This window comes from Rhodoblastus acidophilus, assembly GCF_009720655.1.
Classification (GTDB): Bacteria; Pseudomonadota; Alphaproteobacteria; order Rhizobiales; family Beijerinckiaceae; genus Rhodoblastus; species Rhodoblastus acidophilus_A.
In genome coordinates, this window is record NZ_WNKS01000001.1 from 226101 (window position 1) to 281005 (window position 54905).

Consider the following 54905-nt stretch of genomic DNA (forward strand, 5'->3'; position numbering starts at 1 on the left):
CGCGCCGCTCAGTGTCTTGGGGATCGCCCTGGTTTTTTCCGCCGCCGCGCTGGCGCAGACGCGGCCCGACTTGGTCTCGCGCGAAAAACTGCGCGTCTGCGCCGACCCGGCGAACCTGCCCTATGCCGACAAGGCGAAACAGGGGTTTGAAAACAAGATCGCCGAGATCGTCGCCGACGAACTCAAACTGCCGCTGCGCTATTTCTGGATGCCGCAAGGTCCCGGTTTCGTGCGCAACACGCTCGGCGAGGGCATGTGCGACCTGATCGTCGGCTATGCTGCGAATTCCGACGTCGTCGATCATTCCAACCCCTATTACGCCTCGACCTATGTGCTGGTCTCGCGGCCGGGCTCCGGGCTTGAGGATGTGCGGACGCTTGAGGACCCACGCCTGAAAAACATCAAGCTCGGGGTGATCGCGGCGACGCCGCCCACCGACCATTTGTTGCGCCAGGGCCTGTTGGAGACGGCGCGCTCCTACACCCTGCTGGTGGACCGCCGCTTCGCCTCGCCCGCCGAGGAGGCGGTTCATGATGTCGAAACCGGCGCCATCGACGCGCTGGTGGTCTGGGGGCCGATCGGCGGCTATTTCGCCAAAAAGGCGCAGCCCGCGCTGGTCGTCTCGCCGCTTCACACGGAGCAGCGGCCGCCGCTCGCCTATCGCATCGCCTTCGGCCTGCGCCGCAACGAACTCGAATGGAAGCATCGTCTCAACGACGTGATCCGCGCGCGAAAAGCGGATTTCGAGGCGGTGCTGCGCGACTTTGGCGTCCCGCTCGTGCCGATCGAGGCGGCGCCGATCGGGGCCAGCGTCCATGTGGAGGGGGGGGAATGACGGTTCCGCCGCTGGCTCGGGCTTTCCTGACGACGCTGACGCCAAGGCCCCAGCCCCTCACCCCGCACGCGGGGCGAGGGAGCAGGTCGAGGCCTGCGCCGAAGCGCCTGAGTGTGCTCCTGCTGCTGGCGATGGCGTGGGGCGCGGTCGCCGCGCCGGCCGAGCCGCCGTCCTATCGGCTCGACGATTATCTGGCGCCCGTTCCCGCCACGCTGAAAGGCCAGCCCGCGCTTGACGTCGCGCAGGCCAAAGCCCTGTGGGAGAGCGGCGCGCTGTTCCTCGATGTCCTGCCCCATGCGCCGCGCCCGCAGGGGCTCGCGCCCGACACCGTGTTTATCGACAAGCCGCATGTCAGCATCAAGGGCGCGTTCTGGCTGCCGGAGGTCGGGCGCGGCGAACTGTCGGCGCATACCGACACTTATTTCCGCCAATCCCTGTCCGCGCTCACGGCGGGCGATTTTTCCCGGAAAATCGTCGTGTTCTGCAAGCGCGACTGCTGGATGTCGTGGAACGCCGCCCGCCGCGCGCAGGTTTTCGGCTACAGGAACATCCTGTGGTTCTCCGACGGCATCGAAGGCTGGCGCGACGCCGGCCTGCCCACGGAAACCATAAAGCCCTATGGAAGTTAGCTGGCCAGGAGGCCGCCATGCCGAACCGTCGCCTGTTGCTGCAATGCGCCCTGCTTCTGCCGGTCGCCGCCCACGCGCAGACCGCCCCGGGCGAAGACACCTGGGTTGGCCTCAAGCCGATGTTTTTCGAAAAACCCATCGATGAGGCGGCTGGCTATGTGACGCTCGACGCGCCGGTGCGCGCCGAGGACGCCGCGCTGGTGCCCGTGCAGCTCAAGTTTCCGGCTCGGGAAAAAGGGGATCGGGTTGTCGCCGCGACCGTGATCGTCGATGAAAATCCCTCGCCGCTGGTCACCACGCTCAGGCGCGGCGCCGATGCGGGGGCTTTCGATTTTGCCCTGCGCCTGCGCGTCAATTCCTATTCCTATGTGCGGGTGATCGCCGAAACCGAAAGCGGCGCCCTGCACATGGTCAAGGCCTATGTGAAGGCGGCGGGCGGCTGTTCGGCGCCGGCTTCGAAAAACCCGGAGGAGGCCAAGGCCAATATCGGAAAAATGCGCTTCCGCACCTTTGCGGGGCAGGGCATGGCGGAAGCGCAGGCGATGATCCGCCATCCCAATTATTCCGGCATGCAGATGGACCAGCTCACCCGCATGTACACGCCCGCCTGGTACGTGACGCAGGTGCGGGTGCGTCAGGGGGAAAACCTGTTGTTCTCCATGGAAAACGGCATTTCGCTGTCCGAGGACCCGACGTTCCGCTTCAGCTATCTCGCCAACGGCCAGCCGGTGCGCATCGAGGCGAAGGATTCGACCGGCGCCGAATTCGGCCAGACGTTTGCCGCCGACGGCGCCGCTTACTGAGACATTCTTTCCGACGTTTTCACGGCTGCGCGGTTCCGCTGCGCTCGAGATCGTCGATGTGATGCAAGCTGATGCTTCGAGAAGGGGCCCTCACCTGCGGGGGTGAGGAGGTTGGCCGCCGTCTCGCGGTATAGGCGGCTCAGGCGATAGGTCAAAATCATCACGACAGCGTCTGAACGCGGAATCGTCGCGGGATGCCGTGCGACCCGATGCTTTCCAGACGACATCGGGGCTAACGCCCCAGCCCCTCACCCCAGCCCTCTCCCCGCTCAGGCGGGGCGAGGGGGCGGATCGAGGCTGTCGCCTGACATACAGCCCCTGTGATTTGGGTGTTTCACCTGGTTTCCTAAAGCCGCGCGCTGTGCCAGGCGATGTGGTCGGCCATGAAGGTCGAAATGAAATAATAGGAATGGTCGTAGCCCTCGCGCATGTTGAGCGTGAGCGGAATGCCGGCCTTTTTGCACGCTTCCTCCAGCAGCCACGGTTTCAGGCCTTTTTGCAGGAAGGAATCGGCCGCGCCCTGGTCCACCAGGAATTCCTTGAACCTTTTGCCGTCGGCGATCAGCAGCGTGGCGTCGTAGTCGCGCCAGGCGGACTCGTCCGGTCCCAAAAATTTGGTGAGCGCGGGAATCGACCAGTCGCTGGTCGAGGGCTGCACGATCGGCGCGAAGGCGGAGCAGCTCTTGAAACGGTCGGGATGCTTGAGCGCCAGCGTCAGCGCGCCATGGCCGCCCATGGAATGGCCGAAAATGCCCTGTCGCGACATGTCTGCGGGAAAATGTTCCGCGATCAGCCGGGGCAATTCCTCGGCGATATAGGAATACATGCGGTAGTTGCGATCATAGGGCGCTTGCGTGGCGTCGAGATAAAACGCGGCGCCGGAGCCGAACTGCCAATTGTCCTTTTCGTCGGGCACATCCTCGCCCCGGGGCGAGGTGTCGGGACAGACGACCATGACTCCATGTTGGGCCGCCGCCGCGCGGAATTCGCCTTTTTCCGTGACATTGGCGTGGGTGCAGGTGAGGCCGGAGAGATACCACAGCACGGGGACTTTTTGGCCCGCCGCCGCCTGGGGGGGGACAAAGACGCTGAACGTCATCGGGGTTTTCGTCTCGCGGGAGTCTTGGCGATAGACGCCCTGCACGCCGCCATGAGACGTGTTGGTGGAAATGGTTTCCATGAATGCTCCAGGTTTGCACGCGAATGGCGCGATCCTTCGGCCGTCATGGCCGGGCTTGTCCCGGCCATCCACGCCGGCATGGAGCGCGCCACCCGAGAAAGAACGCCCGAAGCGCCGGGACCGTTCTGGATCCGCGGGCGACGTCATGGCGTGGATGCTCGGGACAAGCCCGGGCATGACGGGGAGACTTTTGAAAACAAAGCGTCGGCGCAAGCGCCGACGCCGGTCATTCCGAGGGGGCGCCGGGCGCAGGGGACGAACCCCTCATCCGGCCCCTTCGGGGCCACCTTCTCCCGCAAGGGGAGAAGGAGATCACGCCGCCAGCTTGCCCGCGGCCTTGGCGACGTGGGTGGCGATGGCGTCCATCAGCGGCGGCGACAGGCAGTCGTAGGGCTCCAGGCCGATCGACTTGATCTGGGCGCGAACGTCGCCCATCTTCGCCGGCGGGAAGCCGGACTCGATGATCGACGACACGAAGGCGGCGAATTGCGGCTCCTGCCAGCCCTGCTCGCGCGACAGTTCGGTGTGGACGAAGTCGAGACCGTAGAACGGATGATTCTTGTTCTCGATGCGGCCGTACATGTGCACGCCGCAGTCGCGGCAGGCGTGGCGCTGGATCGTCGCGGAGGGATCGACGATTTGCAGCTTGTCGGCGCCGGAAACCACCCGGAGGTTGTCACGGGAGACCACCGCGACGACTGAAAAGACTGCGCCATCCGGCTTCCAGCATTTTGTGCAGCCGCAGGCGTGGTTGTGCGCGACATTGCCGGTGATCTGCACCTGCACAGGATTGCTGGCGCATTTGCAGCTCAGCGTCCCGCCAGCGAAACTGGCGCTTCCCTTCCTCAGTCCATTGTCGATCGATGGATGAAGCTTGAGCATGGGCCCCTCCCTGCGGGTCATGGTGGATGTCGTGTTCCCGGCCGCCGGGCCTGCATCGTCCCCGGAGCCACCGAAGAGTTTCATGAGCTGTTTCAGCATCGCCGAAGCCTCCACTTTCGCGTGCGGTTGCCCCGCAAGCATTCGTAAATTCAAAAGGCGCCAATTCCACGAACGCCACCGCGAAAAATATTTCATACTGCGGCTAGACTATCGCACCATGATTATGGCACGGCCCTTCCTGCGCCGCATGGGCGGGCGTCTTAGTAATCTCTTATGATTTTCACATTGACGGCTTAGAAATAATGCGTTCAATTCTTCGTCATGACGCAAGCAATGCCCGGCTTATCCGCCCTCCGGCGCTTCGGTCGCGCTTTGGCCCTCGCCAGTCTTGCGCTGGGTTACGTTGCGGCCGCCGCCGCCGAGCCGCCGCTGAAAGTCGAAATCGCTTTCGTCGCCCATGCCCGCGCGCCTTCGCCGCCCTATGTGATCGATCCCCCGCCGCCCGGCGAAGGTTTTGACGGGGCGAGGCTGGCGTTGCAGGAAAACGCCACCACCGGGGCGTTCCTCAATCAGATTTTTGACCTGCAAAACGTCGAGTTGGGCGAAGACGAGAACCCGGTTGAGGCGATCAAGCCGCTGCTGGCGCAGGGCAAAAAATTGTTCGTCAGCGCCCTGCCGGCCAACGAGACGCTGGCGCTGGCCGATGCGCTGAAGGCCGAGGGCGCGCTGCTGTTCAACGCCGGGGCGACAGACGATTTTTTGCGCGGCGCCGGGTGCCGCTCCAATCTTTTTCATACCGCGCCGAGCCGCGCCATGCTCACCGATGCGCTGTTCCAGTATCTCGCCGTGCGCCGCTGGAACAAAATCTTGCTCGTTCCCGGCCCCAATGCCGAAGACGCCGCCTATGCCGACGCGGTTCGCGCCTCGGCGAAAAAATTCGGCGCCAAAATTGTCGCCGAAAAGCCCTGGACCTTTGGGCCGCTCGCGCGCGCCCGCTCCGATGCGATCACGCAAGCCGAAGCGCTCACCTTTTCGCGGGGCGTGGACGCCGACATGGTCGTTGTCGCCGATGAGGCCGAGGATTTCGGCGACTATATTTTGTACCGAACCTCCGAGCCGCGTCTGGTCGCGGGCACGCAGGGATTGATCCCTGTTTCGTGGCATCCGACCCATACCGCCTATGGCGCGGAACAGCTGCAAAACCGTTTTGTGCGCATGACCAAGCGGCGGATGCGGCCCATCGATTATCAGGCCTGGATCGCCGTGCGCGCCATCGGCGAGGCGGTGACGGAGCTGCGCGCCGCCGATCCGCAAAAAATCGCCAACACCCTGCAAGGCCCGAACTCCACCCTCGCCATCTTCAAGGGCGCGGCGGCGAGTTTTCGTCCGTGGGACCGGCAATTGCGTCAGGCCATTCTGTTGGCGCAGCCGAAATCGCTGGTCGGCCTCGCCCCCCAGCCGGGTTTTTTGCATCAGCGGAGCACGTTGGACACGCTGGGCGTCGATGAGACCGAAAGCGCCTGCAAACCGGGGAAATCATGAACGCGTTGCGCCTTGCCCTTCTCGCCTGTCTGCTCGCCAGCCCCGCTGGCGCGACGCGCCTTTATGTCACCAATGAGAAATCCAACGACATCACCGTGATCGACAGCGATACGCTCGCCGTGACCCAGACCGTGAAGGCGGGGCGTCGGCCGCGCGGCGTTGGGGTGAGCCCCGACGGCAAACTGCTCTATGTCTGCGCCAGCGACGAGGACGGGGTGCAAGTCTTCGACACAACCTCCATGAAGCTTTTGCGCACGCTGTCGTCCGGGCCGGACCCCGAGCAGTTCGTCATGAACGCCGCCGGCGACCTGCTCTACATCGCCAACGAGGACAATGCGCAGGTCACCGTGCTCGACGTGAAGAAGAACCAGGTGGTCGCCAATGTGCCTGTTGGCGTCGAGCCCGAGGGCATGACGCTGAGCCCCGACGGGTCCGTGCTGGTCAACACCTCTGAGACCACCAATATGGCGCATTTCATCGATGCGAAAACTTTTGCGCGCATCGACAATGTGCTGGTGGACAAGCGCCCGCGCTACGCTCTGTTCACGCCGGACGGTTCAAAGTTATGGGTGAGTTCCGAGGTCGGCGGAACCGTTTCGGTGATCGACGCCAAGACCCGCCAGATTCTGAAAAAATTGCGCTTCGATGTGCCCGGCCTCACCCGCGAGGAGGTGCAGCCGGTCGGCATGCGCGTGACCGCCGACGGCAAGACCGTGTTTGTTGCGCTCGGCCCCGCCAACCGCGTCGCCGTGGTCGACGCCGAAACTTTTGAAATTCGAAAATATATTCTGGTGGGCCAGAGGGTCTGGCATATGGCGCTGACCCCGGACGAAAAATATCTGTTCACCGCCAATGGCAATTCGAACGACGTCACCGTCATCGATGTCGCCGCGTTGAAAGCGATAAAATCCATTCCGGTGGGACAGGCGCCTCTGGGCGTCGCCGCCTCGCCCAACTGAAAGCCGAGATGCGAAAAATTCTTCCGCTCCTGCTCGTTCTCGCCACGCCCGCGCTTGCCGGCGGTCCTCCCGTGGATGACGACTGGCCTTGCCAGCAGCGCAAGACAGGGGCGATCAGCCGCGCCGCGATCTGGGCGGGGCCGGAGGTTTTTTCGGGGCGCTGGGACGACGATTCCCAGGTGGCGGCGCTGGCGCGAAAGCTGGCCTCGCGGCGCACGCCGCTGGAGGAGGCGGGACCGCTGATCGACGCTTTCGCCAAGGAGGCCGGCGCCGACAAGGACAAGCGGCTCACCCTGCTGTTCGACGGGACGCTCGACCTCATCAATGGCGAGCGCGCCAAGGTGATGGCGGCGATCACGCGCTACGCCCGGGGGCAGAAGGCGCTGGCGGCCAAAGTGCGCGAGGACGCCGACAAGGCCGCCGACGCCCAGGAAAGCCAGGGCTATGGGCAGGACATCACCGCGCCCGACGCGCTGGAGAAGGCGCATCCCGAACTCAAATGGGACAAGCGCATTTTTGATGACCGCGCCCAGGCGCTGACCTATGTGTGCGAAAGCCCGGTGCTGCTGGAGAAGCGCGCCTTCGCCCTGGCGCGGGCCATTCAGGAAAAGTTGTAAGGGCTCCGCCCCGCGCGGCAAACCGCTGTTTCTAAGTGTTTTTTACTCGTAAAGCCAAGCTTCTAAGAATAAAATAATAAGATTTTTTGGCTGGAGCGGAACAGAAAGGATTTTATTTCGTTGTGAGAGGCGGCGGGAGAACTTACTCTCACGCGTGCCGCAATCCGGGCGACAGACCTGGATGCGGGAGGAAGCGCACTGCAGGGCATGACACATGAATGTTCTGATCATTGAAAACGATTTGACCGCCGGCGGCGTGCTTGCCGAGGGCTTGAAAGCCGAAGGTTTCGACGTGACCTTCGTTCAGGAGGCCGAAGATCCCGTGGAGACCGTCAAGGCGCTGAATCCGTGCGCAGTGGTGTTCGACACGCCGGCGGCCGACGGCAGCGATTTGGAGACCTGCCGGGCGATGCGGCGCAATGGCCGCACCGAACCCATCCTGTTCCTCAGCGACCGCCACGATCCCGCCGACCGCGCCCACGGGCTGATGGCCGGCGCCGACGACTATATCGCCAAGCCCTTCGAATTCGACGAATTCGTCGCGCGGCTGCGGGCGCATCTCATGCACCGCTCGATCTCCGGCGATTCGCGCGAACGCCGGAAAGTCGGCCAGCTGGTGCTCGACATGCACACGCGCCAGGCGCATTTCGGCAAGGTCCATATCCGCCTGACCCAGCGCGAGGCCGAACTGCTCGGCATCCTCATGGACAACGCCAACCAGCCGGTGTGCCGGGGTTCGATCTACGATCAGCTCTGGGGCGACCAGGGCTGCACCTCGCTCAACGTGGTGGACGTCTATCTCGGCTATCTCCGCACCAAATTCACGGAGATCACCCGCGTCGGCGGCCCGTTCATCAGCACGGTTCGCGGGCGCGGCTTTATGCTCGACATCAACGGCTACAAGTGCGCGGCGCGCTGAATCCGGCCTGATCCTCAACTTCGGCGGGTCCTCTCAGAGCGGGCGCGCGCAAAAGGTTTTGATTTCCATGCGACATTTCTCCGTCTTTGGCGCGGCGGCCTTCGCTTGCGCGCTGTTCGCCGGCTCGGCTTCCGCGACCCAGGAGCCGCAAGCCGCTGACATTCTGTTCGAGCGCCCGCAACTGGAAAAGCTCAAGGGGGGCGACAGACTCGACTACAGCTACAGTTTCAAGTCGGCCGACCCCAGCTTGTTCGGACCCGCCTTCGACGACCGCATCGGCCTGCGGGTCGAGCCCGGCGATGGCCCGGACAAGAAAAAGGTCGAGGTCGAGATGTTTTCGGCGGAACGCCGGCGCGCCGCCGGCCCGTTCGAGGACATGAGCGGCAATCCGCTGCTCAGCCTGATGCTGGAGGAGAATCTTCAGCGCCTCGCCGCCATTTTCCAGGCCAATCCGCGCTACATGAAGACGGCGATCCGCCTCGCCCTGCGCAACGCCAAGGCCACGCCGGAGCCGTCGGAGGGATTTGGCGATGCGCCGGGCTGGCGGGTCGAGGTGGCGCCGTTCAAGGACGATCCGCACAAGGCGCGCATGCATGGGCTCGACACATTGACCTATCGCTTCCGCGTCTCCGAGGCGGCCCCGGGCGAAATCACGGAAATCGCCATTTCCGCGCGCGACGCCAAGGGGGATGTGCTGTTCGAGGAGACGACGCGCTATGCCGGCAAGCATTAGCAGGCTGCTGAAAAACCCGTGGGCCGCCCCCACCCTTCGAGACGCCCGCCAAGGCGGGCTCCTCAGGGTGAGGGCTACGAGAATGTTTTATATAAATAAACTCCCTCATGGTGAGGAGGCTGCGAAGCAGCCGTCTCGAACCATGGCCATCGGAACGGGCCTTTTTCAGCAGCCTGTTAGGCCTCTGGCCGCCGCGCTTTTCGCGCTCGGGGCGGGCGCGGCGGCTGCGCAGACGCCGGCCAACGATTTTCCCACCGAAGCGCGCGCCGACTATGTCTTCGCCTGCATGGCCGCCAACGGCCAGACGCCCGACGCGCTGAAAAAATGTTCCTGCTCGATCGACATGATCGCCTCGATCATGCCTTACGACAAATATGTGGAGGCCGAGACGGTGCTCTCCATGCGCCAGGGCGTCGGTCGTCAGGTCACCATGTTCCGCGCCGCCAATTTCGAGGACATGGTCGCCGACCTGCGCCGCGCCCAGGCGGAAGGCGAGATCAGGTGCTTTTATTGAGACTGTTGGGCCGGAGCTGACAGACGGCGGCGCAGGTCGGCGATCATCGGCCCGAGGTCCGGCAGCCAGGGCGCGACGCTGTCGTCCAGCTCGTCGTTGAGGTCGTGGAAGTCGAACACGCCGTCGGTGTATTTGGCGAATTTGCCGGGATCGTCGCTGGCGAGGCTGGCGCGGCCGCGCGCCCGCTTGATCGCGTATTCCTCGCGGCTCTTGCAGAAATAATGGTTGATCTGGGCGACCGACCAGTCGACCTCGGTCGCGACGCCATGCGGCTCCATCTCCAGCGGCGCGCCATTGGCCAGCACCGCCCGGCCGCTCGCCAGCGACGGCGCGTGCATGTGGATCTGGTCGACGCATTCCGGTCGGAACAGGCTTTTGACGTGACGGTTGATCGGCGACGCCGCTTCGGCGGCGCGGCGAAACCGCTCCATCACCGGGCGGGGCGAGAATTCCGTCGCGCCGGAGGAGCCGAACAGCCGCCAGTTCACGCCGATGCAGGCGACATCGGACGGGAATGAGGCGAGAAACGCGTTGACGCCGCCGCCGCGCTTCAGCACGAAAAATTCGTCGGCGTCGAGGAACATCAGCCAGTCCGTGCGGCATTCGCGCACAAAATGGTGGTAGGCCGAAAGCTGCGGCGAGATTTCGGAAACGGGCCAGGGGACGTGGGCGTCGATGGCCCCGATGGCGCGCAAGCTTTTGAGCAGGTCGGAGGTCTCGTCGGTCGATTCGTTGTCATAGACGACGATCCGGTCGAAACCGATCATGCGATGCCAGGCGACCCATTCAACCAAATAGGGCGCTTCGTTCTTGACGATGGCGCAAAGCGTGGCGGACATCAGCGGCTCCGGCGGGTTGCCTGAGGGGCATAGCCCGCGCCGCGCCCGCGCTCAACCTTATTTCAGCAGCATCAGCCAGCGCTGGTTTTCGTCGGGGCGCGACACCTCCAGCCGGCTCATGCCGATGTAGCGGACGATGCGCAGCTTGTCGCCCTTGTTGAAGCGCAAGCATTGGCCGGCCTTTTCCTGGGTGTCCAGATAGGCCTCCGCGGCGGCGCGGCTATCGTCGACATAGAGCTCCACCCAGCGTCTCAAGGGATCTCCGTCCTTGCAGGCGAACAGCGGAAAGGTGAGTTCGCAGATTTCGCCCACGGCGCAGCGCACCTTGGGTTCGGCGTGGGCCGGGGCCAGGAAAACAAGCGCCGGAAAGGCTGCAAGCAGGAGCAACGGTCGCATGAAGGGCATCCGCATGGTTTTTTGAGACACTAGGCGGCGAAACTCGCGCGAAGCCTGCGGCGCGGGACGGCCGGTTGAACTTCGTGGAATTTACGTTAACCCTTGCTTGCGACGGGGGAGGGGAGGCGCATGGACCAGCCGGTCGACGTGGCGATGTCGGTCTATGGAAAACCGTTCCACACCGCCGTGACCCTGCTGAGCCTGCAAAAGCACAGCGGAGCGCACATCAACCGCATTTACGTGCAACTTGAACGCGAACAGCCTTTTGACGCGCAGCCCGAGCGTATTCTGCCGCTGCTCGGCGAGAAAATTTTTGTCTACCGGCCGCCGCTCTATCTCGGCTGGACCCAGGTCGATTCGAGCCGCCTCGGCGACGCCGCCTATCGGCAGTCCGTGCGCTACCAGTGGCCCTGGGAGCACAGCGATCGCGCCCAGCTTTTCATCGCGCACAACGATTGCGTGTTCTTCGACGATGTGATCGGGCGCATGCGCGCTGTCATGGCGCGCGAAGGCGTGGCGGGCGTCGGCCCCATCGGACAATGCTGGAACTGTCCCGCGCATCACGCCGGCCGCTGCGACGGCGCGCGGCACGAGGCGTTTCAGCCGACCTACGAGGAAGCCTGCGAGATCGTGCGCGCGCATCCGGGGCCGCGGCTCAAAGTCGAAAAGATCGACAAAATTTCGCCCATGCCTTTTCTCGAATGCCGGCTGAACGAGATCGCCTGCCTGATCGATCTGACCCAGGCCCGGCCCGCGACCATGCCCCATGGTCCCTGCCTGCCGCTCGGCTGGAACCGCACGGACACCGGCGTCGACTGGTTTCGCGGCATGCGGCTGCAAAAATTCCGCTTCAAGCATTGGGATTTGCGCGACGGGTTTTCGCACGGATACTTTTACGCTGAGAACGGCGGGCATCCCGCCAACCGCGACCGCGCGCTCTACGACCGGGGGGAGGCCGATGCGTTCGCCTGGCTGGAGGCGCATTTTCCTCAGGATGCGGCGCGGTTGCGCGCGGCCTTGGCGTGACGCCGGGCGGCTGGGCGCCCAGAGCGTTTTCGAGCGAAGTGGATGCCGGTTCGCGTGAAGAAAACGCGTAGAAACAAAAGGCTAGAGCCCGTTCGGTGAATGGGAGTTCATCGAACGGGCTCTAGCGTTTTCGAGCGAAGTGGATGCCGGTTCGCGTGAAGAAAACGCGTCAAAACAAGAATCTAGAGCTTTTTCATGTTTCCATGAAACATGAAAAAGCTCTCGTCGGCGATGCAACCAATGGTCCGGGCGTCGCGTATTGCTTCCGGCGGATTTTTTTTGACGCGCGCTGTTTGAAGGGAAGGAGTTGACGATGTTCAGGGTGTTCTTGGTCGTTCTGGCGCAAGCCCTCGCCGCTGACGCCGCCGCCGAAAGCGCGAAATTCATCGATGGCGTCTGGCAGGGAAAGGGAACCTTCCAGATGGGCGACACGATCGTGCTTTGCCGCGACATCACGATGAAATTCAGCGGCGATGACAAAACGTTCGTTGTGCGCGAGGCGGCCATGACCTGCGATGGCATGGACCCCCAGAATTTCACCGAGGTCGACACTTTCGCGCTCGGCGACAATGGCGAGCTGACGTTCCAGAAAGGCGTCGCCAGCCAAATTCCGGCCGGCGCCAAGGTTGGCAAGGTGAAGGGCAATCGCCTGGCGATGCTCAATCCCATCGACGCCGCGAAAGTGGACGATATCGACATTCGCCTGGCGGGCGATACGCTGGTCTATAGCCAGATCGCCGGCGCGCCCGGCGATCGGCCCGATTACGCCTTGCTGGCTTTCATGAAGAAGAAATAGGCTGATCGGCCGGCGGAGACGGGACGATCCTGGCGATCAGCGCCTTGCGCCGGGCGTTGCTGACGCCGTCGAAATAGCGCAGGCCGAGTTCGCCCTCGCCAATGCGCCGCACCTCGCACTCCATGGCGCGGTCGTCCGCCCTGACCGCGACCTCGATATGCGTTCCGACCTCCAGCGACGGGGGCAGGGGCTGGGTTTCGCTTTCGTCGATCACCAGGCGCAGGCCGTCGTTCGAAATATCGGCGATGGTCGCGCGGATTTGCAGCTCGCCATAGAAGATCACGGCTTCGACATGGTCGAAAATCTTGTGCCGTATGGACGCGCGGCGCTCGTAACGCATCGGACTCTTTCCTCGCCGCGCGGCGCGCGGCTTTCCAACCCTGCGATTTTCAACGCACTGGCTTGCGCGGAGCCGAACGCGATATTGGGGACGCGCAGCGCGGCGCGTCCCGCCAAGTCAGTTCAGTGTCCCTCGAAGGCGATCAGCGAGCGCACCGGCACGTTCAGCGCGCCGAGCTGTTCGGCGCCGCCGAGTTCCGGCAGGTCGATGACGAAACAGGCGGCGATCACTTCGGCCCCCATCTGGCGCAGCAGTTTGATGGCGCCGCAGGCGGTGCCGCCGGTGGCGATCAAATCGTCGACGAGCAGAACCTTTTCGCCCGGCTTGACCGCGTCCGCATGCATTTCCATCTCGTCGACGCCGTATTCGAGCGTGTAGGACATGGAAACCGTGGTGTGCGGCAGCTTGCCCTTCTTGCGGATCGGAATGAAGCCGGCGGACAATTGATGCGCCACGGCGCCGCCGAGAATGAAGCCGCGCGCCTCCATGCCGGCGACCGCGTCGATCTTCTGGCCGGCGAAGGGTTGCACAAGCTCGTCCACCGCGCGGCGGAAGGCGCGGGCGTCGCCGAGCAACGTGGTGATGTCGCGGAACATGATGCCCGGCTTGGGATAGTCGGGAATGGTGCGGATGATGGTTTTGAGGTCTTGTTCGAAGGTCATTGCGGGCTCACGGAAATGGGGCAGTTTAGCCATATCCCGCCCTTCCCTTCGGATGCAACAGGGCGGCTCGACGCAGGGCCGCGCCCCCAGCTTGAAATCCCTCGAAATCGACGGGCGCGCGCCTGTCGTAAGGTTTCCGCAAGATCGCGTCGCGATCCGCGAAAACGAAATCGCGCGGAAATCCTCCAGGCGAAGGGGATTTCCGCGCGAGCGGAATAAGTTTCCGAACGGATCGTTCGGAAATCGGATCAGTTGAACAGGCTGGACACGCTTTCTTCCTTCGCGGTCCTGTCGATCGCCTCGCCGATCAGCGGCGCGATCGAGACGACCCGGATGTTCTTCGCCACCCGCACCGCTTCCGTGGACTGGATGGAATCGGTGATCACCAGTTCCTTCAGCTTCGACGACGAAATGCGCGCCACCGCGCCGCCCGAGAGCACGCCATGGGTGATGTAGGCGCGCACGTCCGCCGCGCCCTCGTTGAGCAGGGCTTCCGCCGCATTGCACAGCGTGCCGCCGGAATCGATGATGTCGTCGACGAGAATGCAGCTTTTGCCCTTCACCTCGCCGATGATGTTCATCACCTCTGATTCCCCGGCGCGCTCGCGGCGCTTGTCGACGATGGCGAGCGGCGCGTTGATGCGCTTGGCCAGCGCGCGGGCGCGAACAACGCCGCCGACGTCGGGCGACACCACCATCACGTTGGAGAGGTCAAGCTTGTCCTGGATGTCGCGCACCAGAACCGGGGCGGCAAACAGGTTGTCGGTGGGAATGTCGAAAAAACCCTGGATCTGGCCGGCGTGGAGATCGACGGTGAGCACGCGGTCGGCGCCGGCGCGGGTGATCAGGTTGGCCACCAGTTTCGCCGAGATCGGGGTGCGGGGGCCGGGCTTTCTGTCCTGCCGGGCGTAGCCGAAATAGGGCATGACCGCCGTGATGCGGCGCGCGGAGGCGCGGCGCAGGGCGTCGATCATGATCAACGCCTCCATCAGATGGTCATTGGTGGGGAAGGAGGTGCTTTGGACGACAAAAGTGTCCTGTCCGCGCACGTTTTCCAGGATTTCGACGAAGACTTCCATGTCGGCGAAGCGGCGGACCTGACATTTGGTCAGGGGGACGCCGAGATAGGCCGCGATGGCCTCGCTCAGGGGCCGATTGGAATTGCCCGCAAGAATTTTCATGACGCCAGACATCTCGTGTCGCTACGTTGAGGGTTGGCGGCGTCTTAGCAGCGCGACCGGCGATGAACAATGCCGTGGCGCGAATGCTGTCGCATTTTCGTTAAAGACTTGAAGTCGCACCCGGCTTTTTGCCGGCTTTTATCGAATCGGCGCGTAGGACAGCGCGCGGCTGGGTGTTTGCGCCGCCGCCAGGGCTTCCGGCGTGTTGGAGAGATAGGCGGCGACCTCGTCGGCGCTGCGCTGGGCGAGGGACGCCAGCGACGCGGCGTCGACCAGGGACCAGGGGTCGGGCGATGCGCCCTTGATGGCGACTTCGTCGTTGAGTCGCTGGGCGCGATGCGCCTTGTTGTCGTAGATGTCCCAGACATAGGTGAGGCGGGCGCCGCCGTCGGTCGGATAGGCGGAGAGGTAGCCGCGCGCGAGATAGCGGGCGCCGGCTGTGTCGGTCAGGGCGATGTCCTGTTTGGCGGCGTCGGCGTTGAACAAGGCCAAAAATTTGGACTTCAGCGGCTCCGGCGCGTCGAGTTGCGTGACGGCGAGCGTGGCGGGGCGGGGGCTTGCGCCGGAAGGCGTCATCACGCTGTGCGCCGGGGCTTGCGTCGTGGCGGTGGCGATCGGGTCCATGTCGCCGCCGCAACCGGCGAGGAAAAGAGGGGTTAGGGCCGCGAACACGCGCAAAAACGCCTTCGGCTCGACCATGTTAACTCCCTGCTCTTATCGTTGACGGTTTGTTAACCTCAGTGCTAGCGGTAAAATCGCACGAGGTCCAGAACCTGGATCAACCTGCGGCTAATGCTTAGGTCATGATCCCGGACCCGGAAAACGATCTTCCCGACACGCCCAATCTGGACGACGAAGACGACGCGGAGCTTGCGCCCGAGGCGGCCGTCGAGCTGGATTTCGATGCGTGTGAAAGTCCTGACGCGCTGAAACGCGGCGTGCGCGCGATTCGCGACCACTGGAAGCACGCGCCCTCGGGGCCGGGCGTCTATCGCATGCTCGCCGAGGACGGCGCGGTGCTTTATGTCGGCAAGGCCAAAAGCATAAAAAAACGCATCGCTTCGTACATGCGCGTGAGCGGCCACACCAACCGCATCGCGCGCATGATCGCGCTGACGACGACCATGGTGTTCGCCTCGACCGAAACCGAGGTCGAGGCGCTGCTGCTCGAAGCCAATCTGATCAAGCAGCTGAAACCGCGCTTCAACGTGCTGCTGCGCGACGACAAGAGTTTTCCCTATATCCTGCTGACCAAGGACGAGCGCGGCGCGCAGATCGTCAAGCACAGGGGCGCCCGGGGGCGAAAAGGCGATTATTTCGGGCCGTTCGCCGGGGTCTGGGCGGTCAACAACACGCTCAACACGCTGCAAAAGGCGTTTCTGCTGCGCACCTGCGAAAACTCCTTTTTTGACAATCGCACCCGGCCCTGTCTGCTGTTCCAGATCAAGCGCTGCTCCGGCCCCTGCACGGCCGAGATTTCGCCCGCCGATTATGATGAGCTGGTCCGCGAGGCCCGCGATTTTCTTTGCGGAAAATCGCGCGCGGTGCGCGAGCGGCTGGCGGCGGAAATGAACGCGGCCGCCGAAGAGCTGGAGTTCGAGCGCGCCGGGCGGCTGCGCGACCGCATCGCCGCGCTCGCCGCCATCCAGGCGCAGCAGGGGATCAATCCGCGCAACACGCCCGAGGCCGATGTTTTTGGGCTGCACGAGGAGGCCGGGCAGTTCTGCGTCGAGGCCGTGTTCATCCGCGCGGGACAGAACTGGGGCAACCGCGCCTATTTTCCCCGCGCCGACAAGGTTTTGACGCCCGGCGAGGTTTTAGGGCCGTTCCTGGGGCAATTCTACGCCGACCGCCCCGCGCCGCGCTGCGTGCTGCTCTCGCACGAAATCGAGGAGGCCGATCTATTGGCGGAAGCGCTTTCCGCGCGGGCGGGGCACAAGGTCGAGGTTTTTGTGCCCAAGCGCGGCGAAAAGGCCGAGCTGGTTGGCCATGCCCAACGCAACGCCCGCGAGGCCCTGGGTCGAAAAATCGCCGACACCGCCGGGCAGCAGCGGCTGCTGGACGCTTTGGGCGCGGCGTTCGGGATGGAGAAGACGCCGCGCCGCGTCGAGATTTACGACAATTCCCACATTATGGGTTCCGCCGCCATCGGAGCGATGGTGGTCGCGGGGCCCCAGGGGTTTGTCAAAAACCAGTACCGCACCTTCAACATCAAGTCGGACATCGCGCCCGGCGACGATTACGCCATGATGCGCGAGGTTTTGGGGCGGCGGTTCACCCGCATCTTGAAAGAGGGGGAGCCGGACAGCAGCGATCCCGAGGCGTTTCCGCAAAAACCCGACCTGATCCTGATCGACGGCGGGCGTGGGCAGTTTTCCGCGACGCTTCAGGTCATGCGGGAGCTGGGGGTGGAGGGGATCACGCTGGCGTCGATCGCCAAGGGCGTGGATCGCGACGCCGGGCGCGAAACGTTTTTTGTCGAGGGTCGCGAACCCTTTCGTTTGCCGCCGCGCGATCCCGCGCTTTATTTCGTCCAGCGGCTGCGCGACGAGGCGCATCGCTTCGCCATCGGCACGCATCGCGCCAAGCGCAAGAAGGAGTTTGTGAAGAATCCGCTCGATGAGATCGCCGGCATTGGGCCGGCGCGCAAGCGGGCTTTGTTGCAGGCTTTTGGGACGGCAAAGGCGGTGGCGGGGGCGGCGTTGGCGGATTTGGAGAAGACGCCGGGCTTATCCGCCGCCACGGCAAAACTGGTTTATGACCATTTTCATGAGAAGGGGTGAGGCGCCCGTTCCGCGAGCGATTCAGTCTGAGGTCATCATGCCCGGGCTTGTCCCGGGCGCCCACGCCGACCCGCGAGGGAAAATTCCGCGACAGTTCGCATTGCGGCGCCGCGTGGATGGCCGGGACAAGCCCGGCCATGACGACATGACGTTTGCGGCGCTAAAGCGACAGTTCGCGGATTTGTGGAACCGCTACTCCTTCCCCAGACAGCATTTTTTGAATTTTTTGCCGCTGCCGCAGGGGCAGGGGTCGTTGCGGCCGACATTTCGGAATTTGTTCTCGGCCGGCGCCGGCGCGAAATCCTCTTCGTCGACGTCGAAAACCTCCAGCGCCGCCACGGCGTCCTCGATCGGCTGCAAGCCGCGCTCCTTGAAAAAACCGTCGCGGTCGGCGCGGGCGGCGCGCAGGTCGTCCTGGAAATCCTCGAAGGCCAGAATCGTGTTGTCGACGAGTTTTTGCCGGAAGGCGCGCGCGACCAGGGGCTCCATGTCGCCAAAACCCAGCAGCGCCACCCCCGTCTGCATGCCGTACCAGACCACATGCGTCTCGCGCGGCAACAGGGTTTCGAACCAGTTCGTGAAATTTTCGCGCGTCTCCTCGGCCGGGATTTCGCCCTTGTGGGTGAACCAGCACAGCGCTTCAATCGCCGCGACGCGCGCCCATTCGTCGGCTTCCGGGGTCTCCACCAGTTTTCGCAGCGCGGCGAAATCGCCATCGCACAGGCTGATCAACAGGCTGGGAAGCGTTTCGGTCGCGCCGTCGCCGATCATGTCGTAGAGCGGTTCGCCCTCAAGCGCCACGGAGACCAGCGGCGCAAAGGCCGCCGCGTCGCGCTTTTCCGCGAGCAGATGCAGGCCAAAAAAAGCTTGGGAGGCGTTTTCCGGCGAACGGTCCGCGCCCGAGGCATAGGCGTTCAATGCCGAAAGCAAGGGATCGCGCGCCTCGCTCCAGCGCTGGCGCAGCGTCATCAGCGCATCGAGCGGAAAAGTTTCGGCGCCCGAGAGGTCGTCCAGCGCGATTTTGACGAGGTCCATACAAAACTCCAAGATTTAGACGGGCACCCGCACGCTGGCGCGCAGGCCGCCGAGCGGGGAGGTGGAGAGATAAATGTCGCCGCCGTGCGAGCGGGCGATGTCGCGGGCGATGGCGAGGCCGAGGCCGGTGCCGCCCTCGTCCTGGTTGCGCGCCTCGTCGAGACGCACGAAAGGCCGGAACACGTCCTCGCGCTTGTCGGCGGGAATGCCAGGGCCGTCGTCATCGACGTGGATTTGCAGGAATTTGCGGTCGCATGAGCCTTCGAGCGCGATGGTTTCGCCATGGCGCAAGCCGTTGACGAGCAGGTTGGCGAGGCAGCGCTTGAAGGCGTCGGGGCGGACGGTGGCGATGGGCTCGCCGGCATAGGTCACAAGGGTCTTGTGTCCCAGGCGCTCGGATTCCTGCCGCAGAACATCGAGTAAGGCGGGAATGTTGGTGGGCGAGGCCACCTCTCCCAAATCGCCTCGCGCGAAGGCCAGATAGGCTTCGAGCATGCGCTGCATTTCGTTGACGTCGCCGGCCATGTCCTGCACTTCCGGCTCGTCCGGCAGCAGGGCGAGAGACAGCTTGAAGCGCGTCAGGATGGTGCGCAGGTCGTGGCTCACGCCGTTGAGCATGGTGGTGCGCTGCTCGATGGCGCGCTCGATGCGGCGCTTCATTTCCAGGAAGGCGTAGGCGGCGCGGCGCACCTCGCGGGCGCCGCGCGGGCGGAACTCGACTTCGCGGCCTTTGCCAAACTCCTCCGCCGCGTCGGCCAGCGCCATGATCGGGCGAATCTGGTTGCGCATGAACAGGATGGCGACCACGATCAGCACCGCCGCCGTGCTCATCATCCAGACGATGAAAATGTGGGTGTTCGAGGCATAGGCCTGGCTGCGCCGGGCGACGATGCGCAAAATGCCGTCGCCGAGATCGACGCGCACTTCGAGGAAATCCGACTGGCCCACCGTGTCGATCCAGAACGGCAGCGGGATCAGCCTGCCGATTTCCTGCGACAGCGCGCGGTCGAGCAGGGAGAAGAACGGGCGGGGCAGGGCGGGCGGCAGCGGTCCCGGAGGCAAAATTTCGGCGTCGAAGCCGAAACGCTTGCGCGCGATCTCCTCAAGCTTTTCGTCGCCCTTGTCATAGGCGCCGAACTCGCGGTGGATGTCGATCAGCGCCGCTATGTCCTGGCTCACCGCATTGGACAGGCGAAAGGTGACGAGGTTCCAGTGGCGCTCCATGAACACCACGGCGATGGCCGATTGCAGCAGCACCATGGGCGCGATGACGATCAGCAGCGACCGCGCGTAAAGACCCTTGGGCATCACGCTCGCCAGGACGCGCGTGAATTTTTGCCACGGGACGAGCAGTCGCCCGAAAAAACTCATCGCTCCGCCGCCAGCCTGTAGCCGATGCCGCGCACGGTTTGCAGCAGCAGGGGGTTCGCCGGGTCTTCCTCGATCTTTCGGCGGAGGCGATTGACCTGAACGTCCACGGTGCGCTCGTTGCCCGCCTCGCCGCCGCCCAGCGCTTCGCGCGTCACGGTCTCGCCGGGGTTTTCGCTGAGGATGCGCAGCATGTCGCGTTCGCGCTCGGTGATGCGGATGAGTTCGTCGCCCCTTTTCAACTCGCCGCGGTCGGGATCGAAGCTGAAGTCGCCGAACCGGGCGGGGTTTGGCGAGGCCGCCGTCGCCACCGGGCGCGAGCGGCGCAGCAGCGCGGCGACCCGCAGGGTCAGTTCGCGGACATCGTAGGGCTTCGCCAGATAATCGTCGACGCCGGCCTCCAGCCCCTTGATGCGGTCTTCCAGTTCGGCGCGGGCGGTCAGCATCAGGATCGGCGCCCGGCCGATTTCGCTCGCCTCCGCCCGCAGCCGCTGGGCGAACTGGTAGCCGTTTTCGCCCGGCATCATCACGTCGAGGACGATCAGGTCGAAATGCAGCAGTTTCAGATGCGCGCCGGCGTCCTCGGCGCTGACGGCCGTGGTGACGCGATAGCCCTCGCGCTGCAGCACGCGCGACAGCAAGTGCCGGATGCGGCGGTCGTCATCGACCAGGAGAACGTGGGGCGCGTCGTCTTGCGGGGTCGGAATCTCCGTCATTTGCCTTCCCCCGCATCGCTGATGGCGGCCAGAAACGCCGCGCCCTGCTCGCGGGCGCCGGCCGGCAGTTTCGCCAGCGCCGTGGCGAACCGCCGCGATTGGACGTGGGCGATCTCCAGCGCCAGCGCGTGACCGGCGTCCGTGGCGAACAGCAGCCGCTGGCGCCGGTCGGCGAGACCGGGTCGCTGCTCGATGTAATCGCCGTCGATCAACTCCTTCAAGACGCGGCTGAGGCTCTGCTTGGTGATCTTTAAGAGATCGAGCAGTTCGGCGACGGACAGGCCGGGGCGGCGGTCAACAAAATAGAGCACGCGATGATGGGCGCGGCCGAAATTGTAGCGCAGCAGCAGCCGGTCGGCGTCGCCGACGAAATCGCGATAGGCGAAGAACAGGGCTTCGATCAGGTCGAACATCGGTTCGGGCGCCGACGGCTCCACGGGCGGGCGGGGCGGGGCGGTCTGGCGCTGCAAGGCCTGTTCCATGAGGTCCCCTTCGCGGCGGCGCTAAATATGTCAGTTCTATTGACATATTTCAGGTCGGTTGCTACTCGTCAAGCTTCCCTCGAGCGGCGATCGATCCCGGCGCAGGCCGTGTTTCCCTCAAAAAAGCCGCCCATATTCAAAATCTCGGCAGTTTTGCAGGAGCGCGACATGTCCGTTTTGCCTTTCGACCAGCGTGATGGCTTCATCTGGAAAAACGGCGCGCTGGTCCCGTGGAATGACGCCAAGCTGCATGTGCTCTCCCACGGTCTGCATTACGGCTCCTGCGTGTTCGAGGGCGAGCGCGCCTACAATGGCGTGATCTTCAAGTCGCGCGAGCATTCCGAGCGGTTCAAGAAATCGGCGGAATTGCTGGATTTCGAGATTCCCTATTCCGTGGACGAAATCGAAGCGGCCAAGGCGCTGACGCTCGAAAAGAACGGTTTGAAAAACAGCTACGTGCGCCCGGTGGCGTGGCGCGGTTCGGAAATGATGGCGGTGGCCGCCCAGCACGCGAAAATCCACGTCGCCATCGCGGTGTGGGACTGGCCGTCGATGTTCGACATCGCCACCAAGATGAAGGGCATCAGGCTCGACATCGCCGAATACCGCCGCCCCGATCCGGCTTGCGCGCCCTGCGCGTCCAAGGCCGCCGGCCTGTATATGATCTGCACGATCTCAAAACATCGGGCGGAGCGGCGCGGCTATGCCGACGCGATGATGCTCGACTGGCAGGGCCGCGTCGCCGAATGCACCGGGGCGAACATCCTGTTCACCAAGGACGGGGAAATCCATACGCCTTTGGCCGATTGTTTTCTCGATGGCATCACCCGGCGCACCGTGATCGGCCTCGCCCGCGACAAGGGCATCAAGGTCAATGAGCGCCGCATCATGCCCGAGGAGCTGTCGGGCTTCGAGGAATGTTTTATCGTCGGCACGGGCGCGGAAGTGACGCCGGTGTCGGAGATCGGGCCTTACACTTTTGTGCCCGGCGCGATTTCGCGCGCCTTGGTCGAGGCCTATGCGGCGGAAGTGCAGCCGAAGGTGCTGGCGTAAGGCTTTTTTGCAGGGCGGGCGGCCGCGAGGTTTGCCCGCGCCTTTCCGCCGTCATTGCGAGCGAAGCGAAGCAATCCAGGGAACCCGCGACTGCTTCGCGACATTATTTTCTTTCATCCGTCACGCGGAGAGGCTGGATTGCTTCGCTTCGCTCGCAATGACGGCATGAAGGACTTCGGCGTTGCGTGCCGAAGTCCGTTCTCGCTCTTAGCCCGCCAGTGCGGCCTTAACCAGGCCGCTGACCTTCGCAAAATCCATTTTGCCGGCGTGGGCCGCCTTGAGCGCCGCGACCACCTTGCCCATGTCCTTGATCGAGCTGGCGCCCGTCTCGGCGATGGCCGCCTTGATCGCTTCCGCCGTTTCCGCTTCGCTGAGGGGTTGCGGCAGGAAGGTGGAGATGACGGCGATTTCCTCGCGTTCTTGCGCGGCAAGCTCCGGGCGGCCGTTCTGCTCGTAGATCGTCATCGATTCCTGGCGGCTTTTCACCAGCTTTTGCAGCAGCGCCAAAATGTCGTCCTCGGAGACGTCCTTTCCGGAAGTGCGCGCTTCAATATCCTTGTCCTTGAGCGCGGCGGTGATCATGCGGATCGTGTCGACGCGGCGCTTGTCGCCCGCCTTCATCGCGATCTTCAGTTCGGCCGTAAAAGTTTCGCGCAGCATTTTGGGGCTTCCCGCTGGTCAGCATTGACGATTGAGCCTCGAATGCCTAGGTTGCCGGCAGATTTCAACCCCCGTAAAGGAAAAACGCCGCTTTCGTTCCTGACGAAGGGGTTTGCGCGCGCAAAAATGAAGAGATGACGATGACCGAACAGACTGGCTGGACCAAGCCCACCCCCACCGCTCTTCTGGTTCTCGCGGATGGAACGGTGATCGAAGGGTTCGGATTCGGCGCGACGGGGGTCGCGGTCGGCGAAGTCTGTTTCAACACCGCCATGACCGGCTATCAGGAAATCTTGACCGACCCGTCCTATGCCGGGCAGATCGTCACCTTCACCTTTCCGCACATCGGCAATGTCGGCGCCAATGCGGAGGATGTCGAGACCGTGGACATGGCGCGCATCGAAGGCGCGCGCGGCCTGATCGTGCGGGCGCCCGTCACCGACCCTTCCAATTTCCGCTCGCAAGACCATCTCGACGCTTGGCTGAAGGCGCGGAAAATCGTCGGTCTCTCGGGCGTGGATACACGGGCGTTGACCGCGTTGATCCGCGAAAAGGGCATGCCCAATGCCGTGATCGCTCACGATCCCGAGGGAAAATTCGATGTTGAGGCGCTGAAGAAACAGGCGGCGGCCTGGCCCGGCATCGACGGGATGGACCTTGTCCCCGGCGTCACCGCCGAAAAGGATTTTTGCTGGGCCGAGACCACGTGGAAGCTCGGCGCGGGCTATGGGGCGCAGGACAAGACCGCCTACAAGGTGGTGGCGCTCGATTTCGGCGTGAAGCGCAACATTTTGCGCCTGCTGGCGGAAGCCGGCTGCGCGGTCAGGGTGGTGCCCGCGACCACGCCGGCGGAAGAGATTCTGGCGCTTAAGCCCGACGGCGTGTTTTTGTCCAACGGCCCCGGCGATCCCGCCGAAACCGGCAAATATGCCGTGCCGACCATCCGCAAAATTCTGGACGCGAAAATCCCGACTTTTGGAATCTGCCTGGGCCACCAGATGATGGCGCTCGCCGTGGGGGCCAGGACCGAAAAGATGCACCAGGGCCACCATGGCGCCAATCATCCGGTCAAGGATTTTACCACTCAAAAAGTCGAGATCGTGTCGATGAACCACGGGTTTGCCGTCGATCCCAAGAGCCTGCCGGCCAATGCGGTGGAGACCCACCGCTCGCTGTTCGACGGCTCCAACTGCGGGATCGCGCTCACCGACCGCCCGGCCTTTTCCGTGCAGCACCATCCCGAGGCGTCGCCGGGGCCGCAGGACAGCCATTACCTGTTCGCGCGATTCGTCGAGATGATGAAGGCGCGGGCGGCTTAGGCCTGCTCAGCTGAGGTTGGATGGCCATTCCTGCGCGGCGTGCATGACCGTCAGGACGTCGATGGACGTCTGCGTGACGCGGTAGGGAATGATGTAGGGGATGTCCGCGAGAACCAGTTCGCGGGTTCCCTCGAGGCGACCGGGGCGGCCCATGGCCGGGCGTTCCGCGAGCGCGCCGACAGCCGCTGCACTGCGCGCGATGACGCGCGCCGCCGAGTCGGGGCTGTGCTTCGCTATGTGCGCGCCAATCTGCTCGAGACGCCGCGCGGCGCGCTTCGTCCAACGGACTTCCAGGCAGCTCATGAACGTCGGGGGGGATTGACGTATTTTCCGACGATGGCCTCGATTTCGGCGGAGGTCGCGAACTCACCCCGGTCGGCCTCGGCCAGTCCGGCTTCGATTTCCGCGAACTGCCAGGCTTCCCGCGCCACAAAATCTTCAATGGCGCGCGCGGCCACATCCGAACGGGAACGCGCCATTTTCTCGGCGAGTTTGTCGAGCTTTTCGGCCGTTTCGTCCGGCAAACGAACAGTGAAGGCGGTCATGGGGTGCGGTCTCGCGGGTCAGTCGCGAATGTGAGCGCATCGTCCGGGATCGTCAAGGATCGCCCGACACCGCCGTCGCGGCGCGAACAAAACTGTCGGCTTCGCCTCGTCCGTGAAACAGCCGCGACACATCGTCGCCATTAATGCCCTTCCCTGAGGGGCACGGCTCTTGCTGCCGGCGGCGCGGAAACGTTTGTTTCCGCCAACCCAAGGGTAAACCAATGGCCAATGTGACTTTTACCTCGCCGAAACTGTCTCGCGATGTGACCGTCTACGCCGTGGCGGGAGCGCGCGGCACGCTGCTCGAGCTCGCCAAGGAGCATAAGGTTCCGATTCCCTTCGACTGTCAGGACGGCGAATGCGGCTCCTGCCTGTGCGAAGTGACGATCCTGAGCAAGACGCCGCACGCCATTTCCCTGACCGAAAAGGAAAAGGAAGTGTTGAAGCAGCTCGGCAAGATTTCTCACAAGGAAGTCGACAATGCCGAGGTTAACGACATGCCGCCTCACTTCCGGCTCGCCTGCCAGTACATCATTCGCGACGAGGATATTGTCGTGAAGTTCGATGGCGACGAGACCGTTCCGGTGAAGATCGTCAAGTCGTCCGCCACGGTCATCAGCTGATCGCGGCGTAAAAAAAACCTGAGGGACAGGCGCCGGTCGCGGCTGGAGACAGGTCCGCGACCGGCGCCGATGCGCTCCAACCTTCAGGATGCGCTTGCCGAACCCCGTCCGGCGCCCTAAATCAACCCCAAACCGTCCGGCGGCCGTTCGGACATGCGGCAGTTGGGCTATGGAGCGGATGGGCAGCGATTACGTGGAGGATGCCGGCCCAAACGAGGGAGCCCCGGAGGAGGGCGCGCGCGCGGAAAAGCGCCGCGATCTCGCGACGTTGCCCGCGCGAAAAGGTTTGAGTCAGAAAGTCAAAGCGCTGCTTGGCGCCGGGGCCAGCCTGTTGCTGGTGATCGTCGCCTTTTTCGTCCTGTCGCGCACGCTCGCCAACCTCGACCTGTCCGAATTGCGCTCGGGGATCGCCGCGACCTCGTTCGGCCAGATCGCGTTGGGCCTGCTGTTCACCGCCTTTTCCTATCTGATGCTGACCGGCTACGACGCCATCGCCTTGAAACAGTTGCGATTGACCGTGCCGTACAAGACCACGGCGCTCGGCTCGTTCACCTCCTATGCCGTGTCGTTCACGCTGGGCTTCCCGATTTTTACCGGCGGAACCGTGCGCTACTGGATTTATTCGCGCGCCGGGGTGAAGCCGGGAAAAATCGCCAGCCTGACCGTGGTGGCCGGCGTCACCTTCTGGCTGGGCATGGCCGTGGTGATCGGCTTCGGCCTGCTGCTTGAGGCCGAATCGATTTCGGAAATCAACCAGTTCGCCGTCTGGCTGAACGGGTTGATCGGTCTGGCCGTGGTGGGCGCCGTCGGCTATTACCTCTACTGGGTGTCGGTGCAGCCGCGCCGCGCCAAATTGCAGGGGTTTCTGTTCGAACTGCCGGGCCTCGGCCTGACGCTCGGCCAGATGACGCTGGGCGTGCTCGACCTGTGCGCCGCCGCCGCCGTGCTTTACGTGCTGCTGCCGAGCCATGAGGGCCTGGGCTTCTTCACCTTCGCCTCCGTCTATGTGTTCGCCTGCCTGCTCGGCATCGTCAGCCACGCGCCGGGCGGAATCGGCGTGTTCGAGGCGACCATGCTCAAGGCGCTGCCGGCGCCGTCGCAGGAAGCGCTGCTGGCCTCGCTCTTGATGTTCCGGATCCTTTACTATGTCATTCCGTTTGTCGTGGCTCTGATTCTGCTGGGCGCCACCGAGGGCGGGCGCCGCTGGGACGAGCTGCGCGAAGCCATGAACCGCGCCGAGGGTGGCGACGGCCGCTGAGGAAAGGCGCGCCATGACCGAAAATGCCGGCGCCATGATTTCCTCCCTGATCGAAGCCATGCCCGAACCGGTGCTGGTGATCGGCGAATCGGCGCGTCTGGTCGCCGCCAACGCTCCCGCCCGCGCCCTGTTTGCCAAATTGCGTCTGGACGCCCCGCTGGTGTCGTCGATTCGCGCGGTCGATCTTCAGGACGCCATCGCCCGGGTTCTGGCCGGCGGCCCCGCCGAAGACATTTCGTGGCTGACGCTCGCGCCGGTCGAGCGGGTTTTTCAGGCCCATGTCGCGGCCTTTGACGCCGGCGACGCCCGATTCGTCGCCGCGACGCTGCATGACGCGACCGAGGCGCGCCGGGTCGAGCGGATGCGCGTCGATTTCGTCGCCAACGCCAGCCATGAATTGCGCACGCCGCTCGCCTCGCTGCTCGGCTTTGTCGAAACCCTGTTGGGACCGGCCCGGGACGACGCCGCCGCGCGGGCGAAATTCCTGGAGATCATGCTGCAACAGGCGCGGCGCATGGCGCGGCTGGTGGACGATCTGCTGTCGCTGTCGCGCATCGAGCAGACGCTCCATGTGCAGCCGCGCGCGGCGGTCGATCTCGCCGATGTCGCCCGGCAGGTCTGCGACGCTCTGTCGCCGCTGGCCCGGGACAACCGTGTCGCACTGATGATCGACGTTGAAAAAACGGTGGTGCGCGGCGACCGGGATGAACTTTTGCGGGTCTCCGAAAACCTGATCGAGAATGCGATCAAATATGGCGCGCCCGAACCCGGGCAACCCGAGCGAAAAGTCTGGGTGTCCGTCGCGCCGCGCGACGGGGTTGGGGCGCTGGCGGTGCGCGACGAGGGGCCGGGCATCGCCCCGCAAAACATTCCGCGCCTGACCGAACGCTTTTTTCGCGTCGATGTCGGCCAGAGCCGCGCCAAGGGCGGCACCGGGCTCGGGCTTGCGCTTGTGAAACATATTTTGGCGCGGCATCGCGGGCGGCTGCTCATTCAATCGACGCTGGGCGCCGGCGCGACGTTTACCGCGACCGCGCCGCTTCACGAGTGAGGCGTGGACCGCCCTCGCGGTTCGAGACGGCTGCTGCGCAGCCTCCTCACCATGAGGGCTATTGAAACACGAAAATGTGCGCCCCGGGCGCTGTCACATAAGTGTCGTCCAATTGTCGTAGATGACCTTGCGCGCAACGCGCAGGCCGGGTTCAGCCCGGCGGTTCCTCCCAAGAGGCTGAAATGACGAAATTCCTCATGCGCTCCGTGTTCACCGGCGCTATTGCGTTGGCTGCCGCCGCCGCTCCCGCGCTCGCCGCCGACATCTCCGGCGCCGGCGCCACCTTCCCCTATCCGATCTACGCCAAATGGGCGGACACCTACAAAACCCAGACCGGCAACGGCCTGAACTACCAGTCGATCGGCTCCGGCGGCGGCATCAAGCAGATCATCGCCAACACCGTCACCTTCGGCGCCTCCGACAAGCCGCTCAAGGCGGAAGAGCTGGCCAAGAATGGCCTGGTGCAGTGGCCGCAGGTGATGGGCGGCATCGTGCCGATCATCAACATCGAGGGCGTCGGCAGCGAGCAGCTCGTGCTCGACGGCCCGGCCCTGGCGAAAATTTTTCTGGGCGAGATCAAGGCCTGGAACGATCCGGCGATCGCCAAGCTCAATCCGAAGCTGAAGCTTTCGGACACCCCGATCGCGGTCGTCCACCGCTCGGACGGCTCCGGCACCACCTTCAACTTCACCGATTATCTGGCCAAGGTTTCGGCGGACTGGAAGTCCAAAGTCGGCTCCGACGCCGCCGTCGAATGGCCGGTCGGCCTCGCCGCCAAGGGCAATGAAGGCGTCGCCAACACGGTCACCAACACCAAGGGCTCGATCGGCTACGTCGAATACGCCTACGCCAAGCAGAACAAGATCGCCTTCGCCGATCTCGTCAACAAGGACGGCAAGCGCGTCGGGCCGACCGTGGAAGCCTTCCAGGCCGCCGCCGCCAACGCCGACTGGGCGAAGAACCCCGGTTACTATCAAATCCTGACGGATCAGCCGGGCGCGAAATCCTGGCCGATCACCGCCGCGACGTTCATTCTCGTCCACAAGCAGCCCAACGATCCGGCGGCTGTCGGCGAAGCGCTCAAGTTCTTCGACTGGGCGTTCAAGAACGGCGCCAAGGAAGCGGAAGCGCTTGACTACATTCCGATGCCGGGGAATGTCATCGGCATGATCCGGAAGACCTGGGCGGCCGACATCAAGACCGCCGAAGGCAAGCCGGTTTACGAAGCCAAGTGAGTCTTGTCGGGGGGAGAAATCCCCCCGGCTTTCCTGGAAGGCGTATCATGTCGCAGTCCCATGCGTCGCTTTTTGGCGACGCCCGCACGCAGGCGCTCAAACGCTTCAATCTGGGCGACCGGGCGTTTCATCTGATCACCAAGGGCTCGGCCCTGGCCGTTCTCGCGCTGCTCGGCGGCGTCATCATCTCGCTGATCCACGGCTCCGCGCCCGCCATCGGCGAATTCGGTTTCGGCTTCCTCACCTCGCAGGCGTGGAATCCGGTCACGGAAAAATTCGGCGCGGCGCCCGCCATTTACGGCACCCTGCTGACCTCGTTCATCGCTTTGCTGATCGCCGCGCCCATCGGCTTTGGCATTGCGGTGTTCCTGACCGAAATCTGCCCGTATCCGCTGCGCCGGCCCATCGGCATCGCCATCGAGCTGCTCGCCGGCATTCCCTCGATCATCTACGGCATCTGGGGCATGTTCATTCTCGCGCCGGTGTTGCAGGCGACCTTGCAGCCCTGGCTGATCGCCGGTTTCGCCGACATTCCCATTCTCAACGAGCTGTTCGCCGGGCCGCCCTATGGCATCGGCATTTTCACCGCCTCGATCATTCTCTCGATCATGATCCTGCCGCTGATCGCCTCGATTTCCCGCGACGTCTTCGCCACCGTGCCGACCGTGCTCAAGGAGGCGGCGTTCGGCGTCGGCTGCACCCGCTGGGAAGTGGTGCGACGGATCGTCATGCCGTTTACCGGCGCGGGTCTGGTCGGCGGCGTCATGCTGGCGCTGGGCCGGGCGCTGGGCGAAACCATGGCCGTCACCTTCGTGATCGGCAACGCCCACAAGATCCATCCGTCGATTCTGGGACCCGGCACGACGATTTCGGCGACCATCGCCAATGAATTCACCGAAGCCGACGGCGCGCTCTACACCTCCTCGCTGATCGCGCTGGGCCTGGTCCTGTTCGTCATCACCTTCATCGTGCTGGCGGCCTCGCGGCTGATGCTGGCGCGCCTCAAACGACAGGAAGGCCGCTGATGTCTCTCGCCACCGTCCGCAAGGCGCGCAGCGCCATCGCCATGGGGGCGTGCATCGCCTCCGCCGTGATCGGCATCGCCGCGCTCGCGATCATCCTCGGCGCTCTGCTGTGGAACGGGTTTTCGAGCCTGAGCCTCGACGTGTTCACCAAGATGACGCCGCCGCCGGGGGCGAGCGGCGGCCTGCTCAACGCCATCGTCGGCTCGCTGATCATGACGGTGCTCGGCGTCGCCATCGGCGCGCCGCTGGGCCTGCTCGCCGGCACCTATATGGCGGAATATGGCCGCTATTCGAAACTCACGACCGTCGTGCGTTTCATCAACGACATCCTGCTGTCGGCGCCCTCGATCGTCATCGGCCTGTTCGTCTATGAAATCACCGTCTTGCAGATGGGGCATTTCTCGGCTTACGCCGGCGCGCTCGCCCTGGCGCTGCTGGTGGTTCCCGTCGTCGTGCGCACCACCGAGGACATGCTCAACCTGGTGCCCGGCGGCCTGCGCGAGGCGGCCATCGCCATGGGCCTGCCGCGCTCGCTGATCATCCGCCACATCGCCTATAAGGCGGCGCGCGCCGGCCTGATCACCGGCCTGCTGCTGGCGGTGGCCCGCGTCTCCGGCGAGACCGCGCCGCTGCTGTTCACCGCGCTGAACAACCAGTTCTTCAGCTCCAACCTCAACGCGCCCATGGCGAGCCTGCCCGTCGTGATCTTCCAGTTCGCGATGTCGCCCTACAAGGACTGGCAATCGCTGGCCTGGGCGGGCGCGCTGCTCATCACCGCCGCCGTGCTCACGCTGTCCATCGGCGCGCGCATCCTCGGCGCCCAGAAAACATTCAAATAGGCGATCGCCCCATGAACGAAGCTTATTCCCAAGACCATGACGCCACGAGCGCGGAAGTTTTTGGCGGCGACGCCAGCGGCTTCATTCCCGCCCTGCCGGAAAAGATGTCGGTGCGCAATCTCGACTTTTTCTACGGCGACAACAGGGCGCTCAAGAGCGTGAACGTGCCGCTCTACGACCGGAAGGTGACCGCCTTCATCGGCCCGTCCGGCTGCGGCAAGTCCACGCTGCTGCGCGTGCTCAACCGCATGTACGACCTCTATCCGGGCCAACGCGCGGTCGGCGATGTTTTGCTCGATGGCGAGAATGTGCTCGATCCCAGGCTCGACGTGAATGCGCTTCGCGCCCGCGTGGGCATGGTCTTTCAAAAACCGACGCCGTTCCCGATGACCATTTACGAGAACATCGCTTTTGGCGTGCGGCTCTATGAAAAGCTCGGCAAGGCCGACATGGACGAGCGCGTCGAAAAGGCGCTGCGCGGCGCGGCGATCTGGGACGAGGTCAAGGACAAGCTCAACGCCTCCGGCCTGTCGCTGTCGGGCGGCCAGCAGCAGCGCCTGTGCATCGCCCGCACCGTGGCGATCCAGCCGGAAGTGATCCTGTTCGACGAACCCTGCTCGGCGCTCGATCCGATCTCGACCGCCAAGATCGAGGAATTGTTCGACGAATTGCGCGAGGCCTACACGATCGCCATCGTCACCCACAACATGCAGCAGGCCGTGCGCGTCTCCCAGTACACCGCTTTCATGTATCTCGGCGAAATGGTCGAATTCGGCGAGACCGACCAGATTTTCCAGACGCCGCGCGAGAGCCGCACGCAGGATTACATCACCGGCCGCTTCGGCTGAAGTTTGAGAGAGTCCCATGGCCGAACATACTGTCAAATCCTTCGACGCCGAGCTTGAACTGCTCGGGCGCCATATTTCCGAAATGGGCGGCATCGCCGAAAAAATGCTCGCCGACGCCATGGACGCGCTGGCCAACATGAACGCCGAACTGGCGCAGCAGGTCATCGCCGTCGATCCCCGGCTCGACGCCTTGCAGCGCACGGTGGAGGAGGAAACCGTCTCCATCATCGCCCGGCGCCAGCCGGTCGCCATCGATCTGCGCGAGATCGTCGGGGCGCTGCGCATTTCCAGCGATCTCGAACGCGTCGGCGACCTCGCCAAGAACATCGCCAAGCGCACGGTCAAGGTCGCCGGCGAAGGCCGCATTCCCCGCGCCATCGGCGGCTTGCGCGGCATGCACGATCTCGCGGTGGTGCAGCTCAACGACGTGCTCGACGCCTATGCCCAGCGCGACGCCGAGCGGGCCAAGGCGGTGTGGCTGCGCGACGCCGAGCTGGACGCGATGGAAGACGCCGTGTTCCGCGAATTGCTCACCCACATGATGGAAGATCCGCGCAACATCACGTTTTGCACGCATCTGCTGTTCTGCTCGAAGAACCTGGAGCGGGTTGGCGACCACACCACCAATATCGCCGAGACCGTCTATTACATCGTCGGCGGCCGGCCGCTGCCGACGGAACGGCCGCGCGGCGGCGATTCCGCCGCGGCCTGAACGGAGCGACGCCATGAACGAGACGCGCGCAATGAACGTGAGCGCCGCCCAACGCGGAGCGCCGCGCATTCTGGTGGTCGAGGACGAATCCGCTTTGTCGCTGCTGCTGGCCTATAATCTCGAAGCCGAGGGGTTTCTGGTCGAGCGCGTCGAGCGCGGCGACGAGGCGGAATTGCGGCTGGAAGAGTCGGTTCCCGACCTCGTCATTCTCGACTGGATGCTGCCGGGCGTCTCGGGCCTGGAAATCTGCCGGCGCTTGCGCGCGCGGGACGCCACGCGGACCTTGCCGGTGATCATGCTCACCGCGCGTGGCGAAGAGGGGGAGCGGGTGCGCGGCCTCTCTGTCGGCGCCGACGATTATGTGGTCAAACCGTTTTCGGTGCCGGAGCTGATGGCGCGGGTGCGCGCCCTGTTGCGCCGCGCCCGTCCGGAGCGGGTGGCGACGAAATTGTCCGCCGGCGACATCGAGCTTGATCGCGAGACCCGCCGGGTGCGCCGCGCCGGCCGCGACATCCATTTGGGGCCGACCGAATTCCGCTTGTTGGAATATCTGATGGAAAAGCCGGGGCGGGTTTTTGCCCGCGCGCAATTGCTGGACAGCGTCTGGGGGTTTTCCGTCGAGATCGACGAGCGCACCGTGGACGTGCATATCGGGCGGCTGCGAAAAGCGTTGGCCAAGGCGGAGGAGACCGATCCGATCCGCACGGTTCGGGGCGCCGGCTATGCGTTCGACGAGACGTTTGGGCGGGCGTGAGGGGCAAGGAACGTGTCAAAAGAAACCCCGCAGGAAAGCACATGGTATATTCTGCGGGGCGCGTTCACGAATCATACAAAGCCAAAGTCGATGTCGTTGTTTCCGTCGCGCTGACCCTTTTTCAGGAATGCCTTAGCACTTAACGGCAAACGTATCATTCCAGAACTCCATTGATCAACTCCGCTCGCAATATTTTCAGTTCCGACAAACGTTTTTAACAGCACCGGGTCTGCATCTCGATTTGGCGTAATCGCGTCTTCCTTGAATGCTATGTAACATCTAATTGAATTAAAACTGTATATTCCCAATATGCGTGCGGTGGCGATCGCTGTCAGGTACATTCCAGACAGTTGCTTTAGAGCCTTTATCCATTCATTGTACGTAAGCTTTGATTTCATCTCTATTATATGCAAATGAAAACCGCTCTCATCGAAAGAGACAAAAGCCCCTTCTGCGCAACTACGATTAGAAAGCGCCCAAACCATGGGGGCTTTATTGGTAGCTTTCAGCATGATGCAAGCCGCCGTATGTGAAAAATAGGCCCGTCCAGCTCCGCTACAGCTTTTTTCTTCAATGAAGAAGCGTGCGGCTGGCTCGGTGAAATAAACGAAATCGGAATTGAAATGCTCAAGCGCGGAGCGGCAGTCATCGATGATCATTGATTCTCGCGAATTTCAACTGTTTCCTTGGCAAGAGCGACAAGCGTGTCATTCAAACTCTTCACCACGAACCCGGCAGGGGTGCACTCAAGCTTGTGGATTTCAGTGCCGTCGTCGGAAGCGATGAACTCGTATACAGCAATTTTCAATGGATCAATGAGGTCGGCCTTGTTGTAGCCAAACCTCTTCAGTAGTTTCGTTTGCTGTGGATGTTTGTATAGCGATATTAGATTGTTGATCTGTTGCATGAACGTGTCGCTATGAGTGGTCAATGTGACCTGAGCTCCCGATGAGACCATGCGGCCAATAGCGCGCGCCATCTCCCGTTGTGCCTCGAGATGCAAATGCGCTTCGGGTTCCTCCAAAATCAAATGTCGACCACGAACATCTGATCTCAATGCCACACAGAATGGGGCCAACTCGGTTATCATGGAGGATGTTGCATAAAGCGGCAATTCAACATCGGATCCTCGCGGTTTGTATTTATAGTCCGGGGTACCCTGGCGCCGCTGCGCCTCGATAGCTCCTCCTATCACGTTGTCATCTAGCCACGCAGAAAGCTTGTTCTTTTGAGAGGGTCGATCAGAAAAGTTCGGGCGAACCATTTCTCTGAGAAATTGCTGAAATGGAAGAGGAAGCTCTCGAGACGAGCTGTTTTCCTTAGAGCCTAAACTGTCGGACGCCAGCGAACCAAGGGCAAGCATAAGACCGGTTCGAGCTGCTGGAATGTACGTGCTCCGTTGAGGAATGAAATCAACTTCGCCCTGTATAGCCAATTGAACAATGTGCCCAAAAATAATATCTGTGGCAATCGAACTTTCCTTCCACAGGAATGAGGGAAACACGGCCTCAAATAGCTTCGCGCCTCCCTCTGCCACGAATTGCACCACTCGCTCGTCGAACTCATGACCAATCCGAGCCTTCTCTGAAACAGTGGAAACACGGATCGCAAATGGTTTGAACTCTGAACAAATAACGTTTAGATATGCATCTCTAAAGCCTTCGTAAGCAAATACCTTTGAAAAAAAGGCTGGCGCAGAACGTCGAAAGAGCTCGTTGAGATAGGATGCTACCTCTCCTAATTTTTCGCTTGTAATTACAAGCTCCCGATCGTTTTCGGACGCAGTAAATTCGGAAAACTCAGTGAACCATTTTGGTCTCTTTGTTCGTGCGTCCTTTGTATTGAGAATTGGACTGAGATTCGACAAGCACCAAACGGAAGTCGCGGCGTAGCTCTTGCCGGTGTTGTTTTTTCCGACGAAAATCGTGAGCGGGGCAAGCTTTACGTGCCCCCGACCTACCTTACCTAGATTCTTGATTTCAAATTCTAGCATGGCAGCTTTCAGTTCGCGAAAACGGATGGCGGTTCCGATTTTGTGTGATCTTGATACCAAACGATTAATTATCGTCAAAGCCCTCGCAAGCGAAGGCTAAATCATAAGTCGGGGGCATGGCGTGGGTTCGGCGAGACTTTTGAGGGGCGTGACGATGAGTGCCTAAACCTTAGGCGCCTCTCGTCACGCCCGCGCCCATCTGTCCAGATTTAGGACGTGACAGGCCCGCCCCGGGCCGCGCATAAAGCTGCGCAACGCAATAGAAAACGGGGCGATCATGGCCATTCTCGCCAAACTGCATCATTCCACGCGATACAGCTACGATCGTCCGGTGATGCTGGGGCCGCAGGTGGTGCGGCTGCGCCCCGCGCCGCATTGCCGAACCCCGGTCCACGCCTATTCGCTGACCATCGAGCCGGCCAATCATTTCATCAACTGGCAGCAGGACCCGCACGGCAATTATCTCGCCCGCCTCGTCTTTCCCGAGCCGACGACGGAATTCGCCATCACCGTCGATCTGCTCGCGGAAATGGCGGTCTATAACCCCTTCGACTTCTTCATCGAGGACTACGCCCAAAAAGTCCCGTTCGTCTATGCGGACAGCCTCGCCAAGGACATTTCCGCCTATATTGGCGCGGAGCCGGCCGGGCCGCTGCTGCAAGACTATTTGACCACGATTCCCCGCGCGGAAACGCCCACTGTCGATTTCCTCGTGGCGCTCAACACCGCCTTGCAGCACAGAATCAAATATGTGGTGCGCATGGAGCCGGGCGTGCAGTCGCCCGAGCAGACCCTGGAGCTTGGCTCCGGCTCGTGCCGCGACACCGGCTGGCTGCTGGTGCAGATTCTTCGAAACCTCGGGTTCGCCGCGCGCTTTGTTTCCGGTTACCTGATCCAGTTGAAACCCGATCTGGAGGCCCTCGACGGGCCCTCCGGGACCGACCACGATTTCACCGACCTGCACGCCTGGGCCGAGGTCTATATTCCCGGCGCCGGCTGGATCGGCCTCGATCCGACCTCCGGCCTGTTCGCTGGCGAGGGCCATCTTCCGATCGCCGCCACGCCGCATTTTTCTTCGGCCTCGCCCATCGAAGGCTCCTACGCCGGCGACGCCCGCGCCGATTTCGCCTTCGAAATGCGCGTGGACCGGGTGGACGAAAAGCCGCGCGTCACCGCGCCGTTTTCGGACGAGGCCTGGGAGCGGCTCGACGCGCTTGGAAAGTTGGTGGACCGCGAATTGCGCGCCCAGGACGTGCGGCTCACCATGGGCGGCGAGCCCACCTTCGTCTCCATCGACGATTATCAGGCGGCGGAGTGGAACACCGATGCGGTGGGGCCGACCAAGCGCGCCATCGCCGACGAGCTAATCCGCCGGTTGCGCGACTCCTTCGCGCCCAACGGTTTTCTGCACTACGGGCAGGGCAAGTGGTATCCCGGCGAAAGCCTGCCGCGCTGGACCTTTTCGCTGTACTGGCGCAAGGACGGCGAGCCGATCTGGCGCGACGTCAACCTGATCGCCCGCGAAAACCCGTCGGAAAAAGCCACGCCGGAGCAGGCGCAGGTTTTTTGCACGGCGGTTGCGCAGAAACTCGAGATCACCCCCGACCATGTCGTGCCCGCCTATGAAGACCCCGCCGAATGGGTGCTGAAAGAGGCGGAGCTGCCGTTCAATGTGACGCCGGGCGACAGCCGGCTCGCCGAGCCGGAGGAGCGCGCCCGCTTCGCCCGCGTGTTCGACCACGGCCTCAACCGCGCCAGCGGCTATGTGCTGCCGGTGCAGCGCTGGAACGCTGAGCCGAGCAAACGCTCGTGGATCAGCCAGAAATGGCCGCTGCGGCGCGGCGCCCTGTTCCTGAAACCGGGCGATTCGCCGGTGGGCTATCGCCTGCCGCTGGCGTCGCTGCCCTATGTCGCGCCCGACGCCTATCCGTTCATCATGGAGCAGGACCCGACGGCGGAGCTGCCGCCCCTGCCCAAGGCCGCTGAAATCGCCCAGAAATTTACGCGCGGCGCCCGCGACGGCGCCGAACGCGCCGAGCAGAACGAGCAGACGCTGGGCGAAACCATCGACGTGCGCACCGCGCTGGCGGTCGAGCCGCGCGACGGTCGCCTGCATGTGTTCATGCCGCCGGTGAAGGCGCTGGAGGATTATCTGGACCTGCTGGCGGTGGTCGAGGCCGCCGCCGCCGAGACCGGCCTGCCCGTGCATATCGAAGGCTATGCGCCGCCGGTCGATCCGCGCTTGCAGGTGATCCGCGTCGCGCCCGATCCCGGCGTGATCGAGGTCAACGTCCATCCCACCGACAATTGGGACGAACTCGTCAATATTTCCCGCACGCTCTACGAGCAGGCGCGGCAGTGCCGGCTCGGCACCGAAAAATTCATGGTCGACGGCCGCCATGTCGGGACAGGGGGCGGCAACCATGTGGTGATCGGCGGCGCCACGCCGATGGATTCGCCGTTTTTGCGCCGGCCCGACCTGCTCAAGAGTCTCGTGCTTTACTGGCAGCGCCGGCCGTCGCTGTCCTATCTGTTTTCGGGACTGTTCATCGGCCCGACCTCGCAATCGCCGCGCGTCGACGAGGCGCGGCACGACGCGCTCTACGAGCTGGAAATCGCCCTGGCCATGACCCCGCCGCCGGGGGGAGGGAACACGCCGCCCTGGCTGGTGGACCGGCTCTATCGCAATCTGCTCACCGATGTCACCGGCAACACCCATCGCTCGGAAATCTGCATCGACAAGCTCTATTCGCCGTCGGGACCGACCGGGCGGCTCGGGCTTGTCGAATTCCGCGCCTTCGAAATGCCGCCGGACGCGCGCATGTCGCTGGCGCAGCAGCTTTTGTTGCGCGCCTTGGTGGCGTGGTTCTGGCGCGAGCCGCAGGATGGCAATCTGTCGCGCTGGGGCACCAGCCTGCATGACCGCTTCATGCTGCCGCACTATGTCTGGCGCGACTTTTTGGATGTTTTGGACGACCTGAAGCGCGCCGGTTACGCTTTTGATCCCGAATGGTATCGCGCCCAGTTCGAGTTCCGCTTCCCCTTCTACGGGCAGGTCGAGCATTCCGGCGTCAAGATGGAGATCCGGCAGGCTTTGGAGCCCTGGCACGTGATGGGCGAGGAGGGGGCGATCGGGGGAACCGTGCGTTACGTCGATTCGTCCGTCGAGCGCCTGCAAGTGCGGGTGGAAGGGTTTAATGAGGCGCGCCATGTCGTGACCTGCAACGGCCGCAAACTGCCGATGGGATCGACCGGTGTGCGCGGCGAGGCCGTGGCGGGGGTGCGCTTCAAGGCGTGGCAGCCCTATTCCGGCCTGCATCCGACGGTGTGGCCGCATGTGCCGCTGACGTTCGACATCGTCGACAAGTGGTCGAAGCGGTCGCTGGGCGGCTGCGTCTATTATTCCGCGCATCCCGGCGGGCGCAATTACGAGACGTTTCCGGTCAATTCCTACGAGGCCGAGGCGCGGCGTCTCGCCCGCTTCCAGGACCACGGGCATACGCCGGGATCGATCTGGTTGCCGCATGACGAGGTTTCGGGGGATTTTCCGACCACGCTGGATTTGAGAAGGCCGAGGGGGGTGTGAGGGGCTTCGCATTTGTAGCGCGCAGCCGGAGGTAGCCATTTCCGCTTCCGCTGGGAAAGCCGAAGCTTGACAAAAGGGAAGCTGCGGCCCGGATATGGGCGACAAGGGAGTCGCGCGCCCGCGCGCCTCTCGTAAAAGTGATTTTTCGCGGAATTGCGATGCCGACGACTCCCGACGCGCCAAAGAATTTTCTCGGCATTATGGTGTCGAGCACCTTCACCGATCTCCGGGAACATCGTGCGCGACTGCTTGATGCCATACGCGGCCTTCGCTTCATGCCGGTGGGGATGGAGGATGTTGGGGCCCGCGCCGATCTCGACGTCATTGATTCCTCGCTGAAAATGGTGGCGGAGTCCGCCGCCTATATCGGCGTGATCAGCCGGAAATACGGGCAAACGCCCGTATGTCCGAAGCGGAACCCCGACAAGCTCTCGATCACGGAGCTTGAGTTCAACGAGGCCATGCGGCTGAAGCGGCCCGTCTTGATCTTCATCATGAGCGAAAAGCATCCGCTTACGGAAGCGGATATGGAGTTTGATTCGGAAAAGAGGGCGAAACTCGCTGCTTTTCGTGAACGCGCCAAGATCATGCGCGAAGGGAGCGATGTTCACCGAATTTACGACGTGTTCGACAGCCTCGAAGATTTTTCGAACAAGGCAGCCAAGGCGGTCGGACGTTTGAGCGAATTCCTGAGGACACCCGGCGTTGAGGAAAGGCAAGCGCCGCCGGAGGACGAGTCCGAAGAAGACATCCTGCCGCATGCGCCGGCCCTGCGCGCCCTGCCTAAATATCTCGGCTCGCACGCCTTTCTGGGTCGCGCCGCGGAATTGCAGGCGCTGGACGACTGGAGCGCCGCCGCCGATCCCCACCCGATGCTGCTGTTCGAGGCCATGGGCGGTTCGGGCAAGAGCATCCTGACCTGGCATTGGGTCAACAATGGCGCGACCACCATTCGCAACGACTGGTGTGGCCGCTTCTGGTATTCGTTCTACGAGCGCGGCGCGGTCATGTCGGATTTCTGCCGTCACGCCCTCGCCTATTTCAAGGGCAAGCCGGTCGAGGATTTTGTCAAGAAGCGCACGCCGGAACTCGCCGATCTCCTGATCCCCGAACTGGAGCGCAAGCCTTGGCTGCTCATGCTCGACGGGTTGGAGCGCGTGCTGGTCGCCTATCACCGCTACGACGCCGCGCAGATGCGGGACGAGGAGGCGGACGAAGCCACCGATCAAATCGCCAAACGCGCCCCCTGCGCCGCGATTCGGCCGGAAGATGACGACCTGTTGCGTCGTCTCGCTGCTGCCGGACTTTCGAAGATTCTCGTCACTTCGCGCCTGACGCCGGCGGCATTGGTCAATAAATCGGGTCAGCCTGTGCCCGGCGTGCGTCGCGAATTCCTGAGAGGACTGCGACCGCCGGACGCCGAATCCTTGTTCCGCGCTTGCGGTGTCACAGGCGATTCGCAAGCGATCCAGACCTATCTGCAAAGCAATTGCGACTGCCACCCCCTCGTCACAGGCGCGTTGGCCGGCCTTGTTAACGACTATCCGCCGGACCGTGGTAATTTCGAACTCTGGGCGGCGGACCCGTCCTTTGGCGGCAAACTCAATCTGGCCGAACTCGATCTGACACAAAAGCGCAATCACATCCTCCTCGCCGCAATTAACGCCCTCCGGCCCGAAAGTCTTCAACTCCTGCAAACGCTTGCCCTTCTGCAAGCCGGCGCGACCTTCGATACGCTGAAAAACTTCAATCCGCATCTGCCGCCGCAACCGCATGACGAAACGAAACTGAACAAACAACGTGTTTATCTGGCCTCGGTAGAAGAGTGCTCGCACGAATATGCCGTGCGCGATGCATCGGAGCGGCTTTGGAATACAATTCGAGATCTGGAGAAGCGTGGATTGTTGCAATACGACGGCGCCGGGAAACGATACGATTTGCATCCAGTAATGCGGGGTGTTGCCGCCGGACGGATGGGCGACGATGACGCTAGAAAGCTTGGTCAACAGGTCGTCGATTTCTTTTCCATCCAGCCGCACAACGCTTGGGTGCAGGCCGAGACCTTGGACGATTTAGCAATAGGTCTGCAAATTTTGCAGACTCTCCTACGGATGGAGCGTTTTCAGGAAGCCGCGGAATTTCTCGAAGGAGATTTCTCGAATGCTTTGATTTTCAATCTGGACGCCAAGGAAGAAATAGCGGCGTTAATGAAGCCTTTTTTTCCGAATGGGTGGAGCTCTAGTGTGGGCTTAATATCTAAATTTCAATTATTAAGTATCAAAAACATAGCATCGTTTCCGTTTATAATTGAAAAGCCACTATTGTCGATAGCGATTCTTGAATCCGCTGTCCCATTAGGTTTAGAAGTTGGGAATGTACATAATGTTAGATCTTTATTATCCAATATTATGATAGCTTATGATAATTCGAATAAAATACACTCTATGAGTTGTGTTTTATCATTTTTAGCAAAAATAGAACCGTTTCTGGTTATCAATGATGATATTTTAAGAAGCGCGTGTGACTCTATGTTTTATTATACAATTATAGGAATGTACGATCACGCCGATAAATTATGGAAAAAAATTGATTCGATTGGCGAAATGTATTCGATAGATTATAATTATTCTGGTTATTCTGAGTATTGTCGAGCGGAGTATCTTTTTTGTCTGGGGGAATTAGAGGAGGGTTTTCTACTAAGAGCAGAAGGGTTGGCTGACAATGGAAGAAATAGACTTGTTGTAAAAGCGCTTACAAAATTGAGGGGGCGATGGCATATGCTGCTGCGTCAGCCGCAGGAAGCTGTAGTCAGCCTTGCAAGGGGTGTGCGTTTGGCCCGCGAAGCAGGTCAGCATGATTCCGAGGCCGAAGCGCTGCTCGCGTTGGCGCAACTCCGAGCAGGGCATAGAATCGATGCGCGCGCCGACGCGGAGAGGCTCGATGGGAAGACGAAGAGCCTATATCTTGCCGAGCTTTGGCGGGAAAGTGGTCACACCGACAGGGCGATCGTTCAGGCCTTGCGTGCTCACGAATGGGCAGTCGCCGACGGCGAACCGTACGTGCGTCGCTATGAACTGAACCGCGCCCGCGACCTGCTGGAAGAGTTTGGCGCTGAACTGCCGGAGGTCCCGCAATTCGATCCGTCTAAGGCAAAAGGCTTTCCCTGGGAAAAAGATGTTGATGCCTTCATTGAAAAACTGAAAGTCGAACGCGCAGCTAAGGAGCGGAAGCAGAAAAGGGTGGTCGCTCAGAGCCAACCGGAAAGGTAAACTGAGTGCGCCCGCCGCTCTAACCGCCCGTCATCGGCGGGAAAAAGGCGATTTCCCTGACGCCCGCGATGGACGTCTCCGGCTTGGCGTGCTGCTTGTCCAGCGCGGCGCGGAAAATGCCGCTGGAGAACACGTCTTCGTAAATCTCGTCGCGCTTGGCCAAAAAGGCGATCACGTCGGCGACTGTTCGCGCCTCCGGCGGCAACGAAATCTCTTCCTCGCTCAAGCCCAGTCGCTCACGCAAGGAGGCGAAATAAACGATCTTCACTCCTCCACCACATATTTGAGCCCGGCCTTGAAATAATCAAAACCCGTGTAGAGGGTGAGAAGCGCCGAAATCCACAGCAGGAACAGGCCGATTTGCACCGTGCCGGGCAGCACCAGTTCGCCCGCGCGGCCCGCGATGAGAAAACCCAGGGCGATCAATTGCACCGTGGTCTTCCATTTGGCCACGGCCGACACCGGCACCGGCACTTTCAAATCCGCCAGAAACTCGCGAAGGCCCGAGACCAGAATTTCGCGGCAGAGAATCACGATCGCCGCCCACAGCGACCAGCTCTTGATTGTGCCGTCCGCCACCAGGATCATCAGAACCGCCGAAACCAGCAGCTTGTCGGCGATGGGATCGAGCATGCGGCCGAGCGCCGATTGCTGGTCCCAGATGCGGGCGAGATAGCCGTCGAAGAAATCGGTGATGGCGGCCAGAGTGAACAGGCCGAGCGCAGTCCAGCGCAGCTCGTGTTCGTCGGGCCAGAACAGGCAGGCCACCACCGCCGGGACGATCACCACCCGGCCGAAAGTGAGCATGTTCGGCAGGTTCATGGTGCGGGCGCGCGGGCGAGCGGCGTTGACGGTCATAGAGCGAGGAACACCTTTTTCGCGCGCGCCGTCAAGAAAGAAAACGGCGGAGAGGGGAGGGAACGGCCCTCCGGCCGAGCGGAATCAGCGCATCCCCAAGAACCGTTCCGCTAGTCCAATCAAAGGGTTGGCGAGGGGCGCCAGGGTCTTGCGCGCCTCGTCCAGACGGTGCGTCAACATTTTGCCGCGCTCAAGCTCCTTGTCGAGCGCGGCCATGGTTTTGGCGAGGTCCTCGCTCTCGTCGGCGAGCCAGACGTGGAAGACGCGCGACCACGCCATGGCCAGGCCTTGCAGTTTGACCGCGCCGAGCGGTCCCTCGCTGCTGCCGCCGGCGGCTTCGAGCATGAAGCGCATGGAATTGACCGCGAGCTTGTTAAATTCCGCCAGCGCCAGGGGATCGCGCATCGCCCAGGCGTTGATGCTGTCCAGCGCCGTCTTGTAAGGCTTTAACGCGTCAAACCGTCGCATCAGGACGTCGAACAGCCGGTCCTTGACGCTCTCCGCGGCGAGGTCGTCGGTCGTTGCGTCGAGCACGATGCGGTCGATGCGGCGGGAAAAACCGCCGAGCACCGCGCCCTTGGACGGAAAGGCGTCGCGGAACTGCGCCAGGGACAGCCCGGCTTCCCCGGCGACATCGGCGAGCGTGATGTCGGTCCAGGGCCGCTGCGCCGCCAGCGTCATCAGCGCGTCGATGGCGCGGTCGCGCGGGGTGTGCGATTTTTGTTCGCCCTCATCGTCTCTTTTTTTCGAGTTCATCACCGGCCTCCTCGCTCAAAAATGGGGTCGTGCGGAGTGAGACGCAAGCCTGGACGTTTTGCGCGCTTTTCCGGGAAGATGCGCTGGAGCCGTTCGGTTCGACGCCATCCACGCGGCGCCGCAACGCAAACGTCCGAGAATTTCCCCCCGGCGGCCTGGCGTGGAGGCCCGGGACAATCCCCGGGTCAAGCCCGGGGACGGGCATGACGTCCGTGGGTTGAAACAGCTTCGGACACGACAACTGAAATTGCTTCCCCGGACAGGCCTGCGCTCAAGAGGGGTGCGGAGCCTGACGGAAAACTCAGCCCGATAAGTCCTCGGCGCGTGTGCGCGCCGCCGCCGTGGCGCGGGCCATCAGCGCGGTCAGGCCGTCCGGCGCCATGAGCACGTCGAGCGCGGCCTGCGTGGTGCCGCCGGGCGAGGTGACGTTCTTGCGCAAGATTTCGGCGGAGGTTTCGGGCTGGCGATACAACAGTTCGCCGGAGCCTTCGACCGTGGCGCGGGCGAGGCGTAGCGCGAGGTCCTGGGGAAGGCCGAGTTCGGCCCCCGCCTGGGCCAGGGCTTCGACCAGATGGAAGACATAGGCCGGCCCCGAGCCGGAAATCGCGGTGACCGCGTCGATCAGCGATTCGCGCTCGACCCATTCGACGCCGCCGACGCCCGACAGCAAGAATTCGGCTTTCGCGCGCTGGTCGGCGCTCACCGAATCGTTGGCGTAGACGCCGGTGACGCCGCGCCCGATCGCCGCCGGCGTGTTGGGCATGGCGCGCAGGATGGCGGACACCGGAAGGCGCGCGGCGAGATTGGCGATCGTCTTGCCGGCGAGGATCGACAGCAAAAAAGTCTCGCGGCCGAACAGCGCCGAAATGCCTGATGCGACCGCGTCCAAAACCTGCGGCTTGACCGCCAGGACCACGGCTTCGGCCGGGGCGTGCTGCGGGTTGAGCGCAAATCCTTTTTCCGCCGCCAGGGTTTTCAGGGCTTCGGAGGGGGCGGGGTCGTAAACGCTGATGCGCGCGGGTTCGAAACCGGCGGCGAGCCAGCCGCCGAGCAGGGCCGAGCCCATTTTGCCGCCGCCCACCAGCGCCAGAGTCTGTGGCGCGCTCATGCTTCGCCGCGCGTCTCGAACAGGGCGCTCGACAGCGCCTCTTCAGCGGATTTGCCGGCCCAGACCACGAACTGGAACGCCTGGTAATAGCGCTCGCACGCGTCGAGCGCGGCCGAGAGCATGGCTTCGCACTGGATCATGCTGGCCTGGACGCCGCCGGCGAGCGGCAGCGCATGGCGGAACATCACCACCCCGTCCTTCGACCAGACGTCGAAATGGCCGATCCACATCTGCTCGTTGATTTTCGAAACGAGACGCGCGGTTTCGGCCCGGCGCCGCTCCGGAACCTTTAAATCGAAGGCGCAGCCCAGATGCAGGGCCTCGCACTCGCCGAGCCAGGTGAAGGCGATGTTGTAATCCGCCCAGGCGCCCGCGACGGCCAGCGAAATCTCATCCGCGTCGTCGCGGTCGAACGTCCAGTCCTTCAAACAGGCGAGCCGTTCGATCACATCGACCGGGTGTTCAATTCTCTCGCCTTGGTCCAGTTCAGTAAGCAGCATTGATCGTTTCCGGCGCGCCTTGCGCGAAGGAGGGACAGACTGGCTATACTCGCGCCGATACTTTTGCCGCACGAAACCCTTGCGCCCGCGGGGGAGGCGGGGCGGAGGGCGGCGGCGAATCACCTGTTGAGTTCAATATAGCTGCATTGGACTCGAAGGTGAATCGTCCGTAACGGCAGGATCAAACTGCTGGATTCGTGACGCTTCGTCTACGCTGTCGAAAAAAAGTCCACAGCTATCCGAGCGGCGCCGTTTCAGGCGTCGCCCTGGTCCGTCGGCTTGGCGGCGAGTTTCGCCTCCAGCTCGGCGATGCGCCTTTCCAGGGAATCATTGGCGTTGCGGGCGGCGATGGCCATGTCGCGCACGGCCTCGAATTCCTCGCGGCTGACGATGTCCATGGTGGACATCAGCCGCTCCACTTGCGCCCGGATGATGGCTTCCGCCTCCTTGCCGATGGTTTTGGCGGCGCCGGCGGCGTCATTGAGCAAACGCGACATGTCGTCGAAAATACGGGGGCGTTCCTGCATGGCGGGCTCCAAGTTTGGATTTTTTTTCAGATGGGGCTTTTCAGCGGGCAAAGCAAGTTTTTCGCGCGAGCTTCGCAAAAGCGGCCTAAACTGTGCGCGCGAGTCGCGCCGCGCGCGTGTTGGTTTCCGGGTGACTTTTTGGTCATATTCGTTAGGGATCGGTCATGCTCTACGTCCTTCCCTATCCTGTCATTGATCCCGTCATGGTCCAGTTGGGGCCGTTGCCCATTCGCTGGTATGCGCTGAGCTATATCGTTTCGCTCGTCATCGGCTGGCTGATCGCGCGAAAACTGGTCCAGCGCGACGCGCTGTGGGGGGGCGTCGCGCGACCTCGCGCGGAAAATCTTGACGATTTGCTGGTCTATGTGGCGCTCGGCGCGGTGCTCGGCGGCCGGCTGTTTTATGTGCTGTTCTACAATTTTTCGTACTTCCTCGCCAATCCGCTCGACATCCCGGCCGTGTGGCAGGGCGGCATGTCGTTCCATGGCGGCATGACCGGCGCGGCGCTCGGGGCGTTTGTGTTCGCGCGGCGCGAAAAGGTTTTGTTCCTGTCCGTGGGCGATCTGGTTTGTTCCGTCGCGCCGATCGGGCTTTTCCTCGGGCGTATCGCCAATTTCATCAAGCCGGAGCTGTGGGGGCGGCCGACCGACGCGCCCTGGGCCATGGTGTTTCCCGGCGCCGGGCCCGACCCGCGCCATCCGAGCCAGCTCTACGAGGCCGGGCTGGAAGGGATTGCGCTGGGTCTGCTGATGCTGGTCGCCGCCCGCTCGGGCGCGTTCCGGCGGCCGGGCCTCGCCAGCGGCCTGTTCCTGATCGGTTATGCGGCGGCGCGGATTTTTTGCGAGTTTTTCCGCGAGCCGGACCCGCAACTGGGCTTTTTGTTCGGCGGCGCCACAATGGGGATGCTGCTGTCGGCGCCGCTGGCGCTGGTTGGCGGCGCGCTGGTGATTTTCGCCCTGCGCAAGAAAGACTTTTCGCGCCTGGAGGCGAACCATGGATGACGTTTTGGAGCCCGGCGCTCATGAACCCGGCGATCTCTCGGCGGAGATCCGCGACATCATCGTCCATGACGGTCCGATCTCGGTCGAGCGCTATATGGCGCTGGCGCTCACCCATCCGACCAAGGGCTATTATACGGCGCGCGATCCGTTCGGCGCCGCCGGCGATTTCACGACGTCGCCGGAAATCTCGCAGATGTTCGGCGAGATGGTTGGGTTGTGGGCGGCCGATTTTTGGGAGCGCATCGGCGCGCCCGCGCAGGTGCGGCTGGTCGAACTGGGGCCGGGGCGCGGGGCGCTGATGTCCGATTTTTTGCGCGCGTCGCGGGTCGCGCCCGGCTTTTTCGCCGCGCTCGACGTGCATCTGGTCGAGGCCAGTCCAAAACTCGCGGAACGGCAGAGCGAGGCGCTCGCCGCTTGCGGCCGCCCGGTGAGCTGGCATCGCACCATCGACGACATTCCGCCGGGGCCCGCCATTTTTATCGCCAATGAGTTTTTTGACGCCCTGCCGGTGCGCCATTTCATCAAGACGCACGAGGGCTGGCGCGAAAAACTTGTTGGCCTCGATGATGACGGCCAGCTCGCCTTCGGCCTCGGGCCGGAGGTCGAGCCGTTTCTCAAGGCGGAGGCGGAAGAGGGGGCGATCCTCGAAATCAATGTGGCGGCGCAGCGGGTGATGTCGCAGGTCGCCTCGCGCATCGTCGAACAGAACGGCGGTTTGCTCGCCTTCGACTACGGCTATCTGCAAACCGGCTTTGGCGAGACCTTGCAGGCCATCCGCGCGCACCAGTTCGTCGATCCGCTGGCCGAGCCGGGCCTGGCCGACCTCACCACCCATGTCGATTTTTCCGCGCTTTCGCGCGCCGCCCATTCCGTTCATGCGGAGGTTCATGGGCCGGTGACGCAAGGGGACTTCCTGCTGGACATCGGCATGGTCGAGCGCGCCGAGGCTTTGCGCGCGCGCGCCAGTTCGGAGCAGAAGACGCAAATCGACGCCGCGCTGGGGCGGCTGACCGACATGAGCGAGACCGGCATGGGGGCCATGTTCAAGGTTTTGGCGGTGACGCGGCGCGGCGTCGGCGGCCTGCCGGGTTTTGAGAGGGCGCATGACGGGGCGGATTGAGGCGATACAGGCGCAAGCGCTCTATGGCGTGCGCCACGGGTTTTTCACGCGCCGGGGCGGGGTGTCCTCGGGCGTCTATGCGACGCTCAACGGCGGCGTCGGCTCGCAGGACGATCCCTCCGCCGTGGCGGAAAACCGCGCCCGCATGGCCGGTTTTTTGGGGGTGGCGGCGGAAAATTTTCTCGTGCCCTATCAAATTCATTCGGCCGATGCGCTGGTGGTTTCGGCGCCCTGGCGGCCCGAGGCGCGGCCGCGTTGCGACGGGCTGGTGACGGCGACGCCCGGCCTCGGCCTTGGCGTCACCGGCGCCGATTGCGGCGTGCTGCTGATGGCGGATCGCACGGCGGGCGTGATCGGCGCCGCCCATTCCGGCTGGAAGGGAGCGCTCACCGGCATGGTCGAGGGTTTGGTCGCCGCCATGGAGGTTTTGGGGGCGCGGCGCGAAAATATTTGCGGGGCGCTGGGGCCGACCATTGCGCAAAAATCCTACGAGGTCGGGCCGGAGTTTTTTCAGCGCTTCGTCGCGGAGGACGCGGGTTTTGCGCGCTTCTTTTTGCCGTCGGCGACGGCGGGGCATTTCATGTTCGATCTGCCCGGGCTGATTGAATCGCGCGTGGAGCGGGCGGGACTCGGGCGGTTCGAAAACTTGCGGCTTGATACGTATTCGGATGAGGAGCGGTTTTTTTCCTATCGGCGCACCACGCATCGCAAGGAGCCGGATTATGGAAGGCTGGTGGCGGGGATATCGCTGCCGGCTTAACGGGGTCGGCGGCTCGCGGCGGTCATTGCGCGCGCTCGTCCGGTGACGCCAGCGGATTTGGCGGCGGCGGCGAGTCCTAGCGCCTGATTGACTGAGTTCGGCTCAATGCGGCCTTCCCAAATAGACTGTCGACCGACCAGTTTTGAAGCCTGAGCAGACTTTAAATGGCGATTGTGCTTGCAGCAAATGCAGCGGCGAGATGCGTTAGCCCCCCAAGAGATAAGCGGTTATTCGCGCGAACCGGCGAACTGTGAGATCAGCCGGATTGATAAAGACGAAAAGCGCGCCCAGATCAGCCCACATCCATCCCATGGCGTCGTCGGAAGCGATCTGAAACAGCAAGTCCCCGTCGTCCGGCTCTGCATAACCCTGCAAAGCGTCACGCGGCCCGCCCATGCGGTGCGGAGTTTCGCCAATGTTGCGCAGCTTCGGCTCCAGCTCGGCCAGTATCGTTGGCGGGATCGTCGCCTGCGCTGCGGCGCTGCGCACGTAGGCGTCCAACATCGTTTCGAGCGACCTTTCTTCAATGGCGCGCTGATAGCGCCATTTGTACCAGAACTTGGTTACGCCCGACGTTAACTTGGCCTTGAGCTCATCCCACTCGCTATCCGACATGGCGGCATCGCGGCCTTGTCGAAGGATGTTTGCGCGTATCTCGTCGAGTTCGGCGCGCCGTTTTTCAACCAGTGTCTCGCCCGGTCGAGCGAGATCGTGGAAAGCATTGTCGATCATTTGCCGCGCATCGCGCCATGTCTGCGGCCTGACCTCGGGTATGCGCCAACATGCGAGAGGCTCCGAGTCTACCGAGGCGCCGTAGAGTTCTTCACCTTTAATCGGTAATGGCGTCCATCCCCATTCCCAAGGCTTTTCTTCCGGCGGCAGGGGAGGCCGGGCCGGCACCTCCTGTACGACGACATCGAGCGGCCAGCGTCGAATTACAACCGGGCCGTCATCCGAACCTTTCTTGCGCGGCGGGCGCCGTTCTGGCCCAAGCTCGTCGATATGCAACACTTGCACGAAACCGTCCTTGGGACCGCTCGAAGCCTCCAATTCCTTGTCCACGAACAGGAGCAGCCAGCCCTCCCGCGGTCCGCGCCCGGCCCAGAGCTGCTCCGGCAGATCGGCGCAACAGACTTGCGCGATGAAGTTGAGCGCCGAGCCAGTCGCCAAGGCGCGTGGCCAGCGGACGCCGCGCGGCATCTGCGGCAAGCCGCCAAACCAGGAGCGGGCGGTCTCTTCGAAGCGGATCGGCACCTGCCGCCGCAAGATGACAGAAACCTCGGCGCTGTTCGCGGTGGTGGAAACGACATCCATGAACAGCCGTCCTCACATTTCAGCCAATCATGACGAGCATATGCCCCAACGCGAAATAACCAGTAAATGTCCTCTGCTGGTGCCAAGCGGCCGTTCCCGCCATAGCCCGCGAGGGCCTGCAATCCGCCGATTTCCGACGAAGTCGCGGGGAGTGTAGTGGTGTTTTTTTTGGTTCTGTCTGGATTGCTCGCGGGGGCTCATTTTTTGAAAAATTCCACTCCTGGTTGAAACTCAACCGCGCAAAACCGCGCAAAACTGATGAATTTGTGCAAAAAACACGCGATTTTTGACGAAAAACACGTGATTTTCGCGTTTGCATCTTGCGGGTTGTGGAGGCGGCGCCGGAGGGTGAACGGTGTTCGTGGCGGTCCCCTCGGGGGGAGGTTGAAAATCATCGCTTCATAACAAGTGGTTGCGATAAAGCGCCTGTGCGACCGATGTTTCACGTGAAAACAAAACGTGAACATTGTTTTGACATATTGACGGTTTGGACGGATTTCGCCGTTTTCACTTTTCGCTAAAAACCGCTGTTCGTCGCTTTTTGGAGCTGGACAAGCGCGTCCCCTGGCGTCTGGGCGCGAAAAAACGGCATCTCGTCAACGTTTCGGCCCAACGCCAGAGTCCCCCTTACCCCCGCCCTCTCCCCGCTTGCGGGGAGAGGGAGCAGGCGCGTGGCGCCATTTGAGTCGCGCCTAACGCGTGACGCCGTTCTTTCGCTGCGACGACCTCATTTGTCTTCCCACCGCGCCAGCGCCGCCTCGTCGGCCTCCTTGGCCTCGACCCAGGCGGTCCCGTCGGCGCGGTGCTCCTTCTTCCAGAACGGCGCGCGGCTCTTCAAAAAATCCATGATGAATTCGGCCGCCGCGAAAGCCGCGCCGCGATGGGCGCTGGCCGCCGCGACAAAGACGATGGGGTCGCCGGGCGCGATTTTGCCGTAGCGGTGGATCACCGTCAGGCCCAACAGCGGCCAGCGGCTTTCGGCCTGCGTGGCGATGCGCTCCAGTTCGGCTTCCGCCATGCCGGGGTAATGCTCCAGCTCCAGCGCCGCCAGGGTCTGGGCCTCGTCGCGGCACAGGCCGACAAACGTGACCAAGGCGCCGATATCCGTGCGGCCAAAAGTCAGCGCGGCGGCGGCGTGGCCGGCGTCGAAGGCGTGGGGTTGAACCCGGATGGTTTTCGAAATCGGCATCTGGCCTCGGTCAAAAAGGTGCGCGACTATCGCGCAAACGTTCATTTCGCTCAATCGGCTTAACCCTTGGGCAAGCCGCGTCCTCTAGCTTAAAACCTCACCCTTCAGGACCGCCGATGACCGAAAAACCCGACGCCCTGCGCCTGCGCAACCTGCAAAAATCGTTCGGCAAAAAGGCCGTCGACGGTCTCGACCTGACGATCCGACCGGGCGAATTCTATGCGCTGCTGGGGGCCAATGGCGCGGGCAAGACCACGACCTTGCGCATGGTCGCCGGGCTGTTGCAGCCGGACGCGGGCGAGATTTTTGTCGACGGGATCGACGTTCGAAAAAATCCGATCGAGGCCAAGCGGCGCATCGCCTGGCTGCCGGACGAGCCGCTGCTCTATGACAAGCTGTCCCCGCTCGAATATCTGGAATTCGTCGCCGGGTTGTGGGGCATGAAGGCCGAGGAGGCCGGGCCTCGCGCGGAAAATTTGTTGCGGCGGCTGAACCTGTGGGAGCAGCGCAACCAGCGTTGCGAGGGGTTTTCGCGGGGGATGCGGCAGAAAACCGTGCTCGCCGGCGCGTTGATCCATGCGCCGCGCCTGCTGATGCTCGACGAGCCGCTGACCGGGCTCGACGCCGGCGCCGCCCGGCAGGTCAAGGATATTTTGGCCGAGCAGACCCGCGCCGGCGTCGCCGTGGTCCTCACCACGCATATTCTCGAAGTGGCGGAAAAACTCGCCGACCGGATTGGGATTATCGCCGAGGGCAAACTGATCGCCGAGGGCGATCTCAATCATTTGAAGACGTTGGGCGCGGCGCAGGCGGCCAGCCTCGAAGAGGTGTTTCTGGAGCTTACGGGGCTGCGCAACGGGGCCGCCGCGTGAGCCTGTCGCTGCCGCGCCTGCTGCGCCACGATTTGCGCCTGTCCTGGCGGCGGATGTGCGCTTTTTTGCGCGCGAAAACCGATCTTCAGGGCGTGCTGGTCATCGCCGCGATTGTCGCCGTCCTGCATCTGGTCGGCTGGTGGTTCGCGACCTCGCTGACGCAATGGGCGCAGGATGGCCAGATGATCCACCTCACGGCGATGGGCGTGGTCATCATCCTGCCCTGGCTGTTCTCGCAAGGTTTGACCGGCGCCACGCGCGCGCTTTACTCGCGCGGCGATCTCGACCTGCTGTTCGCCTCGCCGCTGCCGCCCTCGAAAACCCTGACCTCGCGGGCGCTGGCGGTCGCCATCGAAAGTTTTGGCTCCGTCGGCATTTTTCTGCTGCCGATCGCCGTCGACGCGGCCTTGCAGGGGCAGCCGTCCTGGCTGGCGGTCGCGCCGGCGCTCGCCGCCACCGCGCTGCTCACCACCGGGCTGGCGCTGGCGGCCACCCTCGGCCTGTTCGCCCTGCTCGGACCCAAGCGCACCCGCAGCGTCGGGCAGGTTTTGGCGACGCTGGTCGGCGCCTGGTTCGTGGTCTGCGCGCAAATTTTCAATTTTTTGCCGACCGATTGGCGCGCCGCCTTGCGCGCGCAGATGGACCATCCGGCGCCCGGAAGTTTGTTTGATCCGAACACGGCGTTGTGGCTGCCGGCGCGCGCCGCCGCTGGCGATGGTCTGGCGCTGGCGCTGTGGAGCCTGCTGGGGCTTGTGGTGTTCGTCGCCGCCGTCGCCCTGCTCGGCCGCGCTTTTGCGCGCGGCGCCTTGAGCGCGGCGGGGGACGCGCAGGTTTTTCAGGTTGTGCGGCGCGAGCAAAAATTTCGCTGCGAGCGGGCGGGGGCCCTGCGGCGCAAGGAATGGCGGTTGCTGGCGCGCGATCCCTATCTCGTCTCGCAGGTGCTGCTGCAATCGCTCTACACGATGCCGATCGCGCTGGTGATCTGGAAGGCGCTGGGCGAGGGGGGGATCGCCGTGTCGGTGTCGCCGGCGCTGGTCGCGGTGGCCGCGCAGATTTCCGCCGCCTTGGCCTTTCTGGCGGCGTCGAGCGAGGAGGCCGGCGATTTCGTCGCGACGGCGCCCGTGTCGGGGGGCGAGCTCTTGCTGCGGAAGCTGGAGGCGGTGGCGGCGCCGGTCGCCCTGTTCCTGGTCCTGCCGCTCGCCGGGCTGGTGTGGGCCGATGCGTTTGTCGGCGCCGTGACCCTTGTTTTCGCGGTGGTGGCGGCGGCGTCGACGGCGGCGCTCAATTTCTGGAAGCCGCTGCAAAACCGGCGCGGCGACCTGATCAAGACCCATGCGCAGAACAAGCTGGTCGGGTTGGTGGAGCACGGCCTCGCGCTGTGCTGGGCCATCGCCGCCTTGCTGGCCTGCCTGCGCCTATGGGAGGCGGTGTTGCCGGTTGGCGCGGCGCTGGTCCTGCTGGCGTTCAACGCGCCGCGCCGGGGACGGCGCGCGCCTCAGCCCGCCTGACGGCCTGCCGCGGTCCCTAGGCGGCGGCGCGGCTCGGAATTTTTAGGCAAAAAAGCGCATTGTCTTCAAACGTATGCATTTTGCGCGCGGGGGCGCGAGCGTTAACGCGGCGTTATCTATTCGCGACATTCGAACGATTTCGGCAAGACCTCGTTAAGCTCGGCCGGTGATGATCCCTGCTTGACGTAGGTCAACTACGCCAGCTATCGATCGGATCGCTCACATGAAATGGAATTCCGCCTCCCCCCTGCTCCTGTCGCTGGCTTTGAGCCTGACGACCGGGGGGCGCGCGGGCGCGGTGGACTGGTACACGGGCGACAAGACCTCGGAACCCGACTACGCGCCGTCCATTGTGATCGACGCCTCCGGCTCCTTCGCCAGCACCAGCGATTTCGGCGCGGTCGCCGTCACCGGCGCGGTCGATGGCAACCTGCGCCAGAGCGGTTTTCTCGGACGCGCGGAATTCGTTGGCGGCGGCTACCGTTACGACGCGACCAACGCCGGCGTCACCCGGCTCATCAACGCCACCCAGGTGTCTGGCGGCGCGCTGGTCGGCTACAACTGGGTCTCTCCCAACTGGACCTTCGCCCTGTTCGGCGGCGCCCAGGTGGTCAACACGACGCTGAACCCGTTTGACCCCAACAACGGCACCAACGGAACCCATGTCGGCGCAAAGTTCGTCGGCGAGTTCTATGGCAATCCCACCGATAAAACCATGTTCAGCGGCTACGCCTCCTACGGCACGGCCATCAGCGACTATTACACCCGCTTCAAGGCCGGCTTCGCCATTGCCCGCCAAGTGTTCATCGGTCCGGAATTCCTGGCGCTGGGCAACCAGTTCTACAACGAATATCGCGGCGGCCTGCACCTGAGCGGCTTCACTCTGGGACAGTTGACATTCGGAATTTCCGGCGGCTTCTCCAGCAACAGGGTGACGGGATCGGGCGCTTACGGCATCGTTGATGCGCGTCTTGGTTTTTGACAGCCTATATCGATAAATTGAAGACGCGCCGACGAATGATAGTCGGCGCTTTTATTTTGAACGGAAAAGCGGAAGAAATATATTTTTAATTATAACGACGATACCCATTTTGGGCTAACCATCAAATTAACCACCAAATAATTCTCCCCCTCTAGGTTACTGACCTAGGGGAATTCGATGTCCGTTAAGTTACGTGTCCTGACCTGGCTTTCAGTCGCCTGTGGCGCCGTCCTGGTGCTGACCCAACCCGTCAGCGTCGAAACCGAGCGCGTCTTTGGTCTATCCGCGCTCGCGGCCATGGCCGGCGTGTGGATCTTCATGCGTGGCGCCCTTGCGCGGCAGTTGTTCATCGGGCTCGGCGTGTTCATCGTCGCCCGCTATTTCGTCTGGCGTGTTACCGAAA

57 protein-coding genes (2 of these 57 cut by a window edge) are annotated in these 54905 nt (G+C 63.0%); 32 read left to right on the plus strand and 25 right to left on the minus strand.

The genetic code is table 11. The features are described from left to right. The 3 genes in view from GJ654_RS01030 to GJ654_RS01040 are tightly spaced (at most 17 nt apart) and all read left to right on the plus strand, a layout consistent with a single transcriptional unit that may run on beyond the window. A protein-coding gene (locus tag GJ654_RS01030; RefSeq protein ID WP_155444231.1) for a quinoprotein dehydrogenase-associated putative ABC transporter substrate-binding protein crosses the window boundary here: on the plus strand, positions 1-835 show its 3' portion. Its footprint begins 5 nt before the window's first position; only the last 835 of its 840 coding nucleotides appear in the window; its start codon lies beyond the left edge, outside the window; the stop codon is at positions 833-835. Continuing rightward, positions 832-1464, plus strand: coding sequence for a PQQ-dependent catabolism-associated CXXCW motif protein (locus GJ654_RS01035; protein ID WP_210350792.1), 633 nt, complete (start codon positions 832-834; stop codon positions 1462-1464). Before GJ654_RS01030 ends, GJ654_RS01035 begins: the two co-directional genes overlap by 4 nt. Before the next feature lie 17 nt (positions 1465-1481). Continuing rightward, positions 1482-2267, plus strand: coding sequence for a quinoprotein dehydrogenase-associated SoxYZ-like carrier (locus tag GJ654_RS01040; RefSeq protein WP_155444232.1), 786 nt, complete (start codon positions 1482-1484; stop codon positions 2265-2267). 346 nt (positions 2268-2613) lie between these two features. On the opposite strand, the gene fghA is transcribed toward GJ654_RS01040, so the two are convergent. Beyond that, on the minus strand, positions 2614-3447 hold the full coding sequence (gene fghA / locus GJ654_RS01045; RefSeq protein ID WP_155444233.1) for an S-formylglutathione hydrolase: 834 nt from the start codon (positions 3445-3447) through the stop codon (positions 2614-2616). 312 nt (positions 3448-3759) lie between these two features. Beyond that, positions 3760-4329: an S-(hydroxymethyl)glutathione synthase gene (gene gfa / locus GJ654_RS01050; protein WP_155444234.1), complete on the minus strand. Its 570-nt coding sequence runs from the start codon at positions 4327-4329 to the stop codon at positions 3760-3762. A 333-nt stretch (positions 4330-4662) separates the two neighbouring features. Between gfa and GJ654_RS01055 the strand changes: the two genes are divergently transcribed. The 6 genes from GJ654_RS01055 (at position 4663) to GJ654_RS01080 (ending at position 9613) form a co-directional block, all read left to right on the plus strand. After that, on the plus strand, positions 4663-5871 hold the full coding sequence (locus GJ654_RS01055) for an ABC transporter substrate-binding protein (protein WP_246664522.1): 1209 nt from the start codon (positions 4663-4665) through the stop codon (positions 5869-5871). Continuing rightward, positions 5868-6830, plus strand: a complete 963-nt coding sequence (locus GJ654_RS01060; protein ID WP_155444236.1) for a PQQ-dependent catabolism-associated beta-propeller protein — start codon at positions 5868-5870, stop codon at positions 6828-6830. The genes GJ654_RS01055 and GJ654_RS01060 overlap by 4 nt, the downstream gene beginning before the upstream one ends. A gap of 8 nt (positions 6831-6838) precedes the next feature. Further along, positions 6839-7447, plus strand: coding sequence for a hypothetical protein (locus GJ654_RS01065; RefSeq protein WP_155444237.1), 609 nt, complete (start codon positions 6839-6841; stop codon positions 7445-7447). A gap of 214 nt (positions 7448-7661) precedes the next feature. Continuing rightward, positions 7662-8366 carry a response regulator transcription factor gene (locus tag GJ654_RS01070; RefSeq protein WP_155444238.1) on the plus strand — a complete coding sequence of 235 codons (705 nt, stop codon included), beginning with the start codon at positions 7662-7664 and terminating at the stop codon, positions 8364-8366. 67 nt (positions 8367-8433) lie between these two features. Further along, positions 8434-9099 carry a hypothetical protein gene (locus GJ654_RS01075; RefSeq protein WP_155444239.1) on the plus strand — a complete coding sequence of 222 codons (666 nt, stop codon included), beginning with the start codon at positions 8434-8436 and terminating at the stop codon, positions 9097-9099. Positions 9100-9241: 142 nt separating this feature from the next. Beyond that, a complete protein-coding gene (locus tag GJ654_RS01080; RefSeq protein WP_155444240.1) occupies positions 9242-9613 on the plus strand; it encodes a hypothetical protein in 372 nt (123 codons plus the stop codon). Here the strand turns inward: GJ654_RS01080 and GJ654_RS01085 are convergent. Together GJ654_RS01085 and GJ654_RS01090 are read right to left on the minus strand one after the other, a co-directional pair. Further along, positions 9607-10452 (minus strand): glycosyltransferase family 2 protein, encoded by an 846-nt coding sequence (locus GJ654_RS01085; protein ID WP_155444241.1) that lies wholly within the window; start codon positions 10450-10452, stop codon positions 9607-9609. The genes GJ654_RS01080 and GJ654_RS01085 overlap by 7 nt on opposite strands. A gap of 57 nt (positions 10453-10509) precedes the next feature. After that, positions 10510-10848: a hypothetical protein gene (locus tag GJ654_RS01090; protein WP_155444242.1), complete on the minus strand. Its 339-nt coding sequence runs from the start codon at positions 10846-10848 to the stop codon at positions 10510-10512. Between the two features lie 129 nt (positions 10849-10977). Between GJ654_RS01090 and GJ654_RS01095 the strand changes: the two genes are divergently transcribed. Then, positions 10978-11874, plus strand: a complete 897-nt coding sequence (locus GJ654_RS01095) for a hypothetical protein (RefSeq protein ID WP_155444243.1) — start codon at positions 10978-10980, stop codon at positions 11872-11874. A gap of 313 nt (positions 11875-12187) precedes the next feature. Continuing rightward, the gene (locus tag GJ654_RS01100) at positions 12188-12670 is read left to right on the plus strand and encodes a hypothetical protein (RefSeq protein ID WP_155444244.1); all 483 of its coding nucleotides are present in this window, start codon (positions 12188-12190) and stop codon (positions 12668-12670) included. Here GJ654_RS01100 and GJ654_RS01105 read toward each other — a convergent pair. From GJ654_RS01105 to GJ654_RS01120, 4 genes are all read right to left on the minus strand, one after another. Further along, positions 12654-13010, minus strand: a complete 357-nt coding sequence (locus tag GJ654_RS01105; RefSeq protein ID WP_155444245.1) for a PilZ domain-containing protein — start codon at positions 13008-13010, stop codon at positions 12654-12656. The two genes, GJ654_RS01100 and GJ654_RS01105, sit on opposite strands and share 17 nt — an antisense overlap. A gap of 122 nt (positions 13011-13132) precedes the next feature. After that, positions 13133-13672, minus strand: a complete 540-nt coding sequence (locus GJ654_RS01110) for an adenine phosphoribosyltransferase (protein WP_155444246.1) — start codon at positions 13670-13672, stop codon at positions 13133-13135. A gap of 248 nt (positions 13673-13920) precedes the next feature. Then, complete coding sequence (locus GJ654_RS01115) at positions 13921-14853, minus strand: ribose-phosphate pyrophosphokinase (protein WP_155444247.1); 933 nt, start codon at positions 14851-14853, stop codon at positions 13921-13923. Positions 14854-14991: 138 nt separating this feature from the next. Then, the gene (locus GJ654_RS01120; protein WP_155444248.1) at positions 14992-15552 is read right to left on the minus strand and encodes a hypothetical protein; all 561 of its coding nucleotides are present in this window, start codon (positions 15550-15552) and stop codon (positions 14992-14994) included. Between the two features lie 104 nt (positions 15553-15656). On the opposite strand from GJ654_RS01120, the gene uvrC reads away from it, so the two are divergent. Beyond that, positions 15657-17636: an excinuclease ABC subunit UvrC gene (gene uvrC / locus GJ654_RS01125; protein ID WP_155444249.1), complete on the plus strand. Its 1980-nt coding sequence runs from the start codon at positions 15657-15659 to the stop codon at positions 17634-17636. A 192-nt stretch (positions 17637-17828) separates the two neighbouring features. On the opposite strand, the gene GJ654_RS01130 is transcribed toward uvrC, so the two are convergent. Genes GJ654_RS01130 through GJ654_RS01145 form a run of 4 tightly spaced genes read right to left on the minus strand, consistent with a single transcriptional unit; the run spans position 17829 to position 21237 of the window. Then, entirely contained in the window at positions 17829-18671 is an 843-nt protein-coding gene (locus GJ654_RS01130) for a DUF1186 domain-containing protein (protein ID WP_155444501.1), read from the minus strand. Between the two features lie 15 nt (positions 18672-18686). Continuing rightward, entirely contained in the window at positions 18687-20042 is a 1356-nt protein-coding gene (locus GJ654_RS01135; protein ID WP_155444250.1) for an ATP-binding protein, read from the minus strand. Then, positions 20039-20755, minus strand: a complete 717-nt coding sequence (locus GJ654_RS01140; protein ID WP_155444251.1) for a response regulator transcription factor — start codon at positions 20753-20755, stop codon at positions 20039-20041. The genes GJ654_RS01135 and GJ654_RS01140 overlap by 4 nt, the downstream gene beginning before the upstream one ends. After that, positions 20752-21237, minus strand: coding sequence for a MarR family winged helix-turn-helix transcriptional regulator (locus GJ654_RS01145; RefSeq protein WP_155444252.1), 486 nt, complete (start codon positions 21235-21237; stop codon positions 20752-20754). The genes GJ654_RS01140 and GJ654_RS01145 overlap by 4 nt, the downstream gene beginning before the upstream one ends. A 168-nt stretch (positions 21238-21405) precedes the next feature. Here GJ654_RS01145 and GJ654_RS01150 point away from each other — a divergent pair, with 168 nt between their 5' ends. After that, positions 21406-22290: a branched-chain amino acid aminotransferase gene (locus tag GJ654_RS01150; protein WP_155444253.1), complete on the plus strand. Its 885-nt coding sequence runs from the start codon at positions 21406-21408 to the stop codon at positions 22288-22290. Between the two features lie 207 nt (positions 22291-22497). Here the strand turns inward: GJ654_RS01150 and GJ654_RS01155 are convergent, their stop codons facing one another. Next, positions 22498-22950 (minus strand): GatB/YqeY domain-containing protein, encoded by a 453-nt coding sequence (locus tag GJ654_RS01155; protein WP_155444254.1) that lies wholly within the window; start codon positions 22948-22950, stop codon positions 22498-22500. A gap of 140 nt (positions 22951-23090) precedes the next feature. Here GJ654_RS01155 and carA point away from each other — a divergent pair, with 140 nt between their 5' ends. Continuing rightward, positions 23091-24269: a glutamine-hydrolyzing carbamoyl-phosphate synthase small subunit gene (gene carA / locus GJ654_RS01160; protein WP_425540366.1), complete on the plus strand. Its 1179-nt coding sequence runs from the start codon at positions 23091-23093 to the stop codon at positions 24267-24269. 6 nt (positions 24270-24275) lie between these two features. Here carA and GJ654_RS01165 read toward each other — a convergent pair whose 3' ends face one another. Together GJ654_RS01165 and GJ654_RS01170 are read right to left on the minus strand one after the other, a co-directional pair. Then, entirely contained in the window at positions 24276-24572 is a 297-nt protein-coding gene (locus GJ654_RS01165) for a type II toxin-antitoxin system RelE/ParE family toxin (protein WP_155444256.1), read from the minus strand. Next, positions 24569-24814: a CopG family ribbon-helix-helix protein gene (locus tag GJ654_RS01170; RefSeq protein ID WP_155444257.1), complete on the minus strand. Its 246-nt coding sequence runs from the start codon at positions 24812-24814 to the stop codon at positions 24569-24571. The genes GJ654_RS01165 and GJ654_RS01170 overlap by 4 nt, the downstream gene beginning before the upstream one ends. Before the next feature lie 221 nt (positions 24815-25035). Here GJ654_RS01170 and GJ654_RS01175 point away from each other — a divergent pair, with 221 nt between their 5' ends. The 9 genes from GJ654_RS01175 to phoB all read left to right on the plus strand — a co-directional run bounded on the left by GJ654_RS01175 (position 25036) and on the right by phoB (position 33159). After that, positions 25036-25437, plus strand: coding sequence for a 2Fe-2S iron-sulfur cluster-binding protein (locus tag GJ654_RS01175; RefSeq protein WP_155444258.1), 402 nt, complete (start codon positions 25036-25038; stop codon positions 25435-25437). A 178-nt stretch (positions 25438-25615) separates the two neighbouring features. Further along, positions 25616-26695 carry a lysylphosphatidylglycerol synthase domain-containing protein gene (locus GJ654_RS01180; RefSeq protein ID WP_246664523.1) on the plus strand — a complete coding sequence of 360 codons (1080 nt, stop codon included), beginning with the start codon at positions 25616-25618 and terminating at the stop codon, positions 26693-26695. Between the two features lie 13 nt (positions 26696-26708). After that, the gene (locus GJ654_RS01185) at positions 26709-27746 is read left to right on the plus strand and encodes an ATP-binding protein (protein WP_155444260.1); all 1038 of its coding nucleotides are present in this window, start codon (positions 26709-26711) and stop codon (positions 27744-27746) included. A gap of 197 nt (positions 27747-27943) precedes the next feature. After that, a complete protein-coding gene (gene pstS, locus GJ654_RS01190) occupies positions 27944-28981 on the plus strand; it encodes a phosphate ABC transporter substrate-binding protein PstS (protein ID WP_155444502.1) in 1038 nt (345 codons plus the stop codon). A 47-nt stretch (positions 28982-29028) separates the two neighbouring features. Beyond that, complete coding sequence (gene pstC / locus GJ654_RS01195; RefSeq protein ID WP_155444261.1) at positions 29029-30006, plus strand: phosphate ABC transporter permease subunit PstC; 978 nt, start codon at positions 29029-29031, stop codon at positions 30004-30006. After that, positions 30006-30845: a phosphate ABC transporter permease PstA gene (pstA, locus tag GJ654_RS01200; protein ID WP_155444262.1), complete on the plus strand. Its 840-nt coding sequence runs from the start codon at positions 30006-30008 to the stop codon at positions 30843-30845. Before pstC ends, pstA begins: the two co-directional genes overlap by 1 nt. Positions 30846-30949: 104 nt before the next feature. After that, positions 30950-31693, plus strand: coding sequence for a phosphate ABC transporter ATP-binding protein PstB (gene pstB / locus GJ654_RS01205; RefSeq protein WP_246664541.1), 744 nt, complete (start codon positions 30950-30952; stop codon positions 31691-31693). 16 nt (positions 31694-31709) lie between these two features. Continuing rightward, entirely contained in the window at positions 31710-32405 is a 696-nt protein-coding gene (gene phoU / locus GJ654_RS01210) for a phosphate signaling complex protein PhoU (protein ID WP_155444264.1), read from the plus strand. Between the two features lie 13 nt (positions 32406-32418). Continuing rightward, complete coding sequence (gene phoB / locus GJ654_RS01215) at positions 32419-33159, plus strand: phosphate regulon transcriptional regulator PhoB (protein WP_155444265.1); 741 nt, start codon at positions 32419-32421, stop codon at positions 33157-33159. A 71-nt stretch (positions 33160-33230) separates the two neighbouring features. Here the strand turns inward: phoB and GJ654_RS01220 are convergent, their stop codons facing one another. Both GJ654_RS01220 and GJ654_RS01225 read right to left on the minus strand, forming a co-directional pair. After that, positions 33231-33818: a hypothetical protein gene (locus GJ654_RS01220; protein WP_155444266.1), complete on the minus strand. Its 588-nt coding sequence runs from the start codon at positions 33816-33818 to the stop codon at positions 33231-33233. Continuing rightward, the gene (locus GJ654_RS01225; RefSeq protein WP_155444267.1) at positions 33815-35230 is read right to left on the minus strand and encodes an AAA family ATPase; all 1416 of its coding nucleotides are present in this window, start codon (positions 35228-35230) and stop codon (positions 33815-33817) included. Before GJ654_RS01225 ends, GJ654_RS01220 begins: the two co-directional genes overlap by 4 nt. Positions 35231-35429: 199 nt before the next feature. Here GJ654_RS01225 and GJ654_RS01230 point away from each other — a divergent pair, with 199 nt between their 5' ends. After that, positions 35430-38738 (plus strand): DUF2126 domain-containing protein, encoded by a 3309-nt coding sequence (locus GJ654_RS01230; protein WP_155444268.1) that lies wholly within the window; start codon positions 35430-35432, stop codon positions 38736-38738. A gap of 158 nt (positions 38739-38896) precedes the next feature. Further along, a complete protein-coding gene (locus GJ654_RS01235; RefSeq protein WP_155444269.1) occupies positions 38897-42007 on the plus strand; it encodes a DUF4062 domain-containing protein in 3111 nt (1036 codons plus the stop codon). Positions 42008-42026: 19 nt separating this feature from the next. Here GJ654_RS01235 and moaD read toward each other — a convergent pair whose 3' ends face one another. The 6 genes from moaD to GJ654_RS01265 all read right to left on the minus strand — a co-directional run bounded on the left by moaD (position 42027) and on the right by GJ654_RS01265 (position 45756). Beyond that, a complete protein-coding gene (gene moaD / locus GJ654_RS01240; protein WP_264586081.1) occupies positions 42027-42275 on the minus strand; it encodes a molybdopterin converting factor subunit 1 in 249 nt (82 codons plus the stop codon). Further along, entirely contained in the window at positions 42272-42865 is a 594-nt protein-coding gene (gene pgsA / locus GJ654_RS01245; RefSeq protein WP_155444270.1) for a CDP-diacylglycerol--glycerol-3-phosphate 3-phosphatidyltransferase, read from the minus strand. The genes moaD and pgsA overlap by 4 nt, the downstream gene beginning before the upstream one ends. Positions 42866-42949: 84 nt before the next feature. Beyond that, positions 42950-43621 carry a TetR/AcrR family transcriptional regulator gene (locus tag GJ654_RS01250; RefSeq protein WP_155444271.1) on the minus strand — a complete coding sequence of 224 codons (672 nt, stop codon included), beginning with the start codon at positions 43619-43621 and terminating at the stop codon, positions 42950-42952. A 301-nt stretch (positions 43622-43922) separates the two neighbouring features. Further along, positions 43923-44729, minus strand: coding sequence for a pyrroline-5-carboxylate reductase (gene proC, locus GJ654_RS01255; protein WP_155444272.1), 807 nt, complete (start codon positions 44727-44729; stop codon positions 43923-43925). After that, complete coding sequence (locus GJ654_RS01260) at positions 44726-45229, minus strand: YbjN domain-containing protein (RefSeq protein ID WP_155444273.1); 504 nt, start codon at positions 45227-45229, stop codon at positions 44726-44728. The genes proC and GJ654_RS01260 overlap by 4 nt, the downstream gene beginning before the upstream one ends. A 254-nt stretch (positions 45230-45483) precedes the next feature. After that, entirely contained in the window at positions 45484-45756 is a 273-nt protein-coding gene (locus GJ654_RS01265; protein WP_155444274.1) for an accessory factor UbiK family protein, read from the minus strand. A 164-nt stretch (positions 45757-45920) separates the two neighbouring features. On the opposite strand from GJ654_RS01265, the gene lgt reads away from it, so the two are divergent. The 3 genes from lgt to GJ654_RS01280 are packed head-to-tail and all read left to right on the plus strand — an operon-like array spanning position 45921 to position 48637. Continuing rightward, positions 45921-46757 carry a prolipoprotein diacylglyceryl transferase gene (lgt, locus tag GJ654_RS01270; protein ID WP_155444275.1) on the plus strand — a complete coding sequence of 279 codons (837 nt, stop codon included), beginning with the start codon at positions 45921-45923 and terminating at the stop codon, positions 46755-46757. Continuing rightward, positions 46750-47877: a class I SAM-dependent methyltransferase gene (locus GJ654_RS01275; RefSeq protein ID WP_155444276.1), complete on the plus strand. Its 1128-nt coding sequence runs from the start codon at positions 46750-46752 to the stop codon at positions 47875-47877. Before lgt ends, GJ654_RS01275 begins: the two co-directional genes overlap by 8 nt. Next, positions 47861-48637, plus strand: coding sequence for a polyphenol oxidase family protein (locus tag GJ654_RS01280; RefSeq protein WP_155444277.1), 777 nt, complete (start codon positions 47861-47863; stop codon positions 48635-48637). Before GJ654_RS01275 ends, GJ654_RS01280 begins: the two co-directional genes overlap by 17 nt. Before the next feature lie 204 nt (positions 48638-48841). On the opposite strand, the gene GJ654_RS01285 is transcribed toward GJ654_RS01280, so the two are convergent. Together GJ654_RS01285 and GJ654_RS01290 are read right to left on the minus strand one after the other, a co-directional pair. Further along, positions 48842-49951, minus strand: a complete 1110-nt coding sequence (locus GJ654_RS01285; RefSeq protein WP_155444278.1) for a DUF1963 domain-containing protein — start codon at positions 49949-49951, stop codon at positions 48842-48844. Positions 49952-50678: 727 nt separating this feature from the next. Continuing rightward, complete coding sequence (locus tag GJ654_RS01290; RefSeq protein ID WP_155444279.1) at positions 50679-51140, minus strand: molybdenum cofactor biosynthesis protein MoaE; 462 nt, start codon at positions 51138-51140, stop codon at positions 50679-50681. Between the two features lie 116 nt (positions 51141-51256). Here GJ654_RS01290 and GJ654_RS01295 point away from each other — a divergent pair, with 116 nt between their 5' ends. The 4 genes from GJ654_RS01295 to bcsA form a co-directional block, all read left to right on the plus strand. Beyond that, the gene (locus GJ654_RS01295) at positions 51257-52012 is read left to right on the plus strand and encodes an ABC transporter ATP-binding protein (protein ID WP_155444280.1); all 756 of its coding nucleotides are present in this window, start codon (positions 51257-51259) and stop codon (positions 52010-52012) included. Further along, positions 52009-53520, plus strand: a complete 1512-nt coding sequence (locus tag GJ654_RS01300; RefSeq protein WP_155444281.1) for a hypothetical protein — start codon at positions 52009-52011, stop codon at positions 53518-53520. The genes GJ654_RS01295 and GJ654_RS01300 overlap by 4 nt, the downstream gene beginning before the upstream one ends. 223 nt (positions 53521-53743) lie before the next feature. Further along, positions 53744-54502, plus strand: a complete 759-nt coding sequence (gene bcsS / locus GJ654_RS01305; RefSeq protein WP_155444282.1) for a cellulose biosynthesis protein BcsS — start codon at positions 53744-53746, stop codon at positions 54500-54502. A 177-nt stretch (positions 54503-54679) separates the two neighbouring features. Beyond that, positions 54680-54905 carry the 5' portion of a UDP-forming cellulose synthase catalytic subunit gene (bcsA, locus tag GJ654_RS01310; RefSeq protein WP_155444283.1) on the plus strand. 2102 nt of this gene lie beyond the right edge of the window, so 226 of the gene's 2328 nt are visible here — the first part of the coding sequence; it begins with the start codon at positions 54680-54682; its stop codon lies beyond the right edge, outside the window.

Bases quoted from the DNA above. Each gene is read 5' to 3' on its own strand.
- pgsA (WP_155444270.1), bottom strand. From the start codon at position 42,865: ATGACCGTCAACGCCGCTCGCCCGCGCGCCCGCACCATGAACCTGCCG.
- GJ654_RS01145 (WP_155444252.1), bottom strand. From the start codon at position 21,237: ATGGAACAGGCCTTGCAGCGCCAGACCGCCCCGCCCCGCCCGCCCGTG.
- proC (WP_155444272.1), bottom strand. From the start codon at position 44,729: ATGAGCGCGCCACAGACTCTGGCGCTGGTGGGCGGCGGCAAAATGGGC.
- gfa (WP_155444234.1), bottom strand. From the start codon at position 4,329: ATGCTCAAGCTTCATCCATCGATCGACAATGGACTGAGGAAGGGAAGC.
- GJ654_RS01135 (WP_155444250.1), bottom strand. From the start codon at position 20,042: ATGAGTTTTTTCGGGCGACTGCTCGTCCCGTGGCAAAAATTCACGCGC.
- GJ654_RS01295 (WP_155444280.1), top strand. From the start codon at position 51,257: ATGACCGAAAAACCCGACGCCCTGCGCCTGCGCAACCTGCAAAAATCG.
- GJ654_RS01265 (WP_155444274.1), bottom strand. From the start codon at position 45,756: ATGCAGGAACGCCCCCGTATTTTCGACGACATGTCGCGTTTGCTCAAT.
- pstS (WP_155444502.1), top strand. From the start codon at position 27,944: ATGCGCTCCGTGTTCACCGGCGCTATTGCGTTGGCTGCCGCCGCCGCT.
- GJ654_RS01280 (WP_155444277.1), top strand. From the start codon at position 47,861: ATGACGGGGCGGATTGAGGCGATACAGGCGCAAGCGCTCTATGGCGTG.
- phoU (WP_155444264.1), top strand. From the start codon at position 31,710: ATGGCCGAACATACTGTCAAATCCTTCGACGCCGAGCTTGAACTGCTC.
- uvrC (WP_155444249.1), top strand. From the start codon at position 15,657: ATGATCCCGGACCCGGAAAACGATCTTCCCGACACGCCCAATCTGGAC.
- GJ654_RS01080 (WP_155444240.1), top strand. From the start codon at position 9,242: ATGGCCATCGGAACGGGCCTTTTTCAGCAGCCTGTTAGGCCTCTGGCC.
- GJ654_RS01085 (WP_155444241.1), bottom strand. From the start codon at position 10,452: ATGTCCGCCACGCTTTGCGCCATCGTCAAGAACGAAGCGCCCTATTTG.
- phoB (WP_155444265.1), top strand. From the start codon at position 32,419: ATGAACGAGACGCGCGCAATGAACGTGAGCGCCGCCCAACGCGGAGCG.
- pstC (WP_155444261.1), top strand. From the start codon at position 29,029: ATGTCGCAGTCCCATGCGTCGCTTTTTGGCGACGCCCGCACGCAGGCG.
- GJ654_RS01060 (WP_155444236.1), top strand. From the start codon at position 5,868: ATGAACGCGTTGCGCCTTGCCCTTCTCGCCTGTCTGCTCGCCAGCCCC.
- GJ654_RS01170 (WP_155444257.1), bottom strand. From the start codon at position 24,814: ATGACCGCCTTCACTGTTCGTTTGCCGGACGAAACGGCCGAAAAGCTC.
- GJ654_RS01110 (WP_155444246.1), bottom strand. From the start codon at position 13,672: ATGACCTTCGAACAAGACCTCAAAACCATCATCCGCACCATTCCCGAC.
- GJ654_RS01100 (WP_155444244.1), top strand. From the start codon at position 12,188: ATGTTCAGGGTGTTCTTGGTCGTTCTGGCGCAAGCCCTCGCCGCTGAC.
- GJ654_RS01065 (WP_155444237.1), top strand. From the start codon at position 6,839: ATGCGAAAAATTCTTCCGCTCCTGCTCGTTCTCGCCACGCCCGCGCTT.
- GJ654_RS01105 (WP_155444245.1), bottom strand. From the start codon at position 13,010: ATGCGTTACGAGCGCCGCGCGTCCATACGGCACAAGATTTTCGACCAT.
- GJ654_RS01120 (WP_155444248.1), bottom strand. From the start codon at position 15,552: ATGGTCGAGCCGAAGGCGTTTTTGCGCGTGTTCGCGGCCCTAACCCCT.
- GJ654_RS01185 (WP_155444260.1), top strand. From the start codon at position 26,709: ATGACCGAAAATGCCGGCGCCATGATTTCCTCCCTGATCGAAGCCATG.
- GJ654_RS01275 (WP_155444276.1), top strand. From the start codon at position 46,750: ATGGATGACGTTTTGGAGCCCGGCGCTCATGAACCCGGCGATCTCTCG.
- GJ654_RS01140 (WP_155444251.1), bottom strand. From the start codon at position 20,755: ATGACGGAGATTCCGACCCCGCAAGACGACGCGCCCCACGTTCTCCTG.
- fghA (WP_155444233.1), bottom strand. From the start codon at position 3,447: ATGGAAACCATTTCCACCAACACGTCTCATGGCGGCGTGCAGGGCGTC.
- bcsS (WP_155444282.1), top strand. From the start codon at position 53,744: ATGAAATGGAATTCCGCCTCCCCCCTGCTCCTGTCGCTGGCTTTGAGC.
- carA (WP_425540366.1), top strand. From the start codon at position 23,091: ATGACCGAACAGACTGGCTGGACCAAGCCCACCCCCACCGCTCTTCTG.
- GJ654_RS01130 (WP_155444501.1), bottom strand. From the start codon at position 18,671: ATGGACCTCGTCAAAATCGCGCTGGACGACCTCTCGGGCGCCGAAACT.
- GJ654_RS01250 (WP_155444271.1), bottom strand. From the start codon at position 43,621: ATGAACTCGAAAAAAAGAGACGATGAGGGCGAACAAAAATCGCACACC.
- pstA (WP_155444262.1), top strand. From the start codon at position 30,006: ATGTCTCTCGCCACCGTCCGCAAGGCGCGCAGCGCCATCGCCATGGGG.
- GJ654_RS01175 (WP_155444258.1), top strand. From the start codon at position 25,036: ATGGCCAATGTGACTTTTACCTCGCCGAAACTGTCTCGCGATGTGACC.
- GJ654_RS01115 (WP_155444247.1), bottom strand. From the start codon at position 14,853: ATGAAAATTCTTGCGGGCAATTCCAATCGGCCCCTGAGCGAGGCCATC.
- GJ654_RS01290 (WP_155444279.1), bottom strand. From the start codon at position 51,140: ATGCCGATTTCGAAAACCATCCGGGTTCAACCCCACGCCTTCGACGCC.
- GJ654_RS01285 (WP_155444278.1), bottom strand. From the start codon at position 49,951: ATGGATGTCGTTTCCACCACCGCGAACAGCGCCGAGGTTTCTGTCATC.
- GJ654_RS01090 (WP_155444242.1), bottom strand. From the start codon at position 10,848: ATGCGACCGTTGCTCCTGCTTGCAGCCTTTCCGGCGCTTGTTTTCCTG.
- GJ654_RS01235 (WP_155444269.1), top strand. From the start codon at position 38,897: ATGCCGACGACTCCCGACGCGCCAAAGAATTTTCTCGGCATTATGGTG.
- GJ654_RS01040 (WP_155444232.1), top strand. From the start codon at position 1,482: ATGCCGAACCGTCGCCTGTTGCTGCAATGCGCCCTGCTTCTGCCGGTC.
- GJ654_RS01035 (WP_210350792.1), top strand. From the start codon at position 832: ATGACGGTTCCGCCGCTGGCTCGGGCTTTCCTGACGACGCTGACGCCA.
- GJ654_RS01230 (WP_155444268.1), top strand. From the start codon at position 35,430: ATGGCCATTCTCGCCAAACTGCATCATTCCACGCGATACAGCTACGAT.
- GJ654_RS01070 (WP_155444238.1), top strand. From the start codon at position 7,662: ATGAATGTTCTGATCATTGAAAACGATTTGACCGCCGGCGGCGTGCTT.
- GJ654_RS01165 (WP_155444256.1), bottom strand. From the start codon at position 24,572: ATGAGCTGCCTGGAAGTCCGTTGGACGAAGCGCGCCGCGCGGCGTCTC.
- GJ654_RS01155 (WP_155444254.1), bottom strand. From the start codon at position 22,950: ATGCTGCGCGAAACTTTTACGGCCGAACTGAAGATCGCGATGAAGGCG.
- GJ654_RS01180 (WP_246664523.1), top strand. From the start codon at position 25,616: ATGGGCAGCGATTACGTGGAGGATGCCGGCCCAAACGAGGGAGCCCCG.
- GJ654_RS01220 (WP_155444266.1), bottom strand. From the start codon at position 33,818: ATGATCATCGATGACTGCCGCTCCGCGCTTGAGCATTTCAATTCCGAT.
- GJ654_RS01075 (WP_155444239.1), top strand. From the start codon at position 8,434: ATGCGACATTTCTCCGTCTTTGGCGCGGCGGCCTTCGCTTGCGCGCTG.
- pstB (WP_246664541.1), top strand. From the start codon at position 30,950: ATGTCGGTGCGCAATCTCGACTTTTTCTACGGCGACAACAGGGCGCTC.
- lgt (WP_155444275.1), top strand. From the start codon at position 45,921: ATGCTCTACGTCCTTCCCTATCCTGTCATTGATCCCGTCATGGTCCAG.
- GJ654_RS01150 (WP_155444253.1), top strand. From the start codon at position 21,406: ATGTCCGTTTTGCCTTTCGACCAGCGTGATGGCTTCATCTGGAAAAAC.
- GJ654_RS01095 (WP_155444243.1), top strand. From the start codon at position 10,978: ATGGACCAGCCGGTCGACGTGGCGATGTCGGTCTATGGAAAACCGTTC.
- GJ654_RS01260 (WP_155444273.1), bottom strand. From the start codon at position 45,229: ATGCTGCTTACTGAACTGGACCAAGGCGAGAGAATTGAACACCCGGTC.
- GJ654_RS01055 (WP_246664522.1), top strand. From the start codon at position 4,663: ATGCCCGGCTTATCCGCCCTCCGGCGCTTCGGTCGCGCTTTGGCCCTC.